Below are 49,556 nucleotides of genomic sequence, written 5' to 3'. Positions count from 1 at the left end.
CAAATGCAGGGACTTAATATAAGTATCTGAAAATAAAGGATTTTAAATTCCGGTTAACCATGGCCGCGTGCGAATCGTGGGAAAAGCGTCGCTTTGCATCGCGCAGCCCTGCATTGGTCCCGAATTGGTCGCGAATTGGTCGCGAAAAGATTGGGAAACAGAAGGCGCACAAAGAAAAAGCCCGCCCGGAACGATGCCGGGCGGGCTTTTCAAATCGGTGTGCGGCGGATCAGCCCAGCGCGACGACGCGCTTGGTGAGGCGGCTGAACTTGCGCGACGCGGTGTTCTTGTGAAGCACCCCGCGGGCGACGCCACGGGCCAGCTCCGGCTGCACCGAAGCGAGCGCGGCGGTGGCGGCGGCCTTGTCGCCAGCGTCGAGGGCCAGTTCGACCTTCTTCACCAGGGTACGGATGCGGCTGACGCGGCTGCCGTTGATTTCTGCCCGCCGGGCGTTGCGGCGGATGCGCTTCTTTGCTTGCGGCGTATTTGCCATGCCTGTCCTCAAAAAAACCGAAAATCATGGATAGAGCAGCGCGCAAACCATGCGCCCGGCTCATGAAGGTGCGGCCCTTAGCTTGGAACGGCGGGACCGTCAACCGCGCGCAGCCGTTTCGCGCGATTTTCCGCGCCTGCCGCCCGGTTAATGCGTCCTGCGCCCTATCGCTGGCATTTCGGGCAGAAGAAGGTTGAGCGGCCGCTGTCCACCTGCCGGCTGACCGTGCCGCCGCAGGGGCAGACAAGCCCTTCCCGCCCATAAACCCGCCATTGCTTGGAAAAATAGCCCAATTCCCCGTCGGGCCGGGCATAGTCGCGCAGGGTGGACCCGCCCGCCGCGATCGCGGCTTCCAGCACCTCGCGAATCGCATCCACCAGCCGCGAGAGGCGCGGGCGGGACAGGCCGCCGCTTTTGCTGCCCGGCGCGATGCCCGCCATGTTCAGCGCCTCGCACACATAGATATTGCCCAGGCCTGCGACGATTCGCTGGTCCAGCAGGGCGGCCTTTATCGGTGCGGCCTTCCCCGCCAATATGCGGAACAGATAGGCGGCGGTGAAATCCGGGCCGAGCGGCTCCGGCCCCATGCGGGTGAAGGGATCGTAGAGCGAGAGCGCCTCGCTCCGCACCAGGTCCAGCGACCCGAAGCGCCGGGGATCGTTAAGCGCGAGTCGCCGCCCCGCTTCCGTCTCCAGCACCAGATGGTCGTGCGCGCCAATCTCTCCGGGGTCCACGCGCCATCGCCCCGACATGCCGAGATGGAATATCATCGTATCGCCCCGGTCGGTGGCGATCAGGCCATATTTGGCGCGGCGGGACAGGCCGGTGATCTGCGCGCCGGTCATGCGCTGGCGCAGGTCGATGGGGATCGGCCAGCGCAGGTCGGCGCGGCGCGGCTCGACCAGCGACAGCCGCGCGCCGTCCAGCACGCTGCGCAATCCGGCGACGGTGGTTTCGACTTCGGGAAGTTCAGGCATGGCAAGCCCATGTAGGCGTCGTCCGTCCGTCAGGCCAGCGCTTTGCCCCAATGCCCAGCGCTTTACCCAATGCTTTGTCAGACCCTCCCCCTCGCGCGGACCACAATCGTGCTACAAAGCGACATCCCGCCGTTACGTCGCCGTCCGATCCCCTGTCCGGGGAAGGGCCGCTGCGAAAGTATCGATATGGCGAGACCAAGGACGAAACCGGCGCTGTGCGCCAGCGGGCGGCACCGGCCGGACATCCACCGGACATGCGACGATGACGGCGTCACCCGCACCCATTGCCTCGATTGCCGGTGCCAGCTCGTACGGACCCTCGCGTCGCGCGCCTGGTACCGGTCGGGCATGTTTTTCTGAAGCAAGGCCGTAGCCGCCGGACATAGGGACGGCGCATAAAAAGGTCCGCCACCCTTGCGGATGGCGGACCCATCCCCCGGAGGGGGCGGCAAGGGCCGGTAATCAGGTGGTGGCGGGGGTCAGTCGCCTCCATCCCGTGGACGCCTTGCCGAAATCATAGACCGGCTGGGTGCGGACTTCCTTCGTCACCGTCTGGCCCTGCTGCGCGGCGATGGGCTGCTCGGCGCTGACCGGCTGGCTCTGGCGAAGGGCCGCCTCGCCCTTGTGCATCAGGAAGTTTGCGCGGCGCAGGCGGTTCTTGCGCGTCAGGAACGGATTGGCCTGCGTCGGCTGCTCGGCGACCATGGCCTCCAGCGACGATGCCGGAGCCGCCGTCGATGCCGCCGCAGTCGGGCGCACAGGCTCATCCGCATAGGTGGGCGCAATATAGGGCGACTCCACCGCCCCCGCGGTCGCCATGACCGGCTCGGCAACCGGCGTGCGGGCCGGGCGCACCGTAACCGCTGGCGCATCGCTCAGCACTGGCGCGGCAGGCGCAGGGGCGCTGACCGGCGCATAGGGATCGGCGGCCACCGGCTCGTCCAGCGGGTCCTTGCGGCGGCGCATAGCGAAGGCCGCGCCGATGGCGAGGATGGCGACGGCGCCAGCGCCCATCGCAAATTTCGCCTCATCGCTCATACCCGAATCGGTAAGGCTCGCATCGGCGGTCTGTGCCGGGGTCGCGATCGGCGCGTCCACGACCGGGGCGGGCGCTGCCGTCGTCGCAAGCGGTGCAACGGTGGATGGCGTAGCGGCAGGCGTGGCGTCAGCGGGCGCACGCTCGGCCGGAGCCTGCGCAACCGTGGCTTCAGGCGCGGCGGTGCGTTCCGTCGCACGCTCGCGGCGGGCGGTCTGCGCCGGGGCCTCAGTCTCCGCCGGAGCGGGCGCTGCCTCGGCCTCCGGCGCAGGGGCGGCCATTACCGGGCGCGGCGGGGTCGGCTGCACGACCGGCGACTGCGGCTTGAACACGGGAGCCTGCGCGGCCGGGGCCTGTGCTGGAGCCTGACTCTGCGGGGCGACCGGAGCCACGGCTTCGGGAGTCGCCGGCAGGGCGGCTGCTGGCGGCGTCGGGGCGCTCGGCTCCATTACCGGCGCTGGCGGCGCGGCAGTGGGCGGCGCAACGGTGGGCGGCGCGGCCATTTGCGGCTGCGCTTCCTGCGCCAGAACCGGGGTTGAACCAAGAGCCAGGACAGCGGCAATCGCGGCCAAGGCAGGGCGAGCTGTGGTTGGATGTTTCGTCATAGCAACGGAAACAACGCCCGCTTTTCTGAAAGGGATGCTTGCTGCGTTCAGGAATCGCGATGAAATGTGCGGATGGATCGACTGATGGATGAATCGGGGTCAATATTATATTGACCGTGCTATTCCGGCAGCGGTCTTTGCTATGATGATGACTATCCCTGTTCATTAACTATTCATGAAAATGAACAGTAATTATTTTCGGGAACTTTATCACGGCAAAGGATTTTGCGAATTTATCTGTTCATTTGGCGTTCATGCGCCGGGCGGGGTTCCCTCAATCGAGCACGCCCATCGCGAGCAGCATCAGCCCGAACAGGGTCAGCACAATGATGGCGAAGCTCAGCAGGAAGATCAGCCGCACCGCCGCCCCGGCACGGGAAAGGCCATAGGCGCCGCGCAATTGCTTATACATATGGATGGGCGGAATGATCAGCAGCGCCATGCCCCATAACCAGCCGCTGACCCCCGCTATCGCCACGAGCGAGAGCATGATGACCAGCAGCATCATGAAGCTGATCGAATAGGTGGCGAAAATGGCGTGGTCGTACAGGTGGATGTCGCGCCGCCAGAAGAAGAGCAGCCACAGGAACGGCACGCTCAGCGGGATCAGCGCCCAGCTATATTTATATCCGCTGGTCTTGAGCTTGTAGAGCAGCAACTGCGGATTATCGTTCGCCTTTTTCAGCCCGTCATTCACGGCCCGGTCCAGCCATGGCACGCCGCTGTTCAACCCGCCGGCACCCTCGCTTTCCCCGTCGCCTTTGCGCGCATCGGCCGCCCTTTTCGCTTCGCTGCGCTTGCCCAGTTCCGCGACCTTCTCCCAGTCTCCGGTGGCGAGGCCCGCCATGGCGTCGCGTTCGTCGATCCGCTGCTCTATCTTCCGGTCCAGCGCCTCGCGGTCCGCCACGCTGACGCCCGGCGCGGCGCGGGACGCCTTCAACGCGGCGATGTCCTTTTCCGCGCGCCCATATTCTTCCTTGATGCCCGAACGCCAGTCGCCGACCGGCGGCGTGCCCTTCATCACGGTCACGCCTTCGGGCGAACTGCCGAGCAGGGCGCCGCCGGTGAAGCCGAACACCGCGAACATCAGGAATACGGTGAACAGGAACAGCGCCATGGGCGACACGAATTTGGCGCGCTCGCCGTCAATGAACCGGCGGGTCAGGCGGCCGGGATGGAACGCCAGTTCCGGTAGGGTGCGCCAGATCCTGCCTTCAAAATGGAACACGCCATGCAATATGTCATGGCCCAGGGAATGCAGGCTGCGGTGGATATGCGCGGCCTGGCCGCATTGCGCGCAATAGGGTCCGGCAAGCGCCGCGCCGCAATTTGGGCAGGGACCGTCATGCGCATGATCGCCATGCGCGCCTCCCTTATGGGTCTCGCGATCGACCGCATGGGCGGCAAGGCCCCCTGTCAGCGCGTCCCCAGCGGCTTCCATTTCCCCGGACATGTACGGAAACTAACAGCCGCCCTTTGGATGGCAATGCGTTTCGTGTTAGGGACTCGCGCGATTGTTCCGAGCAGAGCCTGATCCATGAATGACCTGACCCAGACCCCTGAAATGCTGATCGCCACCATGGGCGCGCGCGCGCGCAAGGCGTCGGCCCTGCTGGCGGGGATCAGCGATGCGGACAAGGCCAACGCCCTGCGTCTCGCGGCGCAGGCGCTGCGCGATCAGACGGCGCAGATTGCGGCAGCCAATGCGCGCGACATGGAAAATGCGGCGGCCAACGGCCTGTCGCCCGCCATGCTCGACCGCCTGCGGCTGGACGCGGGCCGGATCGCGGCGACGGCCGATGGCGTGGAGGCGGTCGCGGGTCTCGACAATCCGCTGGGCAGCGTGATCGGCGAGAGCGTCCGTCCCAACGGCATGGTGCTGCAACGGGTGCGGGTGCCGCTGGGCGTGATCGGCATCATCTATGAAAGCCGCCCCAATGTGACGGCGGATGCGGCGGCGCTGTGCCTGCGCGCGGGCAATGCCGTCATCCTGCGCGGCGGCAGCGAGGCGCGGGAGAGCAACCGCGCCATCCACGCCGCGATGATCGAGGGGATCGCCGCCGCGGGGCTTCCCGCCGACGCCGTGCAACTGGTGCCGACCACGGACCGCGCGGCCGTGGGCGCGCTGCTCAAGGCGGCTGGACTGGTCGACCTGATCGTGCCGCGCGGCGGCAAGTCGCTGGTGGCGCGGGTGCAGGAGGAGGCGCGCGTGCCCGTCCTCGCGCATCTTGACGGCATCAACCACAGCTATGTCGATGGGGCGGCTGACCCGAAAATGGCGCAGGCCATTATCTTCAACGCCAAGATGCGGCGCACCGGCGTATGCGGCGCGACCGAAACGCTGCTGATCGACCGCGCCTATCCGGAGCCCGCGGCGCTGATCGGGGCCTTGATCGGCGCGAAATGCGAAGTGCGGGGCGATGAGGATGTCCGCGCCCTCGACGCGCAGGTGAAGCCCGCTTCGGACGAGGATTGGGACACGGAATATCTGGAGGCGGTCATCTCCGCCCGGATCGTCGATGGCGTGGAGGAGGCGATCGCCCATATCGCCGCCCATGGCAGCCATCACACCGACGCGATCATCACCGAGGATGGGGCGGTGGCCGAGCGGTTCCTGAACGCGGTCGACAGCGCCATCGTGATGTGGAACGCCTCGACCCAGTTCGCCGATGGCGGGGAGTTCGGCCTGGGCGCGGAGATCGGCATCTCCACCGGGCGGCTCCATGCGCGCGGCCCGGTGGCTCTGGAAGGGCTGACCACCTATAAATGGCTGGTCCGGGGCACGGGTCAGATCCGGCCCTGATTTTGGCTGCCTGCCGTCGATGTAATTTATAGCCCGAACGGTATGTATTGAAGGCGTTTTGCTTTATACGGGAACACATCGCCAGGCGCAGGTGATCATACCATAATTCAGCCTTCCGCCGCGCGCTCCAGTTCCGCCGGCTTCCGCTCGGCGAATTTGTCGGCCAGCTTTTCTTCCTCTTTCGCCGTCAACTCCTCGGCGGCGTCGGGGAACATCTCCTTTTCCTCCTCCTCAATATGGTGGAGGTAGCGCTTCTTGAGCTTTCCGAATGTCTCGTTCCATTTGGCGGACCCGAAGCTCAGCTCCTCCAGCTCCTCGATGAAATCGTCGATTTCCTTATGCTCGGAAACGCTGTGCTGCGCATCTTCGCGCAGGTCGGGCCGCGCGAGCATGGTGGCGTAGAGGGTTTCCTCCTCTGCCGCGGCATGGGCGGTAACCTCGACCTTGAACTGGTTGAACAGCTTCTCGCGCCGGTCCTTCTCGCCCTCGGCGTCGTCCAGCTTCGCCAGCAACTGGCGGTGCGCGTCATGATCCTGTTTAAGGCGGTCGAAAATGGTGGCGTCGGCCATGCAGTCCTCCTTGGCCCGGAAGGGGGCGTGAGAAGGGATAACGACGCGTAGCGCGAAAGGCTCCCGCCGCTGCGCTCAGGGATCAACCAAAGACGAACTTGCCGACGATGGCGACGGGAATCCAGAGCATCGGCGCAAGCAGGCTGGCGGCCCATAATTGCAGCAGGTCCACACGGAACCGCGTGGCGAGGCCGTCGTCGGACAGGCCGCTGCGCTCCAGCGCCGTCCAGCGATGCTCAAGACTGCGGGCGGCGAGGGCGAAGCCGCCAATGGCGACGATGATGCCCAGGTGAAGGACAAGGGAGCCGCCCATCTTGGCGACCACGAAAATCTGGAGCAGGGCAAACACGACAAGCGCGCCCGCCGTGTGGGTGCTCATCCGCTTCATATAGTTCCGCCCCGATCCGGCGGTCCGCTGGTTGAACATCGACGCCATGCTCACTCCCCGTGTCTGCCGCAAAGCTTTCACGAATATGAACGGCGATCAACAGGAAATTGCAGGTTGGTGTGGGAAAATGTCCAGTATCCGGGCGTTCCGGGGCTTCATGGGACGCCGGCGGACTCCTGCATGCGCTTCTCCGCGAACCATTGTTTCAGCATCGCGGCGGTGCAGCCGGAAAAGCCGTAGCTGCCATTGACGGAGCAGCTTCCGGGGATCGTCTGGCGGGACACATCCTCCATATTGGCGACCTGGCTGCCCCATCCGGGGCCACCGGCGACCTCCGGTTTCTCCCGCAATTTCTTGGGGATGCGGTAGCGTTCCGATTCCGGCTTGCGCGCGCATACGACGATTTCGTCGCCCTCGCCCTTGGGGCAGGCGTCGTTGCCGTAAACGATCAGGGACGTGATTTTCTGCGGCGGTTCCGCCTGCGCCGGGGCGCTGGTCAGGCCAATCGCCAGAAGGAGGGATGCGATAGCGAAGCGGCTCATGAAATTCCTGCCTTTTGCCGCTTCATTTCAAGCGGGCCTTTGCCCCTGTATATACTGCATGCGCCCCCGCACAGGACGCCGCCGGCGTCCCTTTCCCGTCATTGCGGCGCTGGCGTCGCCCCGGCCTCCGCATCCGCCTTCGCCTTGGCGGCTTCCTCCGCCTTCACCCGCTGCTCGATGGCTTCGGATTCGGCGTCGATCTTGGCGAGGCGCTTCTCGCGCTCTGCGGCGACCAGGTCGTTCCAGCTTGCATTGTCCGCCTGCTTGCGCTCCGCCCGCGCCATCTGCGCCAGCCTGTTGAAGCAGCCGGTGGTGCCGCCGCTGCCCGCCGGGGAACAGCTTTCCGTGCCGCTCTTGCCGACATATTCGATGGATTTGGCCCGCTCGCCCCATGCCTGTTTGGCGGGGGCATTGGGGTCGCCGCGCAGCGGTTCGGGAATGCGGTAGCGCTCCTGTTCCTCCTTGCGGGCGCAGACCACGATGTCGCCGCTGCTGCTTTCCGGGCAGGCGTCGTCGCCATAGACGATGACCAGATTGACCTTCTCGCCGCCGGGCGGCGGCCCCGCCGCCGCATCGGCCTCCTGCGCCAGCGCCGGAGCGCCGGTCAGCGCCATGCAAAGGGCAAGTGCTGCGGGCAGAGCGATCTTCATAGGTCCAGTCCTCAAATGCGCTTCGATAGGGCGATGGCGGCGCGGCATCCCAGCCGGATCGCCCCGGAAAGCAAGGGGTAGGCGGGCGCATCCTCGGCTCCGGCGGCGAGCGCGGCGTCGCGATGCTCGACTTCCTCAGCCATGAAATCCGCAATGGCCTCGGAGAGTTCCGGGTCGCTATCGCCAAGTTCCGAAAGTTGTTCGGAATAGTGGCGCTCGATTTCCGTTTCGATTGCGGCGGTGCAGGCCATCGCCGCCTCCGGTCCCAGGGCGGCGGTGACTGCGCCCAAGGCGAAGCCGGCGGCGTGCCATACCGGTTGCAGCAGGGTCGGGCGGACGCGGCGTTCCGCGATCATCGCGTCGAACCGTTCGCGATGCCGTTCCTCCTGCGCCGCCATGCCCGCGATCGCGCGGGCGGACGGGTGGCGGTCGCCCAATACCGCGAGTTGCCCGGCATAGATGCGGGTCGCGCCAAACTCCCCGGCCTGATCCACGCGCAGCATGGCGGCGGTGTCGGGCTTGCGGCCCGGACGGGGAAAATCGCGCTGGCCGGTCATGCCTTCTTCGCTTTTGACAACAGGGCGAAGATGGCGAGCGCCGCCGCCAGCGACAAGAGGCCGTTATATCCGGCCAGCGAAATACCGAACAGCGACCAGGGGGCAACGTCGCACCGGGTGAGCGGCGTGTTCATGATGCTGGCCAGCACATCGTCGGTGCTGCCGCCGACCGGCACGGTGGAACAGGCGGTCAGGCCCTGCCACCAGCCATATTCGACGCCCGCATGGAAGAAGCCGGTGACGCCGCTGCCAAGGATCGCCAGCGCGGCAAGGGCGGCGAACAGCTTGCTGGCCGAGGGATTGCCGCGCAGCACGATGGCGATCAGCGCCAGGACGATCGCGCCCAGATGCGGCCAGCGCTGCCACATGCACATTTCGCACGGGTGCAGGCCAAAGACATATTGCGACACCAGCGCCCCGCCGAGCAGGAAGGTGGGCGCAAGGATAGCGATCAGGCGGGCGCGGGAGAGATTGGTCATTCGTTACGCTCTCTCCGTCACCCCTGCGCGGGCAGGTGTCCCGCTATCTTCTCGACGTCCGGCAAAAGCGGGACCCCCGCCTGCGCAGGGGTGACGGAAGGATGTACCGGGCAATTACTTCGTCGCCGGTTTCGCGCGCGGGGCGGGCGGCGGCGCGGCCTGCGCCACTATAGCCGCCGGCTTGCTCGCCAGACGCGCGATGGTCTTGAGCGCATAGTCGAGCTGGAAGTCGTCAATGCCCTTCTTCTTCAATTCCTCGGCGGTCGCGGTGAAGCGGGGATCGGGCTTGCCGTCCTCCTCCAGCGTCTTGTTGTCGACCTTCGCCTCATTGATCAGGTGGCGGCGCAGATCGCTTTCACGGAAGCGCGGACGCTCCTTGTAATCGGGGTCGGAAAGCTGCGGCACCAGGATATCCGGCTCGATCCCGCCTTCCTGCACGGACCGGTTCGACGGCGTATAGTAACGCGCCGTGGTCAGGCGCAGGGCGGTGGTGTTGCTCAGCGGCAGCAGCGTCTGGACGCTGCCCTTGCCGAAGCTGCGTTCGCCCATCACCAGCGCGCGATGCTGGTCCTGCAGAGCGCCCGCAACGATTTCCGACGCCGATGCGGAACCGCTGTCGACCAGGACGATCACCGGCAGGCCCTTCGCATCGTCGCCGGGCTTGGCGTAATAGCGTTCGACATCGCCCTTGGCGCGGCCGCGCTGCGACACGATCTCGCCGCGCTCCAGGAAGGTGTCGCTGACCGATACCGCCTCATCCAGCAGGCCGCCGGGGTTGGAGCGCAGGTCGAGGACATAGCCGGTCGGCTTGTGGCCCAGCGACTTGTCGATGCTGCGGATCGCCGACCGCACGTCCGCGCCGGTGTTGGCGGAGAAGCTGACGATATTGATGACGCCGATATTATTCTTCACTTCCCACTTCACCGGCTTCAGCTCGATGATCTCGCGGGTCAGGGTCAGGTCGATCGGCTTGTCGCGGCCGGGGCGGACGATGGTCAGCTTGATCGGCGTGCCCGCCGCGCCACGCATCTTGTCCACCGCATCGTCCAGCGTGCCGCCATAGATCAGCTCGCCGTCCAGATGGGTGATATAGTCGCCCGCCTTGATGCCCGCGCGCCATGCCGGCGTATCCTCGGTGGGCGCGATCACCTTGACCGCGCCGTCCTCCATCGTGACCGAGAGGCCAAGGCCGCCATAGCTGCCCTCCGTCTGGGTGCGCAGCGTGGCGAAGTCGCGGGCGTCAAGGAAGCTGCTATGCGGGTCCAGGCTGGACAGCATGCCCTCGATCGCGCCCTTGATCAGCTTCTCGTCGTCAACCTTGTCCACATAATCGGTGCGGACTTTCTGGAACACGTCCATAAATTCGTCGAGCGCCTTGTAGCTGCTCCCTTCCGCCTCGGCGAGCGCGGCGGTGGTGGCGGGAATAAGGGCAAGCGCGCCGAGCGCAGTGGCGCTCCGCAGGAAGGTGGATTTCATTGGCGACATGAGTCCTGACACATGATTTCCCACAATATAGACCCAAACCCCCCGTTACGCCAAGCATGCGCTCGACCAGGGGCTTGGCTGATCGATGAGCGCCAGTTGCCGCGGCGCTGACGGCGATGTTGGCGGATCAGGGCGCTGGCGGCGGAAACGGGCCGATGCTTTCGATATGCCAGCTCCGTTGCGCCGGGCTCGACCCGTCAACATCATTCACCCGGCGCAGGGTGACGGACCGTAGCGCGTACCAGGGTTTCCCGTCGGCGGCGATCCGGGCATAGACCTGCACGGGCACAGTGACGAAAAGCGATCCCGCCGCCCCTTCGCTGTCCGCCGGGGCGCCGATATTCGCATGGATCTCGCTGAACCCGGCGAAGCGGCGGGCGAACGCCGCCGGGTCCTGCCGGGCATAGTCGCTGCCCTCGCCCCACAATTTCTGCGCGTCGCCGAAGCGCTTTTCCTCCAGCAGACCATAATAGCCCTGAACCAGTTGCGCCGCGCCCTGCGGGCTTTCCGGGTCGATCGTGCCTTCGGTCAGGGGGACGGGTTCATCGGGCAGGCCGCCGGGCGTGCCCGGTTCCGGCGGCGCAAGCGGCGCCATGATCGCCTGCGCCTCCGCCTTCACGCTGCGGTCGATGTCCCTCTGACCGGCGGCGTTATCGGCCAGGCCGTTGGCGGTTTCGTCCAGCACGGTGCGCTCGGTGGAGTTGCACGCCGTCACCATCAGCGCTGCCGCCAATGCAACGCCATATTTCCACCTGCCCCGCATCATCCCGGTAGACGCGCGGATCAAGGCGTCGCTCCCCTCCTGCCGCCGCGCATGCGGGGTGAAGGGCCGGGTGTCGCCGTCATGGGCCGTGCCTGACTCCCTCGCTGGCGCATACCGCCGGAGGACGCATCATTGCCCCGCGGCCCATTGCGGAAACCGCGCGATTCGACGCCACGGCCCGGTTGCGAATTTGCCTGGGGGGATTCCGCGCGGCGCTGCCACTGCCGCCCGTCGTTCGGCCTTCCGTCGCCGCGCCAGCCATCGGGCCGTCCCTGCGGCCGGTTGCCGTCATGCCAGCCCGGCCCGCGATCGCGGTTGCCCGGTTGCCAGCCATTGCCGCCACGATTGTCGTCCCGGCGCGCCTGCCTGCGCTGTTCCCAATAGCGGCGCTGCTGGTCCGTCCAGCGATGCCGCGCGCCGCGGCGGTCATAGACATAATATCCGCCGCCCGGATAATAGAAGTTATTGTACCAGCCGCCATATCCGCCGCCATAATAGCCGGGGCCATAATAGGGGTCGTAAAAGCCGTCATTATAGGCATAGCGGCCATATCCGGCGTCAATGCCGCCATAGCCGTAACCGTCGGTGGCGCATCCGCCCAGTGTCAGCAAACCGGCAAGACCGGCCGCCAGCAAGGCGATCCTTTTCCTCGTTTTCGCGACAGGAGCCATGATCCGTCTCCTCAAAAGTCATGATCTGCGTGAGAGCCTAACGCGCCGGAATTGAATTGGTTGTGAACGGCGATGCGCCAAGGCATTAGGGAGATATAGCAAACGCAAATTCCGGATCGCCCACTCGCATGCCCCGCGCCACCATTGCAGACGTCGCTCGCGTTGCCGGGGTGTCGATCAAGACCGCGTCCCGCGTCCTCAACCGGGAACCGCATGTCAGCGCGGCAAAGCAGGCGATGGTGGAACAGGCGATCCTGTCCCTCAACTACCGGCCCAGCCAGATCGCGCGCAGCCTGAAGGGCAGCCGGTCGTTTCAGATCGCCCTGCTCTACGACAATCCCAGCGCCGCCTATTTCCAGGCGATGCATGATGGCGCGCGGCAATTGTGCGATGCGTCGGGATTTCGCCTGATGACGCAGGCGTTCAGCGTTCATGCGCCGACCATGGTGGGGGAGATCATCGCCCTGATCGACGACATGCATGTCGAGGGCCTGATCCTGTCGCCGCCGCTGACGGATTGCTGCCCCCTGCTCGAAGCGCTGGACGCCCGGCGGGTGCCGTTTGTCCGCATCGCGCCGACGGTGGCGCTGGAGCGGGCGGGCTTCACGCTGATGGACGACATGTCGGCGGCGGAGGAGGCGACGGCGCACCTCATATCCCTTGGTCATCGCGCGATCGGCTTTGTGCGCGGGCATCCGGATCATGGCGCCGCCAGCCAGCGGTTTGAAGGATATCGCCGCGCCTTGGAGCGGGCGGGGCTTGCCTTTGACGAGGCGCTGACGGCGCAGGGCGCTTTCACCTTCGCCTCCGGGCGGGAGGCGGCGGCGGAACTGCTGGAGCGGGAGGACCGCCCGTCTGCGATCTTCGCCAGCAATGACGACATGGCGGCAGGGGTATTGGCCTATGCGCATGAGGCGGGAATCGATGTCCCGGCCGACCTGTCGATCATGGGTTTCGACGACAATCAGATCGCGCAGATGATCTGGCCGCCGCTGACGACCATTCGTCAGCCGGTGCAGGCGCTCGCCTATGGCGCCGCGCGGCTTCTGCTCGACCGGCTGGAGACTGGCAGGGACGCGACGATGACGTTCGATTTCGAGCTGATCCAGCGCGGATCGACATGCGCAAGGACGCTGCAGGACAATTAGAATCGCGTAGAATCGCGACGGCCGCCCGCCATATCGCGCTGCAACAAAACAGTTCTGGACAAGTCGCCGCAATCTCCGCCTTAATCCGCGGCCGGGGGGAACGGTGCATGTCGCTTACAGTCCGCATTCTCATCGCTCTTGTCGCCGGTCTTGTCGCGGGACTGGCCCTGTCCGCCTGGGCGGGGGATGGCGGGGCGCAGGTGGTGGCGATCGCCCGGCCGGTCGGCAAGGCGTGGCTCAACGGGCTGCAGATGCCGTTGATCCCGCTGATCTTCGGCCTGCTGGTGACGGGCATCGCGTCCGCCACCGTGTCTGCCGCGACCGGAGGCGTCGCCGCGCGCGCGATTGTCAGTTTCGCTATCGCTTTGCTCGGCGCGGCGGCGGTGGCGGCCATCTTGGGGGAGGCGCTGCTGGCCTGGTGGCCCGTGCCCGACGGCGCAGTGACGGCCATTGCCGGGCATGGCGATGTGGCGGAGGTGGAGGGGGTTCGCCCCTCTGCGGATTGGCTTGTGGGGTTCATCCCGGTCAATCCCCTGCGCTCTGCGGCGGATGGGCAGGTGGTTGCGGTCGTGCTGTTCGCGCTGTTCTTCGGTTTCGCCGTCACCCGGATCGCGCCGGATGCGCGCGCGCGGCTGCTCGGCTTTCTCGACGCGATGGTGGAGGCGCTGCTGGTGCTGGTCGGCTGGGTCCTGCGCGTCGCGCCCATCGGCGTGTTCGCATTGGGGCTGGTCGCCAGCAACCAGTCCGGCCTGGCGACCGCCGGAGCGCTGCTCCACTATATCCTGTTCATCGTGGTCATCTGCCTGGCGATCACGGCGCTGGTCTATCCGCTTGCCATCCTGTTGGGCCGCGTCGCGCCGATGAGGTTTATTCGCGCCGTGTTGCCGCCGCAGGCCATCGCCTTCAGCACGCAGTCGTCCATCGCCTCGCTGCCCGCGATGATCGCGGCGAGCGACCGCGACCTGGAGGTCCGCCCCGAAGTGCGCAGCATCGTCCTGCCGCTCGCCATATCGCTGTTCCGAATCACCAGCCCTCCCGCCAATCTGGGCGTGGCCCTCTATGTCGCGGCCTTGCACGGGGTCGCGCTTGGACCGGCGCAGCTCATCATCGGGGTGTGCGTGGCGGCGATCGTCAGCCTCGCGGCCGTCGGCCTGCCCAGCCAGATCACCTTCTTCACCACCACCGGCCCCATCTGCCTCGCAATGGGCGTGCCGGTGGAGGCGCTGCCGCTGCTGCTCGCCGTGGAAACCGTGCCCGATATCTTCCGCACGGTCGGCAATGTCACGGCGGACCTTGCGGTCACGCGCATCATCGATGAGCGAACGCCCGGCGGGGCCTAGGTTTCACGAAATCCGCCGCTATGCCGCCAGCGTGTCGCGGAACCTGGCGAGGCGCTCTATCCCGGCGTCCAGCGTGGCGTCCGACTTGCAGAAGCAGAAGCGGACGACATGCGTGACCGGCCTTTCGGCGTAGAAGCTGGACACCGGGATCGCGACGACACCGGCCTCCGGCACGATCCGCTCACAAAAGGTCACGTCGTCCAGCGCGATGCCCGACGCCGCCAGGTCGGCGGAAATGAACCAGGTGGCGGCGCTCGGCAGCATGGCATAGCCCGCAGCCGATAATCCGGCCGACAGGCGGTCGCGCGAACGCTGATAGTCTGCGCGCATCGCATCGAACCATTCGCGATCCCTGCCCAGCCCCTCCGCGACCGCCCATTGCAGATTGGGCGGCGTGGTGAAGGTCAGGAACTGATGCGCGCGGGCGAGCGCGGTCGCCAGCGGCGGCGCGGCGCACATCCAGCCGACTTTCCATCCCGTCACCGAAAAGATCTTGCCTGCCGATCCGATCTTCACCGTGCGTTCCCGCATGCCGGGCAGGCTGATCAGCGGAACATGGCGGTTGCCGTCAAAGGTCACATGCTCCCACACCTCATCGCATAGGGCGACAAGATCATGGGCGACGCAGGCATTGGCGACGATCCGCAATTCCGCCTCGCTCGCCATCGTGCCGGTGGGATTGAGCGGGGAGTTGAGGACAAGCAGGCGCGTGCGGGGCGTGATCGCCGCCTCCAGCGCTTCGGCCGTGATGCGCCAGTGCGGCGGCTCCAGAGTCACCAGCCGCGCAACCCCGCCCGCACGCTCCACCATCGGCAGATAGGCGTCGTAAAGCGGCTGGATCAGCACCACTTCGTCGCCCGGAGAAACCAGGGCGAGCAGCGCTGCCGCAATCGCCTCCGTCGCGCCGGACGTGACGATCACTTCCTCCGGCGAGAGGTCGATCGACTGATGCCGCGCATAATGGTCGGCCACCGCGCGGCGCAGTTCGGGCAATCCGGCCATCGGCGGATATTGGCTGGACCGTTCGACAAGGGCGCTGGCAGCCGCCTGCAGCATGTCCGGCGGTCCCGCATGTTCGGGAAACCCCTGGCCCAGATTGATCGCCCCGGTTTCGCGCGCGAGGGCCGACATCTTCTCAAAGATCGTCGTGCCCATTTTGGCATAGGTGGGGTTCATGACCCCACCGCCCCGGTTACGCGCCGGTTTACAGGCCCAGCCGCGCCCAGAAATCGTCCGGCCGGATCGTTTCGCCCGCCTGCATCTGCGGCGATCGCGACCAGGAAGGGTGCGGGAGGGGAATGCGTAGGGTATCGGGCCGCTGACGCCGGATTTTTCTGCGAATGGTCATCGTTTTCTCCTGTGCGCAGGAAACACGAAACCGGGCGTGGTCGCTTTGGCAACGTGCGCTTTAGCCGTTGGTGACGCGGAGCAAGCTGTCCTTCAAAAGCCGCGGAGCATAGGCTCGGCATTTTGTCTATCCATCGCGTAGAGATATGTCCATCAAGCAATGATGTTGCGCGCATTAGATTTCCTTGGGCATGTCTTCGACGAAATTGACATTGTGCATGGGGAACGGCTCCGGCGCATAGCGCACCTCTACCGTGTCGAGCCATGCGCGAAACGCCCGCCTGCCGCCCTCCTGGATATGGGTAAGCAGGGCGTCGCGGTAGCGCACGGGCCAGTGGCCGATCAGATATTGCCGCTCGAACACCGCAGCGCTTTCCCCCGAAAGCAGATCGCCGAGGTTGGCCGGGACCGGCAGGACATCGACCGGCGTTGTCAGGACGGCATCGAAATTCCCCCGCGCCGCATGGTCGAGCGCCGCGCAAAGGCCGCCCAGCGGACCGAAGCCCTGCACTGGATAGTCGGCAATGGAGGAAAGGCCGGGCCACGCCCGGCCGCAGATGACCAGTTCGTCGACCTGCGGACGGAGCGCGGCGATCACATGGTCGATCATCGGCCGCCCGTCGATCATAGCCATGGCCTTGTCGCTGCCGAACCGTTGCGACTGGCCGCCCGCGATGATCGCGCCAAGGCGGCGCGCGCCCGCCGTCATCCGGCGGAGGCGCCGGACCTGCGGCCGATCCAGACCATATAGAGGACAAGCCCGATCGCATTCCACAACAGGAAGAAATGATGCGTCTGGGACGGCAGGCTCATGAACAGATAGGCGCAGCCGATGATCGCGCCCGGCCCGACCAGCCAGGGCAGCGGCGACCGGAACAGGCGCGGCTCGTCCGGCGCGCGGCGGCGGAGCACCAGCATGCAGGTGGCGACCGCCATGAAGGCGACCAGCGTCCCCGCATTGGCCAGCGCGGCGATCTGATCCAGCGGCACCAGTCCGGCGAGGATCGCGACGATGACGGCGGTCAGCGCGGTGATGCGTATCGGCGTCCCGGTGCGCGCATTGACCTTGGCCAGACTGGCGGGCAGCAGGCCGTCGCGGGCCATGACGAAGAAGATGCGGCTTTGTCCGTAGAGGAAAGCGAGGATCACTGTGGGCAGCGCGATGATGGCCGCCGCGCCGATGATCGCCGCCGTGCCGCCCTGCCCCAATTGGCGCAGGATCAGCGCCAGCGGCTCCGGGCTGTTGGCATAGACGGTGTAGGACATCGACCCCACCGCCACCGCCGCCACGCCGACATAGACGGCCGTGCAGACCGCCAGCGACCCGATGATGCCGATCGGCAGGTCGCGGCCCGGCCGCTTCGCTTCCTCCGCCGCGGTCGAAATGGCGTCGAAGCCGTAAAAGGCGAAGAAGATGATCGCCGCCGCCGCCATCACGCCGCGCTGCACGCCGTCGACATCATGCTTCGCAAAGCCATAGGGCATGAAGGGTTTGAAATGCGACGCATCGAAATGCGGGAGCGCGACGACCACGAAGATCAGCAGCGCAATGATTTTCACCAGCACCAGTATCGCATTCACCGTCGCGCTTTCCTTGGTGCCGAGCGCCAGCAGGCCGGCGACGACCGCGACGATCAGCATCGCCGGAATGTTGATCAGGCCGCCGGCATGCGGCCCGGCGGACATGGCGAGCGGCAGGTCAAGGCCGATCGAGTGCAGGAAGCCCACGGCATAGCCCGACCAGCCCACGGCCACCGCGCTCACCACCAGCGAATATTCCAGGATCAGGCTCCAGCCCACGACCCAGGCGATGATCTCGCCCAGCACGACATAGCTGTAGGTATAGGCGCTGCCCGACGCCGGGATCATCGTCGCCACCTCGGCATAGGCCAGCGCGGCGCAGGCGCAGATCGCCCCGGCGATCAGGAAGGAGAGGGTGACGGCCGGTCCGGCGAGATTGGCGCCGACGCCGACCAGCGTATAGATGCCGGTGCCGACGATCGCCCCCACGCCCAGGGCGACAAGATGCCACCAGCTAAGCGTCGGATTGAGGCGATGATGGCTGGCAAGGCTATCGAGTCCGACCGCCTTGCGCTGCATCCAGTTCTTCATGCCCATGTCCCTCCCCGGTGGCCGGAGAGGGAGTGTAGGGACGAAATCAGGCGGTGACCAGAGTCCCGCCCGCGCGTGAACTGTTCAGCCCTGACGTGCGAAAGTCGCGCTTCAGTTGGTCCGCGACACGGATCGACATGGCCACGATCGACAGTGTGGGATTGGCGTAGCCGCCGGTCGGAAACACGCTGGATCCGGAGATCATCAGATTGTCCACGCCATGCACGCGGCACTGCGAATCCACCACGCCCTTTGTGGGGTCGTCATGCATCCGGGTCGCGCCCATGAAATGGGTGGTGGAGCTGGTCTTGACCTCGACCGGATCCTGCACCTTGAACTCGCCGATGCCGCTCTTGCGGATTTCGCGGGCCATGATCTGTTGCGACTTGCGCACCATGTCCATGTCCGCATCATTCCAGGTGCAATGGATTTCGATCCGGCGATTGCCGAGCGCATCCCGTTCCTTGCCCAGGACGATCCGGTTATCCCGGCGGGGCGGCTGCTCCACTTGATGCAGGACTTCGAAATGGTCGAACTCCTCCGACGGCCTTTCCCTGTTGGACCAGCCGCCAATGCCCAGATGGGAAATCGGCGCGAACAGGCGGTCGTAGAATTGGCGGCCGATGCCATCGACGCCCTTTGCCGCGGTGAAGATGTCGCCGATATTGAACTTGCCGCGCTTCTGCATAGCGGCGCGCAGGCGCTGCGACGCCTGGAACCCGGCCTCCCGCCGCGCGCCCATGCTGCGCCGGGGGAACAGGATGCCGCTCAGGTTCACGCACTGCTCCTGGCGCAGCACTTCGTCGGTGAGCTGCAGATGACCCATCGCCGACATGCCGTCGATGCGGCGCAGATCGTAAAGCGCCATGCGGTCGATCAGATCGCGCGAGGCGGGCGTGAAAGTGCCGCCGAACAGCAAGGGGTGATCCATGAAATAGCGGCCGACCAGGTCATTCTGGTTGCCGATGCCGTTCTGGTGCCGGTCGGTCGAGGCCAGCAGCAGTTGCGGCGTCGACAGGCCGCCCTGGGCCAGCACGAACATGTCGGCCTCAAAAACGACCTCATGGCCCGGCGCGGTGACCGCGCGCACGGCGGTAATCCGCTTGCCGCCCTTGTCCATGTCCAGCTTCGTGGCGGTGGCGTTGTAATAGACGCTGACATCGCGGGACGCATTGATCGCCGCGCGATAGGTTTTCAGGATCACCTCTTTATAGGCGAAATGGAACATGCCGGTCCGTACGCCGGTGCCTTGCAGCGCCAGCGCGCTGGTGTCTGCGCTTTCCCAATCGGCGGGCGTATAGCTGCGCGCATCCAGGTCGAACCAGGCCTGCGCCCGGTCATAATAAGGCGCGAAGTCGGAATAGGGGACGGCCCAGCCGCTATCGTCGATCCATGGCCGCGCCTCGAAATCGGCGGCGGTCATCGGCAAAAGGCGGAGGTGGTTGGGTCCCAGGCCCGCATTGACGTGCCACAGATTGCCGTTGCCGCCGAACTGCCGGTTGGTCCAGATGCCGCGATGATCGGGAAAGACGGACGTCTTGGCCGGTTGCCCCAGATCGCTGGCGTCCTTGTCCAGCCCGCCGCTTTCTATGATCGAAACGGATATGCCCGCATTCAGCAATTCGGTCGCGAGGGCGACGCCGGCCGGACCCGAACCGACGATGCAGATTCCCGAACGGACGACGCTATCCTGATCAAGGGTCTTGGTATCGACAAACATGAAGTGGCAACTCCCCCGGCGTAACCCGGACTATGCGATTTTCAAATCGGCATCCCCCCACCAGGCCTGCCATTCCAGTTCAGTATCAAGGCCGTCAGGCGAGTGGTCCTCTCGCGCATGCCGGCCGGCTTGCATGTATGCGGCAATCAAGTTCCGCCGCTTCATTACGACGAATTGCGATCGCCCCCAGAATAATAATGACGAACAGTTCCAACGATAAGGCTGAAACCGTCAATGAAAGGGAAATCGCGTTGGGAAAGTCCAGCGAACCACCCAACAAGGATTGCCAAACACTAAATGAACTCCACGCCCCTATCGGCGATAACATTAACAATTCCGTAAATAACGAAATCAACAGAGCGCCGCCGCACAGCGCAAACACCATAAGAACGCCTATCATTGACTGAATCTGATATTTGGGCGGCTTCATGCGATTCCTTTACATAGGTTATAGGGCATGAGGATTTGACAAAAAGCAAATGACAAAAGCGCGAAAAGGAATGGAGTTTCCTTTTGTCTCTTTACGGGATGAAGGCTGAGGCGGGTCCGCCTCTTTGCGAGGGCCCAATCGGCGCAAGGCCGCGCGCCCTATCGCCGCTGCGCATCCCCCGCCAACGCATGCTGCGGAGCAGCAAAAAGCTGATATAAATCAATGTTTCTGCTTTATGTCTGGCGACGCCCCGCCATCCCGCCGCCCAGCGCCGGGCATGACGTCCTTGCCAGCCCGCATGATGGGACGGGTTGGGATGCGGTATCGGGCGGAACGCAAAAAATTTTTACGGCCCGGATGATTCAGGTCCGGCGACTTCGCCCCGCCAGCCAGCGCGACTCGCGCGCCGGACGGCCGTTTACTGGATGGAGGTGAGGCGTTAGGGCTTCGAAGCCATGGGACCGGTCGAGGCATGGCTGTAAAAATGGCGAGTATCGACCGTCGGCGGGGGCATGTGTCGCGGTGAGGCCGACGCCAAGCTTGATCCGCTCCATCTGCGCGGAATGCAGCGTCGGCTGCGGGGTTGTCGCGCGCACGCTCGACGACCGGCGCGTCGAGCTGGAGGGGGACATGCGCCATCCCGCGAATCGGGGCGATCTTTGCCACCGCGCCGTTCAGCCGGGTGAATCCGCATCTCTGGACCAGCGTCTGCTGCATCCGAAAATCCAGGGCAGGAAAGCGGGATGGCCCAGGGCCGCAGCCCATATCGCAAAGCGCCTGGCCGATATCGTCGCGCGCTACGGTCCGCAGAGCGTCGCCATGCGCTTGTCCGACCGGTTGCTGACCGAAGATTATTATATCGCGAACAAGATGATGAAGGGCTTCATCGGATCGGCGGACATCGCCATCCTCCCGGCGACCCCGCTTCCCGGCCTTCATTCTCCGGCCCCTCATTCTCCGGCAGACGCGCTGATCATGGCGTTGGGCGAGGATGTCGTGCCCGCGACGGCCGACGACATTGACCGGGCGAAGCTTGTCATCATCGCCGGAACCGATATCCGGCGGGACCTCCCGATCCTGTGGCGCAGGATTGTCGCGGCGCAGGAAAGTCAGGACGCGACGATCGTGATGATCGGCGGCGAGAAGCCGGAAGACGGCGCGGCGTCGGACATCCATCTGGCGATCCGGCATCTGGCGATCCGGCCAGGCACGGAAACCATCCTGTTCACCGGCCTCCTCGCCTTTTCCCGCCGCGCCGGAATTATCGACCGGCCATTCCTTGAATCGCATGTGACCGCGCCGCGGGGCTTCTGGGATGCGCTTGAGGAGGGGCATGACCTGTGGTCCACCGCCCGCGCCTGCGATCTGGCGCCCGCCGATCTGCAGTCCTTTTACGACCTGTTCGCCGCAAACCCGAAAACAATGACCCTGTTCGGCGATGCTTCCCTGACGGGGGCGGTGCTCAACGCGCATCTTGCGACCGGGCGGATCGGCAGGCCGGGGGCCGCGCCATTTCCCCTGGCGGCGGCATCCAATGCGATGGGCGCGCGGGAGGTCGGCATATCGCCCGCCACCCTGGCGGCGCATATGGACTTCACCGCTGATCATGTCGCGCTCGCCGGCCGCTTCTGGGGCGGCGCGAACATGGCCGCGCAGCCGGTGGAAAGCGCCGGTCACCTGATCGGCCCGGAAACAAGGGCGCTCTGGCTTGTGGGGGACGATGTGCTGCAACCGCAGGATGCGGACATCATCCGGGATGCGCAGGCGGCGGGCCTGTTCGTCATCCATTCGCACAGCGTCGCGGACGACAGCCCTGCGGACGTGCACCTGCCCGCCGCCGGATGGGGGGAGCAGAACGGAACATCGAGCGGCTTCGACCGGATGATCAGCCGCCAGCGGCCTTTCTTCCCCACTGCCGGAGAGGCGCGGCCGCACTGGTGGATCATGACTCAGGTGGCGCGCGACATGGGCTGGCGCGACGCCTTTTATTTCGCTTATCCGGCGGAGGTGTATCGCGAACATGCCCGCTTGTCCGCTTATGGCAATGCGGGGGCGCGGCTGTTCGACATTCGCCGCCATGCCGCGATATCCAACCCGGCCTATGATGAAATGACATCGTGGCGTTGGGGCGGCGCGCCGTTCATGGACGGCCGCTTTCACACAGCCGATGGGCGGGCGCGGCTGATGCCGGTGGAGCAGGCGATATCCTTAAGCGCCGGAAAGACTCTCCTCCCCGGCGCCTAACCGTCCGGTGATCAGCTCAGCAGCTTGATGATCGAGGAGAAGTCCCTGCCGCCCTCGCCCTTGTTGGCGAGAAGCTGGTAGAGCGCTTCGGCGGCGTTGCCCATCGGCACGCTGGCGTTGACCGACGCCGCCGCCTCTGTGGCGAGCTTCAGGTCCTTCAGCATCAGCGCGACGGCGAAGCCGCCCTGATAATCATTGTCAGCGGGCGTCTGCGGGCCGACGCCGGGCAGCGGGCAATAGCTGGTCATCGACCAGCTCTGGCCGGACGAGACGCTGGAAATGTCATAGAAGGTCTGCGGGTCCAGGCCCAGCTTCTGCGCCATGGCGAAGGCTTCGCAGGTGGCGACCATCGTCGCGCCCAGCAGCATGTTGTTGCAGATTTTCGCGCCCTGGCCGGTGCCCGCGCCGCCCGCATGGATCACCGCCTTGCCCATGGCCGACAGGATCGGCTTGGCCTTGGCGAAGGCCGCATCCTCGCCGCCGACCATGAAGGTCAGCGTGCCGCCATTGGCCGCGGCGATGCCGCCGGAAACGGGCGCGTCGACCATCTCGAAACCCTTGGCCGTCGCTGCCTCGATCACGCGGCGGGCGGTCGCGACGTCAATGGTTGAGCAATCGAGGAACAGCGCGCCGGGCTTCGCCGCGCCGAACACTTCGTTGGTGTAGACCGCCTCGACATGCTTGCCCGCGGGCAGCATCGTGACCACCGCATCGGCTCCGGCAACGGCGTCGGCCGCGCCGGTGCTGCGGGTCGCGCCCGCCGCCTCGGCCTTGGCCAGCGCATCTTCGGACAGGTCGAACGCCCGCACGGCATAACCGTTCTTCACAAGGTTCGCGGCCATGCCGCCGCCCATATTGCCAAGGCCGATAAATGCGATGGTGGTGGTCATTGGGATACTCTCCGACTTGTATCGTCATCCCAGCGCAGGCTGGGATCTCATGCCTCTATGCTGCGCCCGTCGCCTGAGACCCCAGCTTTCGCTGGGGTGACGACCGGACGGCGTTACCGTCCCTTCCAGACGCCGGGGCGCTTCTCGACGAAGGCGGCCATGCCTTCCATCTTGTCCTCGGTGGCGGTCAGGATCTGGAACAGGCGGCGTTCGCTCAGCACGCCTTGATTGAGGCCGCTCTCGAACGCCAGATTGACCATCTCCTTGTTGATCATGGTGGCCATGGGCGGCATCGCGGCGATCGTGGCGGCGGTCTTGAGCGCCTCGTCCAGCAGGTCGGCGGCCGGAACCACGCGCGACACCAGGCTGGCGCGCTCGGCCTCCGCCGCGTCCATCATCCGGCCGGTCAGGCACATTTCCATCGCCTTCGCCTTGCCGACCGCGCGGGTCAGGCGCTGCGAACCGCCCATGCCGGGCGCGACGCCCAGCTTGATTTCCGGCTGCCCGAATTTCGCGGTGTCGGCGGCGATGATGAAATCGGCCATCATCGCCACTTCGCATCCGCCGCCCAGCGCGAAACCGGCGACGGCCGCGATCCAGGGCTTGCGGGTCGCGACCACATCCCGCTGCCAACCGGAGAAGAAATCCTCCAGGAAGAAGTCGGAGGCGGGCTTGTCGGCCATCTGCTTGATGTCCGCGCCGGCGGCGAACGCCTTCTCGCCGCTGCCGGTCAGGACCGCGCAGCGCTGCGACGGGTCGGCGTCATATTTCGCGAAGGCGTCCGACAGCTCGGCCAGCACCTGCGTATTGAGCGCGTTCAGCGCCTGCGGGCGATTGATGGTGATGAGCGTGACGGCGTCGCGCTGTTCAACGAGGATGGTTTCATAGGACATGGTTCAGGCTCCCTGGTCAGGCGCTTAATTCAGGCAATGGGGTCCATTCCTTTTCCGGCGGCAGGGGCGCGAAAAGGGAATCGACAAGGGCGTCGGTAACAGCTTCGGGTGTGGCAGGCTCCCACTTCGGCGCATTATCCTTCTCGAAGATCACGGCGCGCACGCCCTCGACGAAATCGGGACGGCGGATGACGTGGCAGGCGATCCGGTATTCGTTGCGCATATTGTCGGCGAAATCGGTGAAGGCCGCGCCCTCGACCAGTTGCCGCAGCGCCACCTTGATCGTCTGGGGCGATTTGGTCGCCAGCACCGACAATTGCTTCTGCGCCCATTCCGAACCGTCGGCGTTCAGCGCGGCGAGTATGTCCTCATAACGGTCGGAAGCGAACAGCCGGTCGATGTCGGCGCGCTGGCTTTCCAGCTTGGACGGCGGCGGGGTTTCCGTTCCGGCGTCCAGGATCGCGGCGAGCGAAGCGGGATCGGCCATGATCTTCGCCTTCACATCCTCCAGCTTTTCGGAAGGCATATAATGGGTGGCGAGGCCGATCGCTTTTGCGTCCGCGCCGTCGATCCGGCCCCCGGTGGCGGCGAGATACGCGCCGGTCCGTCCCGGCAGGCGCGGCAGGAACCACCCGCCGCCGACATCGGGGAACAGGCCGATGCCGGTTTCGGGCATGGCGAACATCGTCCGCTCCGTCGCGACCCGGTAGCGGGCCGGGAGGGAGATGCCGACCCCGCCGCCCATGGTGATGCCGTCGATGAAGGCGACGATGGGCTTTTCATAGACGAACAGCAGATGGTTCATCCGATATTCGACATGGAAGAAGCGTTCCGCCTCCACGCAATCACCCTTGGCGCTGTTGGCGATCAGCGCGATGTCGCCGCCTGCGCAGAAGCCGCGCGACAATTTGGGATCGCCATCCGGTGAGGGCCTGTGGTCGATCATGACCGCGGCAACGGCATCATCCTTGCGCCAGGCGAGCAGCGCTGCGTTCACAGCCTCGCACATGCCCGGCGTCAGCGCGTGGATCGCCTTGGGCCGGTTCAGCCGGATGCGGCCGACGCCATTTTCGATGAACGTCAGGACTTCTTCGGTCATGGATTATCTCTCAAACGCCGTTCACCCTGAGCGAAGTCGAAGGGGCAGACTGAACGAAGTGAAGGCACTTCGCTGCGCTCAGTGGAAGGCTTCGACAAGCTCAGCCCGAACGGAAAAAGGTCGGTTAAGCACTTCACTGCCGCAACATGTCCCGTCCGACGATCATCCGCATGACCTGATTGGTGCCTTCAAGGATCGAATGGACGCGCAGGTCGCGCCAGAAGCGTTCAATCGGATAGTCCTGCAGATAGCCATAGCCGCCATGCAGTTGCAGCGCCCGGTCGACCACGGACGATCCAGTGTCGGTCGCAAAGCGCTTGGCCATGGCAGCAAAGCGGGTCTTGTCCGGCGCATTGGCCGTCACCTTGGCGGCGGCGAGATAGAGCAGCGCGCGGGCGGCCTCCAGCTCGGTCGCCATGTCGGCAAGGGTGAACTGGGTCGCCTGAAAATCGGCGATGGCCTGGCCGAACTGCTTGCGGTCCTTGGTGTAGGTCACGGCCTCGTCCAGACAGCGCTGCGCGCCGCCCAGCGAGCATGCGCCGATGTTGAGGCGGCCGCCGTCGAGACCCATCATCGCGATGCGGAAACCCTCGCCCTCGCTGCCGACGAGATTTTCGACCGGAACGCGCACGCCGTCGAAATTGACCTGCGCGGTCGGCTGGCTGTGCCAGCCCAGCTTCTTCTCCTGCGCGCCGAAGCTGACGCCGGGCATATCCTTCTCGATGAGGAGGCAGCTTATCCCTTTCGGGCTGTCGTCGCCGGTGCGGACCATGACGAGGTAGATTTCATTCTCGCCGCCGCCGGAAATGAACTGCTTGGAGCCGGTGACGACATAATGGTCGCCGTCCTTGACCGCCTTGGTCTTGAGGCTTGCTGCGTCCGATCCTGCGCCCGCTTCCGTCAGGCAATAGCTCGCCATGCGGTTCATCGGGACGAGGTCGGGCAGATATTTGTCCTTCACCGCCTGGCTACCAAAGCGGTCGACCATCCATGCAGCCATGTTATGGATGGAGATGAAGGCGCTGGTGGATGGACAGCCATAGGCCATCGCCTCCATGATGATCGCCGACTCGAGCCGCCCCAGGCCGATGCCGCCCGACTCCTCCGACACATAGATGCCGCCAAAGCCCAGATCGGCCGCCGCCTTGATCGTGTCGCGCGGGAAGATGTGCTTCTCGTCCCACTCCGCCGCATGGGGCGTGATCGCGTCCGCGGTGAACTTGCGCGCCATATCCTGAATGGCGAGCTGGTCCTCGGTAAGCTCGAACTGGGTTGTCATGACATCTTGTCCATAAGAAGAAATCCGTCATGCTGACGAAAGTCAGCATCCATTAGCTTGGCATATCGATGGATCGTCAACCTTGCGTCTATATTCTTAGCAGTGGCCGTCACGGAACGATTTACATCGGCGTGACGTCCAATCTGCTGCAACGAATGGATCAGCACCGCGCCGGCGCCATACCCGGATTTACTGCGCGTTATGGCGTAAAACGGCTGGTTCATTTCGAAATGGCCGACACTATGGATGTGGCGATTTCGCGCGAGAAACAGCTAAAAGACTGGCGTCGCGAATGGAAGGTCGCGCTGATCGAGAAAGATAATCCGTTCTGGGAAGATCGGGCTGTCATGCTCGGCTTTCCACCACTCGTTCAAAGATAGAGCCAATGGATGCTGACTTTCGTCAGCATGACGATGGGGAGCGAAAGCCTGCTTCCGCTCCCCAATGCATCATCCCATCGTCGGAATGACGAAGGCGCTGTCGCCGGTGCCGCCGCCGTCCGGCCAGCGCTGGGTGATCGTCTTGACCTTGGTCCAGAACTTCACGCCTTCCATGCCGTGCTGGTTGGTGTCGCCGAAGGCAGACCGCTTCCAGCCGCCGAACGTGTGGTAGGCGACCGGGACCGGGATCGGCACGTTGATGCCGACCATGCCGACATCGACGCGCGCCGCGAACTCGCGCGCCGCATGGCCGTTGCGGGTGAACAGCGCGACGCCATTGCCGTACTGATGCTTGCTGGGCAGCGACACCGCTTCCTCAAAGCTTTCGGCGCGGACCATCTGCAGCACGGGGCCGAAGATTTCCTCCTTATAGGCTTCCATGTCGGTGGTGACATGGTCGAACAGCGTCGGGCCGACGAAGAAGCCTTCCTCATGCCCCTGCAGCTTGAAGCCGCGGCCGTCGATCACCAGCTCCGCGCCTTCATCGACGCCGGTCTGAATCCAGTTCTCGATCTTCTGCTTATGCGCGGCGGTGACGACCGGGCCATAATGCGCCTCCGCATCGGTGGAGACGCCGACGCGCAGCGCCTCGATCGCCGGGATCAGCTTCTCGCGCAGGGCAATGGCGGTCTTTTCACCGACCGGCACCACGACCGGCAGCGCCATGCAGCGCTCGCCCGCCGAGCCGAAGGCCGCGCCGGACAGGTCGTTGACGACCTGGTCCAGGTCCGCGTCCGGCATGACGATGCCATGATTCTTCGCGCCGCCCATCGCCTGCACGCGCTTGCCGGCGTCGACGCCGCGCTTGTAGACATAATGGGCGATGTCGGACGAACCGACGAAGCTGACCGCCTTGATATCCGGGTGATCGAGGATGGCGTCGACCATTTCCTTGTCGCCCTGCACGACCTGCAGGATGCCCTCGGGCAGACCAGCCTCAAGGAACAGCTCCGCAAGGCGCACCGGCACCGACGGATCGCGCTCGGAGGGCTTGAGGATGAAGGCGTTGCCGGTGGCGATCGCGACGCCGGACATCCACAGCGGGATCATGCCGGGGAAGTTGAACGGGGTGATGCCCGCGCCGATGCCGAGCGGCTGGCGGAAGGAATAGACGTCGATGCCCGGACCAGCGCCCTGCGTATATTCGCCCTTCAGCACGTGCGGAATGCCGCAGCAGAACTCGATGACTTCCAGCCCGCGCTGGATGTCGCCCTTGGCGTCGGCGATGACCTTGCCATGTTCGGACGAGAGCAGGTGGGCCAGCTCGTCCATATTCTTCTCGACCAGCGCCTTGAAGTTGAACATCACGCGGGCGCGGCGCTGCGGATTGACGGCGGCCCATGCGGGCTGCGCCTTCTTCGCGGCTTCGACGGCCTGATCCAGCAGGGCCTTGTCGCCCAGCGCGACACGCGCCTGGACGCCGCCATTATTGGGATCGAACACATCGCTGTAACGGGCGGCCTTGCCGTCATGGGCAAAGGCAAGCTTGTGGGAAATCTCACGCATAACCGGCGGTTCCTCTCGGCATAGATCCTGATGGAGTCGTTGGCGCGCCTTCTGAACCATTGCGGAATTGCACACAATGGGGCACATGCGCAACATGGCGCTGCGATTTTGCAGGGGTGCGGTGAGATGTTCGACTGGGACGACCTGCGGATTTTTCTGGCGGTGGCCCGCGCGCGCAAGATCGCGCCGGCCGCGCGCACGCTGGGGATCGACGCGACGACGATCGGGCGGCGGCTGACGCGGCTTGGCCGGTCGCTGGAGGCCGAACTGTTCGAGATTGCCGGGGGAGAGCGCAGCCTTACCGAACGCGGGCAGGCGCTGTTCCGCCATGCGGAGGCCGTCGAAAGCGCCACGCTGGCGGCGATGGAGGAGGTGACGGGCGAATCGCGCAGCCTGTCGGGTCAGGTCCGCCTGTCGGTGGCCGAGGGGTTCGGCACATGGATTTTGGCCCCCGGCCTCGCAGACTTTCACGCGCAGAATCCGGGCATCCGGCTGGACCTGATCACTGCCTCCGGTTTCCTCAACCCGTCGAAGCGGGAGGCGGACATGGCGGTCATGCTGGCGCGGCCGCAACGCGGGCGGCTGGCGGTCCGGCGTCTGGGTGATTACCGCCTGCACCTCTATGCCGCCCCCGCCTATCTGCAGCGGGCCGGAAATCCGGGGCAGCGCGCGGCCCTGCGCGACCATACGCTGATCGGCTATGTCCCTGAATTTATTTTCTCGCCTGAACTCGACTATCTGGGCGAGGTGGAGGCGGGGCTGGAGGCGCATCTGCGCAGCACCAGCATCAATGTGCAGCACCGGATGGTCGCTGAAGGGGCCGGAATAGGGGTGTTGCCCGACTTTATCGGGCGCAGCGATCCACGGCTCGTGCCGGTGCTGGATGCCGATGTGGAGATACAGCGCAGCTTCTGGCTGGTCACCCATGGCGACATGCGGGCGCTGGCGCGGATCGCGGCAGTCGCCCAATGGCTGCAACGCCGTGTCGATTCCCTGTCGGTTGATCGCATCCGGCCTATCGACGTAACGTCCGCGTCACGTTAAGCGGAGACTCCAACCTTGAAGGGAGCATCCGGGTCGCGCCAATGCAGAACAGGTTCAAACGCATCCGCGCATCCGCTCTTGATTGCATGCCCGACCACCGGACGCAGGCGTCGGAATATCTGAACTTTCTGGCGGCCTGGGTGAAAAAGCCCCGGCAGACCGCCTCGGTGGTGCCGAGCAGCCGTTACCTCGCCCGCCTGATGGTGCGCGACATCGCGGCGGATGGCGGCCGGGTGATGGAGTTGGGCGGCGGCACCGGCGTATTCACCCGCGAGATATTGTCGACGGGCCTGCCCGCCGACATGCTGGAAGTGGTGGAGATCAACCCCGCCTTCGCGCGCGGCCTGCGCCGCCATTTTCCCGGCGTGTCGATTCTGGAGGTTCCCGCCCAGTCCGTCTCATCCAGCGCGGCGGGCAAGCCGGGCGACTATCAGATCGTCGTCAGCGGCCTGCCCTTGCTGGCGATGGACAAGGCGATGCACATCGCCATCCTGTCGGAAGCCTTCGCAATGCTGAAACCGGGCGGCAGCTTCGTCCAGTTCACCTATTCGCTGCGCCCGCCGATCAGCCGGGACACGATGGCCCTTCTCGGGCTGGAGGTTGAGCGCGTGGGGCAGACGGTGCGCAATTTCCCGCCCGCCACGGTGTTCCGCTTCACCCGTCCGGTCTGACGCAACGGATCTTCGTCCTGATGGGATTGGCGCGCGCTGGTGCCCGTGCGGCAAACGCGACACTTCCAACATCGCGGTCAAATCCAACGCATCAGGCGCGCAGGCGTGATCCTACAAAGTCGACACTTCCAACAAGGCCGGTCCAACAGGTCCGAAATTAACAATCATATTTCAATATCTTAAATGAAGGTGCGAAAAGGCCGGGACTGCATATACCGTCGCATTCGCCATCGCATTATGCCCGGTTTGTCAGACCAGAGTCAGCCGGTCGTCCAGTGACATGGCCTGAAGGAACGACACCGGACCGCCCGCGCTGATCCGCTGGTCCAGGTCCTCCGCCGCCAGACCGCACAGGCTCAGCCCGCTCTGGCAGGCGATGACCTCCACCCCCAAAGACAATGCGCCGTCCAGCAACGTCGCAAGCGGGGGCAGGCCGTGGGCGGCGTGCATGGCGTCGCCGGGCACGGCGATCGGCTGGCGAAGCAGCGCCGCCGCCTCATGCTGCAACAGGATCGCCGTGGGTTCGCCCAGCGCGGCATGCGCGGCCGCGATCGTCAATGCGCCGCGAAACCGTTCGGCATCGGCGGTCAGGACAATGATCTTCAGGCCGGGCATGACAGGGCCGCGCAGGCGGGGCAGGCCGGGTCCTTGGGCAGGGACAGGGTGCGAAACCGCAGGGACAATGTGTCGGCAAGCAGCACCTTGCCCGCGCTGTCGTCGCCGAAGGGACAGATGGCGCGGATCACCTCCAGCGCGGCCATGCTACCGATAATGCCGGTCAGCGCGCCAACGACGCCCTGATCGGAACAATTCACGTCCGGCCGCGCGGGATCGTTTCCGACAAAACAGCGATAGCAGGGCTTGTCCGCTTCCCATCCGCGATAGACGGCCAACTGCCCGTCAAACTGCCCCACGGCCGCCGAAATCAGCGGGATGCGCAGGTGCGTCGCTATGTCGGAAACGGCCAGGCGGGTATCGAAATTGTCGCATCCATCCAGGATGACGTCGGTATCGCGCAGCAGGTCCGCGGCATTGTCCCGCGTGATCCGCAGGTTGATCGGCACCAGCTTCACATCGGGGTTCAATCTTGCGACGGCGCTCATCGCCGCCTCCGCCTTTGGCCGGTCGATATCAGCGGTGCCAAACAGGGTTTGGCGCTGCAGGTTCGATAAGGATACCAGGTCATCATCAATGACCCGTATGGCGCCGACGCCCGCGGCCGCCAGATATTGGATGGCCGGGCTGCCAATGCCGCCCGCGCCGATCACCGCCACCTGGGCGGACAGCAGCCGGGCCTGCCCCGCGCCGCCGATTTCCTTCAGGATGATATGGCGCGCATAGCGTTCAAGCTGCGCGTCGCTCAACGTCATCCCTGAAATTCCACGGAGAAATCCAGCGTTGTCCAGTACCAGTGCGGCTGCCCATCGGCGGGGACGGGCGTATTGCCCTTCATCATGCGCAACTGTTCGGTCGCCGCGACGGTATCAAGGCCGGGACAGTCGGTGTTGAGCGGTACGATCTTGGACACGTTTCCCGTCCCGGACACCAGCACGAACATCGGCACGGACACGGTGCTCAGCTTGTTCTGGACGCTGACCGGCGTCTTGCACTTGCCGCGCTCGATCGCCGCAAAGCCTTTCAGGCTGCTCATCGCGGTTGTCCGGGCCGCTTTCGGCAGGGTCAGGCGCTCCGTAGACTCCAGCGATGTGGGCATGGGCGGCAATGTCTGCGCACAAGCGAAAGAAGGAATGGCAAAGGTCGCCAACAGGGCCAGTTGATACCTCATCCTCACACTCCTGTGGATCCGAACCCTCCCGCGCCACGGGCCGTTCCATCCAGTTCTTCTACCTCGGCGAAGCGGGCATGCTGCACCGGGGCGGGGACGAGCTGGGCGATACGGTCGCCCCGGCGAATGGGAAAGGCATCAGCCCCGTGGTTGATCATAATGATCTTCAGCTCGCCGCGATAGTCGCTGTCTATCGTGCCGGGCGTGTTGGGCACGGTGACGCCATGCTTCAGGGCAAGCCCGGACCGGGGGCGCACCTGCACCTCATAGCCCGGCGGGATCGCCATCGCGAAGCCGGTGGCGACCGCGTGCCGCTGACCGGGGGCAAGGTCCAGCTCCTCCGCCGCGACCACATCCATGCCGGCCGCGCCTTCGGTGGTGTAGGATGGGGCGGGCAGCCCCTCGCCATGTGGCAGGCGTTTCAGCAGGATATTAATCGTCGGCAGGGGATGTGAGGGCATTGGCCACTTTCTCGATCAGGCGGTTGGCGACGGCATCTTTGGGCAGGTCCTCCCAGCTTTCGGTGCCGCTGGCGGTGACGATATGGACCCGGTTGGCGTCGCCGCCCATCACGTCTCCCGACACATCGTTTGCGACGATCCAGTCAGCGCCCTTCTTTGCCAGCTTGGCGCGGGCATGCTCCTCCAGCTTCTGCGTTTCGGCGGCGAAGCCGATCAGCAGCGCGGGGCGCTTCGCATGATGGCCGAGCGTCGCGAGGATATCGGGATTTTCGGTTAGGGCGAGTGGCTCCGGCGCGTTTCCGGCTTTCTTGATCTTCTGCCCCGATGGCGCCTGCGCGCGCCAGTCGGCAACGGCGGCGACCATGATCGCGGCGTCGGCAGGGAGCGCGCCTTCGACCGCCGCCAGCATCTCCTGCGCGGTCTGGACATCGATCCGGTCGACACCGGCGGGCGTCGGCAGGGCGACCGGCCCCGCGACCAGCGTCACTCTGGCCCCGGCGGCGGCGGCCGCGCGGGCGATGGCGAAGCCCTGCTTGCCCGACGACCGGTTGGCGATGTAGCGCACCGGATCGATCGGCTCATGCGTGGGGCCTGCCGTCACCAGCACATGCCGCCCGGCAAGCGGCTGCTCCGGCCCGGCGAAATCGGGCTGGCCGCTCAGCGGATCGGGCAGGCGCGGCGCGGCGAGCAGCCGTTTGATCTCCGCATGGATCGCCTCAGGCTCCGGCAGGCGGCCTTTGCCATATTCGCCACACGCCATCGCCCCGCTGTCCGGCTCAAGGATGTGGATGCCGTCGGCGTGCAGCCTTTCCAGGTTCCGCTGCGTCGCCTTGTGGTGCCACATCCGCACGTTCATTGCGGGCACGGCCAGCACCGGCTTGTCGGTGGCGAGCAATATGGTGGTCGCCAGGTCGTCGGCGATCCCCGCCGCCATCTTCGCCAATATGTCGGCCGTGGCGGGGGCGACGACGATCAGGTCCGCCTGACGGCTAAGCTGGATATGGCCGATCTCCCGTTCTTCCTTCAGGTCGAACATGTCGCCATAGACATGATCCTCGGTCAGCACGCCCAGCGACAGCGGCGTCACGAACTTCTCCGCGCTCTTCGTCATCACCGCCCGCACGGCGATCCCGTCACGGCGAAGCATACGCACCAGCTCCAGCGCCTTGTAGGCCGCGATGCCGCCGGAGACGATGAGGAGGATGCGGGGTGGGGTCATGAAGTTAGTGCATATCGCCGGATTGCGGCGCGGAAAAGCCTTTCGGCCGCTGTTCGCGCTTCTGCGCTCGCTACTTGGCTGGTAGATGCGAAACAAGCGCGGGCGGCTTTGAACTCGTCATCCACAAAGGCGCGGATTGGCTGCGGCAGCGGCGCACTGCCCATTTCCTTGGAAGCGGCCTTGCGTGCGATGAGTTCAGCCACAATGGAACGAACTTCGGCGGACGGCTCGCATTGTTCCATCAATGTAGGGAAATGCATGGGGGCTATCCGTTCGCCAGGATGGTGGCGCATCCAGCGCAGGGAAGCGGCTGGCCGCAATGCGTAGAACAGCTTTTTGAGCGCAACATCCTTCTCATCAGAAAAATATTTTCGCCGCTGCGCCTCGCCCAGATGGAGGTAGTGACGAGCCACCGCATCGCGATCGGTATATCGTCTGGCAAGATCCAGCAATGCGTCCCGCAGCCAAATATCTCCGCGATACGCTATGGGCGAAGTTAGCCATTCGATTACGACCGCATTGCCCTTGAGCAGCAGTTTGACCGCTTTGCCAAGGTCCCAACCGTTCACATCCAGGACGCCATCGAGCGGCGTTTCTATTACGTCGCGCCGCATCCAGGGGGACAGATAGTCATCCTGTCGCCGCACATAGATAAAGCGGCAATCATAGTCGCTGTCGGGCGATGGAAAGCCCCAAGCGCGACTTCCGCTTTCGATCGCCCAGCCAATGACCACATGGTCACTGGCTTCAATCTCGTCCAGCCTTGCGTCGATCTGCGCGACCGTAACCGGGTCGAAGATTTCTGGAATGGATCGGAGGGGAGCAAGCATGTCCGGCTAAAGATGGGATGCGAAGATCATCGCCCCAGCCCCAGCCACGGCCGCAATCGCTGCCACCAACGCATATTTCCACCCGCCCCCAACGCGGATCAGCTTCACCTCGGTCAGTGGCGGCGGGGGTGGCGCGCCGCCCTTTTCCGGGAAGGCGTCCTCGATCCGGCGGATGAGGTCGGGCAGGCGCTGGAGCGTGCGGACGTTGCGGATCAGGCCATCGGCCAGCGCCGCCTCCGGTCCCAGCTCTGTGCGCAGCCATTCCTTCACATAGGGGCCGCTCGTTTCCCACATGTTGATCTGCGGATCGAGCGCCGTCGCGACGCCCTCGACCATCACCATCGTCTTTTGCAGGAGGAGCAGGTGCGGCTGCGTTTGCATGTCGAAATCGCGGGTGATGGCGAACAGGCCGTCGAGCATCTGGCCGACCGACAATTCGCTCACCGGCTTGCCGCGCATCGGTTCGCCCACGGCGCGGAGGGCCGTGGCGAACTCCGCGACGTCATGATGGGCGGGCACATATTGCGCCTCGAAATGAATCTCCGCGACGCGGCGGTAATTGCCCGTGATGAGGCCATAGAGAATCTCCGCCAGCCACATGCGCGCGCGCCGGTCGATCCGGCCCATGATGCCGAAATCGATCGCGGCGATGTCGCCCGACGGCGTCACGAACAGGTTTCCCTGATGCATGTCTGCGTGGAAGAAGCCCTCCGCGATCGCTTGTCGCAGGAAGGCGTTCACCAGCCGCGCGGCGATGGCCTTCAGGTCATGGCCCGCCGCGATCAGGGCGGCGCGGTCGGATATCTTGATGCCGTCGACCCACGCCATCGTCATGACCCGGCCGCTGGTGCGGTCCCAGTCGATGGCGGGGATGATGTAGCCGGGCATGGCCTGCATGGCTTCGGCCAGTTCGGAGGCCGACGCCGCCTCCCGCCGCAGGTCGAGTTCGCGCGCGGTCCAGCGTTTCAGGTTCGCGATGACCAGGCGCGGGCGCAGGCGCGCGGCTTCTCCGCCAAGCTGTTCCAGATGGGCGGCGGCCCATTCATAGGTCTGAATGTCGCGGCTGAACTGGTCGATGACGCCGGGGCGCAGGATCTTGACGGCGACGTCGCGGCCCTCGGTCGTGCGGGCGCGATGCACCTGCGCGATGGAGGCCGCGCCGACCGGGGTTTCGTCAAAGCTGGCGTAGACGGACTCCAGCGGACGCCCGAAACTCGCCTCTATCTGGGCGCGGATCGCGGCGAAGGGCACGGGCGGCAGCGCATCCTGCAGGCGCAACAGGTCCTGCGTCGCTTCTTCCCCGACCAGATCGGGCCGGGTGGCGAGCGTCTGGCCCAGCTTGATCGCCGCCGGGCCGATCGCCTGAAATGCGTCGGCATAGCGCGGCTGCTTCGGCACGCGCGCGCCGAACCGGGCAAGGCGGGCGAGGCGGCGGACCGGGGCGGGGGTCATCGGGTCGCGCTCGATCCCGCGCAACGCGCCATGCCGCGCGAGCGTCCGCCCCCATTTCAGGAGCCGCCAGAGATGGGTGATGTGAGAAGCCATCTACCTAAGCCCCTCCCTTTCAAGGGAGGGGGAAGGGGTGGGTGCGAGCGCAGCGAGCTTATGGGATACAGGTGGCGTGTACGCGCCGCTGACGCGGCGCACCCACCCCAACCCCTCCCTGGAAGGGAGGGGCTTATCCCGGTCGCGCATCATGCCTTCCAGCCGCTGTGGATCGCGACGAGACCGCCGAGGATCGGTTCTACCTTCGTGCTGACAAAGCCCGCCTTGCGGATCATGCCTTCGAATTTCGGCATGTCGGGGAAACGGCGGATCGATTCGATCAGATAGCGATAACTGTCCTCATCCTTCGCCAGCAGCTTGCCGAGTTTCGGCACCACCTTGTGCGAATAGGCGTCGTAAATGTCGGAGAAACCCGGCCACAGCGTCGCCGAAAATTCCAGGCAGAAGAAACGCCCGCCAAACTTCAACACGCGATGCGCTTCCTCCAGCGCTTGCTGGATATGGGTGACGTTGCGGATGCCGAAAGCGATCGTATAGGCGTCGAAGCTGCGGTCGGCGAAGGTCAGCGCCTCGGCATTCTGTTCCGACCAGGCGAGGCCGGTCAGCCCTTTCTTCTGCGCGCGCTCCATGCCGACGGCCAGCATTTCCGGGTTGATGTCCGACACGGTGACGTTCGCGCCGCGGGCGTGCATTCGGAAAGCGATGTCGCCGGTGCCGCCCGCCATGTCCAGGATCGCCTCGCCGGGCTGTGGCTTCACGCGGCGGACGAACTGGTCTTTCCAGAGGCGATGCGCGCCGCCCGACATGGCGTCGTTCATCAGGTCGTAGCTGGAGGCGACGTTGGAAAAGACGCCCCGGACCATGCCGGCCTTTTCGGAGGCGTCGACGTCGCGATAGCCGAAGGAAACTATGTCGTTCATGCGACCCGCTCTAGACAAGGGGCGGCGGGGATTCCAGCGGAGTCTTGCGGGGTAAATTTCTTGTTCAATTCCCCGTTCGTCCTGAGTAGCCATTGAGCGAAGTCGAAATGGCGTATCGAAGGACTTGAGCTTGGCGGAGCGATACTTCGATACGAGCCTTCGACAAGCTCAGTCTCTACTCAGCACGAACGGAGGGAGGGGACGTACCCCCTCCGACAATCTCACCCCGCCACCGGCGCACCAAACAGGTCGTGATCGTCCGCATCCTCGATCAGCACGTCGATGATGTCGCCCGGTTTCGCATCATCGCCAACATCGCGCAGAAAGACATTGCCGTCGATTTCCGGGGCGTCGGCCTGGCTGCGCGCGGTTGCGCCGATGCCGCCATCCTCCTCGTCCGGTTCGCCGACCTCGTCGATGATCACGGGCAGGGTGCGGCCGACCTTCGCCTGCAGCTTGGCGGCGGAGATCGCAGCGGTCTTTTCCATGATCCGCTGATAGCGTTCTTCCTTCACCTCCTCGGGCACCGGATTGTCGAGCGCGTTGGCCGCCGCGCCCTCGACCGCCTCGAACCGGAACGCGCCGACGCGATCAAGCTGCGCTTCGTCCAGCCAGTTCAGCAGATATTGGAAATCCTCCTCCGTCTCGCCGGGGAAGCCGACGACGAAGCTGGAGCGGATGGCGATGTCCGGCGCGATGCTGCGCCAGGTGCGGATGCGGTCCAGCACCTTCGCCTCGTTCGCGGGGCGCTTCATGCGCTTGAGCACTGACGGCGCGGCATGCTGGAACGGAATGTCGAGATAGGGGGTCAACAGCCCCTCGGCCATTAGCGGGATGACCTGATCGACATGCGGATAGGGGTAGACATAGTGCAGCCGCACCCAGGGCGCCCGCCCTTCCGCCGTGCGGAGCTGGCCCAGTTCGCGCGCCATGTCAGTCATATGCGCGCGCACTTCGCGGCCATGCCACATGCGCGGTTCGTGCCGGGTATCGACGCCATAAGCCGACGTGTCCTGGCTGATGACCAGCAGTTCCTTCGTTCCCGCCGACACCAGCTTTTCCGCCTCGCGCAGCACCGCGTCGATGCGCCGGCTGACCAGATCGCCGCGAAGCGAGGGGATGATGCAGAAGGAACAGCGATGATTGCAGCCCTCCGAAATCTTGAGATAGCTGTAATGGCGCGGCGTCAGCTTCAGGCCGCCTTCGGGCACCAGATCGACAAAGGCGTTGGGCACGGGCGGCGACGCCTCATGCACCGCGTTGACGACCTGCTCATATTGATGCGCGCCGGTGACCGCCAGGACCGAGGGGAAGCGCGCCCGGATCAGTTCCGCCTCATTGCCCATGCAGCCTGTAACGATGACGCGGCCATTTTCGGCGATCGCCTCGCCGATCGCCTCAAGCGATTCCTCCTTGGCGGAATCGAGAAAACCGCAGGTGTTGACCAGCACGACATCGGCCCCGGCATAGTCGGGCGACATCTGATAGCCGTCGGAACGCAGCTTGGTGAGGATGCGCTCGCTGTCGACCAGCGCCTTGGGACAGCCAAGCGACACCATGCCGACCTTGGGCGCGGGGGGGAATGCAGTTGCCATGATTGCCGCGCCACATAATGTTTCGCGCGGCAAATGTCACGGGGCGCGATTACGGGCGGTGAGCTAGTGTGTGATCCTTGGCTATGGGAATTGGCATCCCCGATGATCGCGCAATGATCCGAAGGTCTGTCATGCCCTGATATGGGTGATGCATCCATATCGAGGCAGGCTTTTCTCGACCTCATCCGGCTTTGAGTCCAGATACATGGAAGCGGCGCAGTTTGCAGACGTTGAAGGTAGAATGGTGCTCAATGATTCTGGCCGCACTCCTTTTGGTACAAGCGCTTTCGCAGTCGCCACCTTTGAACATTTTTGATGAACGCTACTCGACCGAAACTAAGAAGCAGTATGAAGCCTACACGCTATGCTTGGCCAAAGAAGCATATGACCGGCGTCAAGATGCCGGATCACCTGAGCAGCACGTTAAAGCGGCAAAGGCGGCATGCCAGAAGGAATATGCACTTTTTGTCGAACGCGTGGTGGAGGACTCCAAAGACTCGCCTGATGCGACTTCGGCAGCAACTGACGCTCGCTTTCTTCTCGATCGGCTGGATGCGCGCGTGATTATAAGCCCCCCTGCTCCAACCAAGTTGGCGCAACTGCCTGTTGAAAAGCTCATCGGTGATTGGCGTCTGGGGAATGGATCTCTGGCCGTCGATATGAAGATCCGTTTTACGGAAGATGGCTCAATGGTTGGTACATTGAAGTCGGAGTTCGAAGAATGGGCAGGCGGATTAAGTAGCTGGAAAGTTGAAGGCGACGGGACAAAGCGTGCGATATTTCATGCGTCTTTCGTGGACAAGAGGAGGGTCAGTTATAATGGGATTCCGTCGCCACCCTCTGAAATGAACTTTGTAAATATGACCGATCCCATGGTTCAACGCTTTGATCTCGTTAGAGAAGATGATGACCTGTTAATTAGATGGGTGTCCCCTGAGGGGGGAGGGACACTCAGATTTCGTCGCCAGATGGGAACTGCCCCAGAGGCCGCGAACGACTAGCCTTAAACGGGGCCGTCTAAAGGGCAGTCAGACCAAATCGCCATGAGTCCGCATGGATCGGGTCTCAAGCAACTTTGTCGCTTACTTGCGGGGCTTCATGTCCTTGCGCAGCGTTTTCATCAGCCAGGGTTTGATCGGGCTGGAGGGCCTGGCCTTGCCGTCTATCCGTTCCGCGCGGATCAGGCGCACGGGTTTCAGCAGCTTCTGCCCGCGCATCGCGCCTTCGCCGCCACCCGTCGGCATGGCCAGGATGCGCCGCACCGTGTCCATGCCCGCAACGACATGGCCGAACGCGGCATAGCCGGGATAGGCTCCTGCGGCGTCCATATTGGGCGTCGATCCCACGGTCAGGAAGAAATTGCCCATCGCCGTGCCCGGCGCGTTGCGCGCCATCGAAATGGTGGCGTCCAGATGCTGGATGCCGGTCTGCGTTGTCGGCTCATGCGGGATGGCGGGCAGGGTGCGGCGGGCGTCGGTGCCGACGCCGCCCTGGATGAAGCCAAGCTTCGGGTCGGTCTTGCGCCGCGCCGCGCGATAGAATTGGGTGTCGTCGAACCGGCCGTCATCGACATAGGTCATGAAATTGCCGGTCGTCTTGGGCGCGCGGCGGGCGTCGAGCGCGAGGATGATCGGCCCCTCCGACGTGACCAGGCGCACGCGCACGATGCCGGGCGCAGGGCCGGGCGCAGGCTTGTTCGTCCCTTGCGCATCGGCGCTGGCGGAAAAGGCGAAAGCCAGGAGAAACAGGCAGAGGAGGGAAGCAAATATGTGCCGCATCGTCTCCTTCGGGCTAAATGCAGGCCGGGCGGCATGCAACCCTACAGATCGAGCACTGGCACATTGAACATATTTTCCGGGCAGTTCACGGCCTGCCGCGCCACGACGAAGGCGTCATCCACGCGAATGCCCCTTTCCGCCAGAAACCCGGCGGCCGCGCGCAGGTGCGCCCCGGTCGTCATCACATCGTCCAGCAGGATCACGCGCCGCTTTGACGGAATCATGGCGGAGGCGCGCAGGTTGACGCGCAGCGCCGTTTCCGTGCGGCGGCGGCCCGCGGCGGTGCGGGGCACCGATCGCGCGAAGTGCAGCAGGGGCGCGCTTGCGAAATTGGGGTCGCGTATCTCGATCACCCGCGCGATGCGGCCGCCGACAAAATCGCTGCCGGGACGGGTATGGGTGCCGGAGGGGACAGGCACGATCGTCGCGCCTTCCTCATACCCCGCCGCCCTGATGGCGCGCAGCATCAACCGCGCCGCCAGCATCAGCGGCGTTTCCGGCCTGGCCGTGACGTTGGAGCCGAGGCCGATCCCGAACCCCGTCATGGTGTAGCCATAGTCCTGATTGATGCCGAGCTGCTTCAGCGCGCTGATCAGATTGCGCGCCTCCAGATCGACATCACGCCAGACGTCCGGCCAACCGGCCCCGCTTCCCCGGTAATAGCAAATCGCATGTACGCGCAGCGCCCCACTCCGCCCCCGAGAATCGACGCCAAGACGCTATGGGCGTTTTGCAACATGCCGATTGCAAAGATCGCATTGGTTAACGCCGTATCATTACGGGACAGTATCGACGCTGGCCAGTCTATGTTGCGGTGCGGAAATTAGGGCGTGGAATCATCCACTTCGGATTAATCGTCCGTGTCGGGCACCGATCCCTTGCCCGGAATCACCTCAACAATCATATCTCCGGGCATCAGGCTCCTTGCGCCCTTTTCCCAGAATCCCACGGGCTGGCCGCCGCGATAGATGCGCAGGGCGATGCCGGGTCCGGCGGCGGAGAGGGGCTTGCCCACCTCGTCCGGGCGCACCATCCGCTCGCCCAGTTGCACCCGCCCGCCAGCCGAGGCGAGGTCCGCCATATAGGCGGCGATATGCGGCCCGGAACAACTGCCCGCCAGCAGCAGCCCGGCAAAGCTGACCGGGTTGATCACGGTCGTTGCGCCCGCCTGTCGCGCGGGCAGCTCATTATCCTCGTTCCGCACGACGATGCTGATCGGCAGGTCGGGGGCCAGGTGCCGGGCGGTCAACGTGATCAGGATCGACGTGTCGTCCCGTCCTGCCGATACGATCATCGTCCGCGCCCGGTCGATGCGCACATCGGTCAGCGTCCGGTCGCGGGTCGCATCGCCGCACAGGATATTGCACCCCAGCCCCTCGGCGACCTGCAGCGCCTTTTCGCCTGTGTCGATGACGACGATCTCATGCGCGTTGGTGCCGCGGCTCAGCAGTTCGTTGACCGCCTCATTGCCGCTGGTGCCGAAACCGGCGACGACGATATGGTTGTGCAGAGCGTCCTGAATGCGTGCCATGCGCCACCTGTAGAGAATGTTGCGGAAAAAGAGACTATAGGCCGTGCCAAGAAAGATCAGCCAGATGAACAGGCGGATCGGCGTGACAATCACCGTTTCGAACAGGCGGGCGTCCGGCGTCACCGGCACGATATCGCCATAGCCCACCGTCGTCACGGTGACGGTGGTGAAATAGAGCACATCGATGAAGCTGATGTGATTGTCGTAATTGTCTTTCAGGCCCGCGCGGCCAAACCAGTGCAACAGCAGCACCAGCACGCCGAGCAGCAGGATCAGCGCCACCCGCCAGGCAAGGTCGGCCCAGACCGGCATGGCGGAACGGCGGCGCAGGAAGCTGACGCCCTCCCGCGAGGGCCTGACGGGCAGGCGCATTATCGTTTCCCGCTTGAATGGTCCGCGCGCATCGCGGGCAAGCTAACGGCTTTTGCCCGCCCTGCCTATCCTTCTGCCTATGGTCTCCTGCTCAGGCTCCGAAGGCGGCGGCGGTGGCGGCCATCGATCCGTCATGCGTCAGGTCGTAATGCAGCGGCGTGACGGTCACATAGCCCTGCGCAATCGCCTCCAGGTCGGTCCCCTCAGGCATGACGTCGCTATTGCCCAGGCCGAACCAGTAATATTGGTATCCGCGCGGGTCCGTGCCCTCGACGATATGGGTGCGGTCGACATCATGGAATCCCTGCCGCACGACGCGGATGCCCTTGACGGCGGCCGGGTCGATGGCCGGGAAGTTGACGTTCATCAACATGCGCTGGCCCGAAGGCATGGCGATCAGCGGGCGCAGCACCTTCTCGCCCCATGCCTCGGCGCAGGCGAAGGGCACGGTGTCGCCCATGCCTTCCCTGGCATAGACCTGGCTCATCGCGATGGAGCGAATGCCCGATATGGCGCCCTCCATCGCCGCGGCGACGGTGCCGGAATAGGTGATGTCCTCGGCCAGGTTCGCGCCGCGATTGACGCCGGACAGGACCAGATCGGGCGGACTGTCCTTCATCAACTGCCGCACCGCCATCATCACCGCGTCGGTCGGCGTGCCGCTGACGCTGTAATGCTTCTCGCCATGCTGCCGCACGCGCAGGGGACGGGTCAGGGTCAGGCTATGCCCCGCGCCCGACTGCTCCTCCATCGGCGCGACGATCCATATGTCGTCGGACAAAGTGCGCGCGATCGCCTCCAGCACTTTCAGGCCGGGGGCGTGTACGCCGTCGTCATTGGTCAGGAGGATGCGCATTTGTCTTTCATACCTCTATTTCCGTTCGGGCTGAGCGAAGTCGAAGCCCTCCATTGAGCGAAGCGAAGTGCCCTCCCTCCGTTCGGGCGAACCCTTCGACTTCGCTCAGGGCGAACGGGGGGTAAGTGTAATTTATCTCGGCTCCAGCTTGCTGATCCCGCCCATATAGGGGGCGAGCGCCTCCGGCACGGTCACGCTGCCATCCGCATTCTGGTAATTTTCCAGCACAGCGACCAGCGTACGGCCGACCGCGAGGCCGGAGCCATTGAGCGTGTGGAGGAAGCGCGTCTGCTTCTCCCCCTCCGGCTTGTAACGCGCGTTCATGCGCCGAGCCTGGAAATCGCCGCAGTTGGACACGCTGCTGATCTCGCGGAAGGTGTTCTGGCTCGGCAGCCACACTTCCAGGTCGAAGGTCTTGCGCGCGGAAAAGCCCATGTCGCCGGTGCAGAGCAGCATCTTGCGATAGGGCAGGCCAAGCGCCTGCAGCACCCCCTCCGCCGCGGCGCACATGCGCTCATGCTCGGCCTCGGACTCCTCCGGGCGGCAGATGGCGACAAGCTCCACCTTCTCGAACTGATGCTGGCGGATATAGCCGCGCGTATCGCGCCCGGCCGCGCCCGCTTCGGACCGGAAGCAGGGGGTAAGCGCGGTGAAGCGCAGCGGCAGGGTCGGCTCCGGCACGATCTGGTTCGCGACGAGGTTGGTCAGGCTGACTTCGGCGGTTGGGATCAGCCAAAGACGTGCCGCTGCATTTTCATCCGCAGCTAAGGCATCCTGCGCTGCCAGTGCCCACTCTGTAGAATTGACCTCTACGTTGCGCATCGTTTGCAAGGCCGTGCCCAGAACATTGGTTCTTGCGGTCTGGAACAGGTCATCCTTGAACTTCGGCAATTGGCCGGTGCCGTAGAGCGCGGCGTCGCGGACCAGCAGCGGCGGGTTGACCTCCTCATAGCCATTCTCGCCCGACTGGCGGTCCAGCATATACTGGGCGAGCGCGCGGTGCAGGCGGGCCATCTGCCCCCGCAGCGCCGTGAAGCGCGCGCCGGACAGGGCCGCGCCGCCCTCGAAATCCAGCCCCAGCGCCGGACCGAAATCGGCATGATCCTGGGGCGTGAAGTCGAACGCGCGGGCGGTCCCCCAGCGGCTGACCTCGACATTGCCGGCCTCGTCCTCGCCTTCGGGCACATCAGCGGCGGGCAGATTGGGGATGGCGGCGAGAATGCCGTCCAGCGCCTCGCCCGTTTCCTTCTCCTGCGCTTCAAGGTCGGGCAGCCGTTCCTTCAGCGCGGCGACCTCCATCTTGATCTGCTGCGCGAGTTCGCCGTCCTTGTTCGCCATGGCCTGACCGATGGCCTTGCTGGCCTCGTTGCGGCGCGCCTGACCCTGCTGCAACTCGGTGGCGATCGCGCGGCGCTTCTCGTCCAGCGCGACGATCTCGCCGCTCGCAGGATCAAGCCCCCGGCGCGCGAGCGCGGCGTCGAAAGCGGCGGGATTTTCGCGGATGGAGCGGATGTCGTGCATGGCCAGCCCTATGCCGCCGCGCGACGAGCCGCGCAACCCTTGGGCGCGGCCATACGTTTATGCCGGAGAACCAAGCATAAGGAGATACGGATATGCAGATCGACAATGACGCGCTGGTCATGGTGGTGGACGGCGCGAAGATGCTGCTGTTCCGCAACAAGGGCGATGCCGAATATCCCAATCTGGAGGTCGAGGAAGCGTTGACCCACGAAGATGAAGCGACGCGCGAGCAGGGATCGTCCGCCCCCGGCCGCAATGCAGCGCCCGGCGGGTCGCGCAGGGGCGCGTTCGAGCAGACCGATTTCCACCAACAGAGCGAGGATCGCTTCGCCGCCGAAGCCGCTGCGATGCTGAACCGGCGGGCGCTGGCCAATGATTTTGAGAAGCTGATCATCGTCGCGCCGCCCAACACGCTGGGCGAATTGCGCAAACATTATCACAAGGCGGTGCAGAGCCGCCTGACCGGGGAATTGAGCAAGGACCTTGCCAGCCACCCGGTGTCGGAGATTGAGCGGCTGATCGTGCAGGCGTGATGCGCAATCAGGTTGGTCTGATTTAAATCCGTTCGGGCTGAGCCTGTCGAAGACCTGCACTTTCTTGAAGAAAAGGACAGCCCTTCGACAGGCTCAGGGCGAACGGCGGCAAGCAACATCATGATGGTCTAAGCCTCCCGGCCCCGCCGCTTTCGCTTGACCGCATCGCCGCGCCCGGAAATAGCGGCGCTATGACGCTCACCGCGACCTTCTCGCCCCTGCCGCCGCTCGACAAGCTGGAGCCGCGATGGCGGGCGCTGGAGGTGCGGGCGGAGGGCAGCTTTTTCCTGGGCTGGACCTGGATGGAAAGCTGGCTGTCGGCGACCGGCGCAACGCCGGAATTGCTGGCGGTGAAGGACGATGCGGGCGGGGACGCCGCGCTGGCGCTGATCGGCCGGTCGCTGGACAAGCGGCTGCTGGGGCGGACGCCCACATTATGGCTCAATCAGGCCGGGCAGTATCAGGCGGACCGGCCCTTCATCGAATATAATGGCCTGCTTGCGGACAGGGACGCGCCCGCCGACCTGCATGACGTGGCGATGCGCGCGATCCTGCGCCACAATGACTGGCGCGCGCTCCGGCTGTCGGGCGTGGAACCGGACTCGCTTTTGCTTGCGGCTGGCTTCCGCCGCCGGGTGCGGATCGACCAATCCCCCGCCTATCATGTCGACCTCGCCGCCGTGCGGGCGACAAAGGGCGATTATCTCTCCCTGCTCAGCGCCAATACGCGCAGCCAGATCAAGCGCGCCGCGAAGGATTATGGCGCCGCTGAACCAGCCATCGCTCTGGCGACGGAGGCGGATATCGACGGCTGGCTGGCGGAGATGCAGGCGCTCAACACTGGCCGTCACGCCGAAAATGCGTGGGATGACGCCATGTTCAGGCAGTTTGCCGCCACTCTGCTGCGCCGGGGCCTCGTAACCGGCGAGGTGGAACTGCTGCGCATCACGGCTGGCGATCATTTGCTCGGCCTGTTGCTCAACTTCGTCCATCGCGGGCGGGCGATGAATTACCAGTCCGCCTTCGCCGCGCCGCTGGGGCCGAAGGGGAAGCCGGGCCTGCTCTGCCATGCGGCGGCGGTTGGCCGTTATGCGGGCATGGGCCTGGACCATTATTCGCTGCTGGCGGGCAAGGACCGGTACAAGCAAAGCCTGTCGACGGGATCGGAAACGCTGGAATGGTGGTCGCTGGAGCGTTTCTCCCCCCGGCTGGAGGCGGAGGCGGTTTTGCGGAAACTGCTCAGGCGGCCGGTTTCTTAGCATTGGTCTGGGCACCAACACCGTTCGTTTCGAGCGAAGTCGAGAAACTGAGCGCGAGGTTTCTCGACTTCGCTCGAAACGAACGGATGTTGGGGGTAATGGGCTTGGGCGTTAAAACCCCAATTTCCGCATCACGCGATACATGAACCGCCGCATCTTCTGCGTTTCCGGCCGGTTGCTCACCTTGCCGACCGGCAGACGCCGCCGCCGCAACAGCGCGTTGAAGGCGTGGAGTTCGCCTTCCGCCACGCTGCGGTCCGACCGCCAGGTGATGGAGAAGCTGACCGATACCGTCGCGCCATTCTGCACGAAATGCGGGGCCTTGACCGGCACCAATATCGCCTCGCCTGGCACCAGCATGAATGGCGCGCCCTTTTCCAGATAGTCCTCGTTCCAGGCGAGGTTGCGGTGGCCGCCCGCATGGAATTTCTCGCTCTGCTCGCCGGGCACCAGCGCCTCATCGCCCGCCGGGAATACGGTCATCGTCTTTTCACCGTCGATCTGCAGCAGGATATTGTGCTCCGGGTCCATGTGGAACGGCGTCACGCTGCCGGGTGAGGACAGGAAGATGAACGCTTCCCGGTGCAGCATCGGCCCGGTCGCGGGGATCACCAGATGTTCGATCTCCGCCAGCGCCGAATCCAGCAGCGCGCCATATTCGGTATCGCGCTCGACATTCTTCAGAACGACCCAGCTTCCATTGGTGTCGATCGTCCGCACCGTCTCGCCCAGCGTCAGGCCATTGTCCGGCGTTTCGTCCGGCTTCACGCCCAGCGGCAGTTTGCCCAGATTATATTCGACCGACGCCGGGGGCATGCGCTCCGCCAATATGGCCAGCGCCTCGCGCGAAAAGAGCGGGTGCCCGGCCAGTTCGTGGGTCAGCATCACGGGCTGGTCCGGATAAGCCCTGCCGAACGCCTCGCGCGCGGTTTGCGAGAAAGCGAGCCAGGGGCTTTTGCCGACAACGGGGCGTTGGGCGGTCATGCGGTTCTATATCCTCTGATGAAGGCGCTGCCGCGCTCGGCAATGTCGGCGGCGGCGAAAGCGGTGGTTCTGCGCGCGCGGGTCAGGCCATTGCCTTTCAGGGCGACGCGATACTGGACGATGCTGCGGCGTTCGGCCCACAGGCTGTCGATCATCGGGTGGTCCACGGCGGCGCAGCTATCCATCCAGCCGATGGCGGCATCGCCCTGCACCGCGTGCAGATTGTCGATCTCGATCAGCACGCCGGGCGAAAAGCGTCCCAGCGTCTCATCGAACGCGATCTTGAAGGAGAAAGCGCCGCCAGCGTGACGGAAATTCACGAGCATCGCGATGGCGCGGCCGTCCAGGTCGAGGCGCAGGAAATGCAGCGCGCCCGCCGCAAAAGCCGCGGCGCAGGCGGCATGGAAAAAGGCGGTGTCGCCCGCCCGGCATTGCAGCGCCGTGCCCTCCTCGCCCTTCCATCCCGCCGCCTCAAGGGCCAGGAAATCGTCGCACCATGATGTCAGGTCCGCGGCGCTGGTCAGCGTGCGGCTCTGCACCGTCCCCAGTTCCGCCAGCCGCTTCTGCAGCCGCCGGATTTCCTTGCGCTTCTTCGACCGGACATGGGTTTCCCAATATTCGTCGGCGGACAGGGCACTGCGGAGGAGTGCGCGGTCGTAGCGCTTGATTTCCACAATCGCACGGCGTTGCGCGAAGCACACCGCCTCCAGCGCGGCGGCGTTCGCCCCGGCGGCATCCAGGCCGGACAGGTGCAGGAAATTCCCCATGTCCGGCGTCTCGTCCAGCAGCGCCAGGAACCCTGCCCACGCCGCCTGCTCGTGCCCTCGCCGGATTAGTGGCGCGCCGAAGAAGCAATGGCGATGCATCCAGTTGGCGGCATTGCGGACCGGCAGGCGGCCATAATGGCGCTCCACGCTCACCGGCATCACGCCGATGGCGGTGTCGCCGTCCTTCGCCTCGATCAGGCGCACATCCTGTCCATCGAGATGGGCGAGCGCCGGCAGCAGCAGTTCGGGCGTGTAGAAGCAGTTCGCCTCCGCCGCATGGGCCGAAAGCTCTGCCCAGCGTTCCGCCTGCCCGACCGGCATCGTCCCCGGAATACCGGTTTTCAGCGCGGGATCGGGCGCCATGTCCATGAGGTCCGCCATAGGCGGCAAGGGTTAGGATATGGCTAAGGATGGTTTGGGGCGTGGGATTGTATGCCACATCCCCTAACCCCGTTCGTCCTGAGTAGCCCCTTCGACTGCCTGCAAGGCAGGCGCTCAGGACAGGCATTGAGCGAAGCCGAAATGGCGTATCGAAGGATGTGAGCTTGGTGCAACCATGCTTTGATACGAGCCTTCGACTTCGCTCAGTCTCTACTCAGCACGAACGGGGTTAGGGAAAGGCGGGAGCGTAATACGCTCACCGCATCGCGCACGCCACAATGCTCGCGGGATCGGGCCGCGCCGCGATCTTCCTGAACCGCGCCATATATCCGCCCGCCGTCGGCTTCGGGATCATCTGCTCCAGCCGGTATCCCACGGCGGCGAACTCGCAGGCCAGCAGGCGGGGTGGGGTGCCATGCTGTTCGGTGGGGCGGTCGGCATCGACGACGATGATCTCGCCATCCTTCTTCAGCGCCGGGAACAGGTGCCAGAGGAAGGCGTAAGGCTCCGAAATCTCATGATACATATGCACCATCATCACCCGGTCGAAACTGTCAGCGGGCAGCTTCGGGTCGTCCGCCGTGCCCAGCTTCACGCTGACATTCTTCCAGTCCTCGCGGTTGATGCGGCGGCCGAGCGCGTCGATCGTCTCCGGCATGATGTCCTCCGCCAGAACGCGGCCGGTCGGGCCGACGCGCTTGGCGAGGCGCACGGTGTAGTAGCCCTCGCCCGCGCCTATGTCGGCCACGGTCATGCCCGGCCTTATGCCCGCCCGGTCCATGATATCCTCCGCCTCATTCACCCGGTCGCGCGCTTCCTCGGTCGACCAGCGAGTCGACACGATCGGCGCCACCGGCCTGTCGGCGCGGGGGAAGGGGCGGGAACTGGCGGGACGATCAGCATCGTCCGCCGCGCCCAGCATGTGACAGGCGCCCAACGCCGGGATGAGCGTGATGGCTCCGGCGATCGCGATCACCGCCCGGAGCGCGGACATCAGTCGACGTCCTCGACATCGACCTTCTCGCCCGTCACCTTCTGCGACAGCGCGGCGGCCATATAGGGGTCGAGCGCGCCGT

The 49,556-nt window shown here is 64.9% G+C and carries 53 protein-coding genes (1 of these 53 cut by a window edge); 11 read left to right on the top strand and 42 right to left on the bottom strand.

Translation table 11 applies throughout. The features are described 5' to 3' along the window. Positions 1-229: 229 nt before the first annotated feature. The gene (gene rpsT, locus KFK14_RS23920) at positions 230-493 is read right to left on the bottom strand and encodes a 30S ribosomal protein S20 (protein WP_070156865.1); all 264 of its coding nucleotides are present in this window, start codon (positions 491-493) and stop codon (positions 230-232) included. A 164-nt stretch (positions 494-657) separates the two neighbouring features. Further along, the gene (gene mutM, locus KFK14_RS23915) at positions 658-1,470 is read right to left on the bottom strand and encodes a bifunctional DNA-formamidopyrimidine glycosylase/DNA-(apurinic or apyrimidinic site) lyase (protein WP_212609422.1); all 813 of its coding nucleotides are present in this window, start codon (positions 1,468-1,470) and stop codon (positions 658-660) included. Positions 1,471-1,656: 186 nt separating this feature from the next. Between mutM and KFK14_RS23910 the strand changes: the two genes are divergently transcribed. Then, positions 1,657-1,830, top strand: coding sequence for a hypothetical protein (locus KFK14_RS23910; protein ID WP_171905875.1), 174 nt, complete (start codon positions 1,657-1,659; stop codon positions 1,828-1,830). Positions 1,831-1,932: 102 nt separating this feature from the next. Here the strand turns inward: KFK14_RS23910 and KFK14_RS23905 are convergent, their stop codons facing one another. Both KFK14_RS23905 and KFK14_RS23900 read right to left on the bottom strand, forming a co-directional pair. Next, positions 1,933-3,009, bottom strand: coding sequence for a hypothetical protein (locus KFK14_RS23905; protein ID WP_212609421.1), 1,077 nt, complete (start codon positions 3,007-3,009; stop codon positions 1,933-1,935). Between the two features lie 376 nt (positions 3,010-3,385). Further along, positions 3,386-4,564 (bottom strand): DUF3667 domain-containing protein, encoded by a 1,179-nt coding sequence (locus KFK14_RS23900; RefSeq protein ID WP_212609420.1) that lies wholly within the window; start codon positions 4,562-4,564, stop codon positions 3,386-3,388. 84 nt (positions 4,565-4,648) lie between these two features. Between KFK14_RS23900 and KFK14_RS23895 the strand changes: the two genes are divergently transcribed. Then, entirely contained in the window at positions 4,649-5,914 is a 1,266-nt protein-coding gene (locus KFK14_RS23895) for a glutamate-5-semialdehyde dehydrogenase (RefSeq protein WP_212609419.1), read from the top strand. A gap of 107 nt (positions 5,915-6,021) precedes the next feature. On the opposite strand, the gene KFK14_RS23890 is transcribed toward KFK14_RS23895, so the two are convergent. The 9 genes from KFK14_RS23890 to KFK14_RS23850 form a co-directional block, all read right to left on the bottom strand. Beyond that, positions 6,022-6,483, bottom strand: a complete 462-nt coding sequence (locus KFK14_RS23890; protein ID WP_070158159.1) for a hemerythrin domain-containing protein — start codon at positions 6,481-6,483, stop codon at positions 6,022-6,024. 82 nt (positions 6,484-6,565) lie between these two features. Beyond that, entirely contained in the window at positions 6,566-6,919 is a 354-nt protein-coding gene (locus KFK14_RS23885; protein WP_070158158.1) for a hypothetical protein, read from the bottom strand. Between the two features lie 107 nt (positions 6,920-7,026). Continuing rightward, positions 7,027-7,413, bottom strand: a complete 387-nt coding sequence (locus KFK14_RS23880; protein WP_212609418.1) for a hypothetical protein — start codon at positions 7,411-7,413, stop codon at positions 7,027-7,029. A 98-nt stretch (positions 7,414-7,511) separates the two neighbouring features. Beyond that, positions 7,512-8,063: a hypothetical protein gene (locus tag KFK14_RS23875; protein ID WP_212609417.1), complete on the bottom strand. Its 552-nt coding sequence runs from the start codon at positions 8,061-8,063 to the stop codon at positions 7,512-7,514. Positions 8,064-8,074: 11 nt separating this feature from the next. Beyond that, complete coding sequence (locus tag KFK14_RS23870) at positions 8,075-8,620, bottom strand: demethoxyubiquinone hydroxylase family protein (RefSeq protein ID WP_212609416.1); 546 nt, start codon at positions 8,618-8,620, stop codon at positions 8,075-8,077. Next, positions 8,617-9,099 (bottom strand): disulfide bond formation protein B, encoded by a 483-nt coding sequence (locus KFK14_RS23865; RefSeq protein WP_212609415.1) that lies wholly within the window; start codon positions 9,097-9,099, stop codon positions 8,617-8,619. The genes KFK14_RS23870 and KFK14_RS23865 overlap by 4 nt, the downstream gene beginning before the upstream one ends. A gap of 114 nt (positions 9,100-9,213) precedes the next feature. Beyond that, a complete protein-coding gene (locus tag KFK14_RS23860) occupies positions 9,214-10,575 on the bottom strand; it encodes a S41 family peptidase (RefSeq protein ID WP_212609414.1) in 1,362 nt (453 codons plus the stop codon). Between the two features lie 136 nt (positions 10,576-10,711). Continuing rightward, positions 10,712-11,347, bottom strand: coding sequence for a hypothetical protein (locus KFK14_RS23855; RefSeq protein WP_212611283.1), 636 nt, complete (start codon positions 11,345-11,347; stop codon positions 10,712-10,714). Between the two features lie 20 nt (positions 11,348-11,367). Continuing rightward, positions 11,368-12,018 carry a peptidase gene (locus KFK14_RS23850; protein ID WP_212609413.1) on the bottom strand — a complete coding sequence of 217 codons (651 nt, stop codon included), beginning with the start codon at positions 12,016-12,018 and terminating at the stop codon, positions 11,368-11,370. Between the two features lie 128 nt (positions 12,019-12,146). On the opposite strand from KFK14_RS23850, the gene KFK14_RS23845 reads away from it, so the two are divergent. Together KFK14_RS23845 and KFK14_RS23840 are read left to right on the top strand one after the other, a co-directional pair. After that, positions 12,147-13,166, top strand: a complete 1,020-nt coding sequence (locus tag KFK14_RS23845; protein WP_212609412.1) for a LacI family DNA-binding transcriptional regulator — start codon at positions 12,147-12,149, stop codon at positions 13,164-13,166. Between the two features lie 107 nt (positions 13,167-13,273). Then, positions 13,274-14,506 carry a dicarboxylate/amino acid:cation symporter gene (locus KFK14_RS23840; protein WP_212609411.1) on the top strand — a complete coding sequence of 411 codons (1,233 nt, stop codon included), beginning with the start codon at positions 13,274-13,276 and terminating at the stop codon, positions 14,504-14,506. Between the two features lie 18 nt (positions 14,507-14,524). Here KFK14_RS23840 and KFK14_RS23835 read toward each other — a convergent pair whose 3' ends face one another. From KFK14_RS23835 to KFK14_RS23810, 6 genes are all read right to left on the bottom strand, one after another. After that, the gene (locus KFK14_RS23835; protein ID WP_212609410.1) at positions 14,525-15,682 is read right to left on the bottom strand and encodes an aminotransferase; all 1,158 of its coding nucleotides are present in this window, start codon (positions 15,680-15,682) and stop codon (positions 14,525-14,527) included. A 28-nt stretch (positions 15,683-15,710) separates the two neighbouring features. After that, positions 15,711-15,854, bottom strand: coding sequence for a hypothetical protein (locus KFK14_RS23830; protein ID WP_171905952.1), 144 nt, complete (start codon positions 15,852-15,854; stop codon positions 15,711-15,713). Between the two features lie 174 nt (positions 15,855-16,028). Beyond that, the gene (gene mobA, locus KFK14_RS23825; protein ID WP_212609409.1) at positions 16,029-16,562 is read right to left on the bottom strand and encodes a molybdenum cofactor guanylyltransferase; all 534 of its coding nucleotides are present in this window, start codon (positions 16,560-16,562) and stop codon (positions 16,029-16,031) included. After that, positions 16,559-17,965 carry an amino acid permease gene (locus KFK14_RS23820; protein ID WP_425516645.1) on the bottom strand — a complete coding sequence of 469 codons (1,407 nt, stop codon included), beginning with the start codon at positions 17,963-17,965 and terminating at the stop codon, positions 16,559-16,561. Before KFK14_RS23820 ends, mobA begins: the two co-directional genes overlap by 4 nt. Positions 17,966-18,011: 46 nt before the next feature. Continuing rightward, positions 18,012-19,685 carry a GMC oxidoreductase gene (locus KFK14_RS23815; protein ID WP_212609407.1) on the bottom strand — a complete coding sequence of 558 codons (1,674 nt, stop codon included), beginning with the start codon at positions 19,683-19,685 and terminating at the stop codon, positions 18,012-18,014. Between the two features lie 94 nt (positions 19,686-19,779). Continuing rightward, a complete protein-coding gene (locus tag KFK14_RS23810) occupies positions 19,780-20,115 on the bottom strand; it encodes a hypothetical protein (protein ID WP_212609406.1) in 336 nt (111 codons plus the stop codon). Between the two features lie 540 nt (positions 20,116-20,655). On the opposite strand from KFK14_RS23810, the gene KFK14_RS23805 reads away from it, so the two are divergent. After that, the gene (locus KFK14_RS23805; protein ID WP_212609405.1) at positions 20,656-22,359 is read left to right on the top strand and encodes a molybdopterin-dependent oxidoreductase; all 1,704 of its coding nucleotides are present in this window, start codon (positions 20,656-20,658) and stop codon (positions 22,357-22,359) included. Between the two features lie 11 nt (positions 22,360-22,370). Here the strand turns inward: KFK14_RS23805 and mmsB are convergent, their stop codons facing one another. From mmsB to KFK14_RS23785, 4 genes are all read right to left on the bottom strand, one after another. Further along, positions 22,371-23,249, bottom strand: coding sequence for a 3-hydroxyisobutyrate dehydrogenase (mmsB, locus tag KFK14_RS23800; protein ID WP_212609404.1), 879 nt, complete (start codon positions 23,247-23,249; stop codon positions 22,371-22,373). A 113-nt stretch (positions 23,250-23,362) separates the two neighbouring features. After that, positions 23,363-24,142, bottom strand: coding sequence for an enoyl-CoA hydratase-related protein (locus KFK14_RS23795; RefSeq protein WP_070157800.1), 780 nt, complete (start codon positions 24,140-24,142; stop codon positions 23,363-23,365). A gap of 16 nt (positions 24,143-24,158) precedes the next feature. Continuing rightward, complete coding sequence (locus tag KFK14_RS23790) at positions 24,159-25,241, bottom strand: enoyl-CoA hydratase/isomerase family protein (protein WP_212609403.1); 1,083 nt, start codon at positions 25,239-25,241, stop codon at positions 24,159-24,161. 133 nt (positions 25,242-25,374) lie between these two features. After that, positions 25,375-26,520 carry an acyl-CoA dehydrogenase family protein gene (locus KFK14_RS23785; RefSeq protein WP_212609402.1) on the bottom strand — a complete coding sequence of 382 codons (1,146 nt, stop codon included), beginning with the start codon at positions 26,518-26,520 and terminating at the stop codon, positions 25,375-25,377. Positions 26,521-26,588: 68 nt separating this feature from the next. Between KFK14_RS23785 and KFK14_RS23780 the strand changes: the two genes are divergently transcribed. Then, on the top strand, positions 26,589-26,900 hold the full coding sequence (locus KFK14_RS23780; RefSeq protein ID WP_212609401.1) for a GIY-YIG nuclease family protein: 312 nt from the start codon (positions 26,589-26,591) through the stop codon (positions 26,898-26,900). Between the two features lie 69 nt (positions 26,901-26,969). Here the strand turns inward: KFK14_RS23780 and KFK14_RS23775 are convergent, their stop codons facing one another. Then, positions 26,970-28,466 carry a CoA-acylating methylmalonate-semialdehyde dehydrogenase gene (locus KFK14_RS23775; RefSeq protein WP_212609400.1) on the bottom strand — a complete coding sequence of 499 codons (1,497 nt, stop codon included), beginning with the start codon at positions 28,464-28,466 and terminating at the stop codon, positions 26,970-26,972. Between the two features lie 126 nt (positions 28,467-28,592). Between KFK14_RS23775 and KFK14_RS23770 the strand changes: the two genes are divergently transcribed. Both KFK14_RS23770 and KFK14_RS23765 read left to right on the top strand, forming a co-directional pair. Beyond that, positions 28,593-29,510, top strand: a complete 918-nt coding sequence (locus KFK14_RS23770) for a LysR family transcriptional regulator (protein ID WP_070157805.1) — start codon at positions 28,593-28,595, stop codon at positions 29,508-29,510. 41 nt (positions 29,511-29,551) lie between these two features. After that, positions 29,552-30,181, top strand: coding sequence for a class I SAM-dependent methyltransferase (locus KFK14_RS23765; RefSeq protein WP_070157796.1), 630 nt, complete (start codon positions 29,552-29,554; stop codon positions 30,179-30,181). Between the two features lie 249 nt (positions 30,182-30,430). On the opposite strand, the gene KFK14_RS23760 is transcribed toward KFK14_RS23765, so the two are convergent. The 9 genes from KFK14_RS23760 to rimO all read right to left on the bottom strand — a co-directional run bounded on the left by KFK14_RS23760 (position 30,431) and on the right by rimO (position 38,498). Then, a complete protein-coding gene (locus tag KFK14_RS23760) occupies positions 30,431-30,796 on the bottom strand; it encodes a peroxiredoxin (protein ID WP_212609399.1) in 366 nt (121 codons plus the stop codon). Continuing rightward, positions 30,784-31,551: a HesA/MoeB/ThiF family protein gene (locus KFK14_RS23755; RefSeq protein ID WP_212609398.1), complete on the bottom strand. Its 768-nt coding sequence runs from the start codon at positions 31,549-31,551 to the stop codon at positions 30,784-30,786. The genes KFK14_RS23760 and KFK14_RS23755 overlap by 13 nt, the downstream gene beginning before the upstream one ends. Further along, the gene (locus KFK14_RS23750; RefSeq protein WP_212609397.1) at positions 31,548-31,967 is read right to left on the bottom strand and encodes a hypothetical protein; all 420 of its coding nucleotides are present in this window, start codon (positions 31,965-31,967) and stop codon (positions 31,548-31,550) included. The genes KFK14_RS23755 and KFK14_RS23750 overlap by 4 nt, the downstream gene beginning before the upstream one ends. Positions 31,968-31,969: 2 nt before the next feature. After that, on the bottom strand, positions 31,970-32,428 hold the full coding sequence (gene dut / locus KFK14_RS23745) for a dUTP diphosphatase (protein ID WP_212609396.1): 459 nt from the start codon (positions 32,426-32,428) through the stop codon (positions 31,970-31,972). Continuing rightward, positions 32,400-33,647 (bottom strand): bifunctional phosphopantothenoylcysteine decarboxylase/phosphopantothenate--cysteine ligase CoaBC, encoded by a 1,248-nt coding sequence (coaBC, locus tag KFK14_RS23740; RefSeq protein WP_212609395.1) that lies wholly within the window; start codon positions 33,645-33,647, stop codon positions 32,400-32,402. Before coaBC ends, dut begins: the two co-directional genes overlap by 29 nt. After that, positions 33,644-34,477 carry a nucleotidyltransferase domain-containing protein gene (locus KFK14_RS23735; RefSeq protein ID WP_212609394.1) on the bottom strand — a complete coding sequence of 278 codons (834 nt, stop codon included), beginning with the start codon at positions 34,475-34,477 and terminating at the stop codon, positions 33,644-33,646. Before KFK14_RS23735 ends, coaBC begins: the two co-directional genes overlap by 4 nt. A 6-nt stretch (positions 34,478-34,483) precedes the next feature. Then, positions 34,484-36,022, bottom strand: a complete 1,539-nt coding sequence (gene ubiB, locus KFK14_RS23730; protein WP_212609393.1) for a 2-polyprenylphenol 6-hydroxylase — start codon at positions 36,020-36,022, stop codon at positions 34,484-34,486. Positions 36,023-36,171: 149 nt separating this feature from the next. Beyond that, positions 36,172-36,903, bottom strand: coding sequence for a class I SAM-dependent methyltransferase (locus KFK14_RS23725; protein ID WP_212609392.1), 732 nt, complete (start codon positions 36,901-36,903; stop codon positions 36,172-36,174). Between the two features lie 221 nt (positions 36,904-37,124). After that, complete coding sequence (rimO, locus tag KFK14_RS23720; RefSeq protein ID WP_212609391.1) at positions 37,125-38,498, bottom strand: 30S ribosomal protein S12 methylthiotransferase RimO; 1,374 nt, start codon at positions 38,496-38,498, stop codon at positions 37,125-37,127. Between the two features lie 251 nt (positions 38,499-38,749). On the opposite strand from rimO, the gene KFK14_RS23715 reads away from it, so the two are divergent. After that, positions 38,750-39,499, top strand: a complete 750-nt coding sequence (locus tag KFK14_RS23715) for a hypothetical protein (RefSeq protein WP_212609390.1) — start codon at positions 38,750-38,752, stop codon at positions 39,497-39,499. An 81-nt stretch (positions 39,500-39,580) separates the two neighbouring features. Here KFK14_RS23715 and KFK14_RS23710 read toward each other — a convergent pair whose 3' ends face one another. The 5 genes from KFK14_RS23710 to serS form a co-directional block, all read right to left on the bottom strand. After that, complete coding sequence (locus KFK14_RS23710) at positions 39,581-40,276, bottom strand: peptidylprolyl isomerase (protein ID WP_212609389.1); 696 nt, start codon at positions 40,274-40,276, stop codon at positions 39,581-39,583. Between the two features lie 41 nt (positions 40,277-40,317). After that, positions 40,318-40,821, bottom strand: coding sequence for a ComF family protein (locus KFK14_RS23705; RefSeq protein ID WP_212609388.1), 504 nt, complete (start codon positions 40,819-40,821; stop codon positions 40,318-40,320). Between the two features lie 305 nt (positions 40,822-41,126). Beyond that, complete coding sequence (locus KFK14_RS23700) at positions 41,127-42,179, bottom strand: potassium channel family protein (RefSeq protein WP_212609387.1); 1,053 nt, start codon at positions 42,177-42,179, stop codon at positions 41,127-41,129. Between the two features lie 91 nt (positions 42,180-42,270). Then, positions 42,271-43,035 (bottom strand): 5'/3'-nucleotidase SurE, encoded by a 765-nt coding sequence (gene surE, locus KFK14_RS23695; protein ID WP_212609386.1) that lies wholly within the window; start codon positions 43,033-43,035, stop codon positions 42,271-42,273. Between the two features lie 132 nt (positions 43,036-43,167). Further along, complete coding sequence (gene serS / locus KFK14_RS23690; protein WP_212609385.1) at positions 43,168-44,556, bottom strand: serine--tRNA ligase; 1,389 nt, start codon at positions 44,554-44,556, stop codon at positions 43,168-43,170. Positions 44,557-44,648: 92 nt separating this feature from the next. Here serS and KFK14_RS23685 point away from each other — a divergent pair, with 92 nt between their 5' ends. Together KFK14_RS23685 and KFK14_RS23680 are read left to right on the top strand one after the other, a co-directional pair. Beyond that, positions 44,649-45,089 (top strand): host attachment family protein, encoded by a 441-nt coding sequence (locus tag KFK14_RS23685; protein ID WP_070157498.1) that lies wholly within the window; start codon positions 44,649-44,651, stop codon positions 45,087-45,089. Positions 45,090-45,280: 191 nt separating this feature from the next. Beyond that, positions 45,281-46,348 (top strand): GNAT family N-acetyltransferase, encoded by a 1,068-nt coding sequence (locus tag KFK14_RS23680; protein ID WP_212609384.1) that lies wholly within the window; start codon positions 45,281-45,283, stop codon positions 46,346-46,348. Positions 46,349-46,459: 111 nt separating this feature from the next. Here the strand turns inward: KFK14_RS23680 and KFK14_RS23675 are convergent, their stop codons facing one another. From KFK14_RS23675 to prfB, 4 genes are all read right to left on the bottom strand, one after another. Further along, positions 46,460-47,332, bottom strand: a complete 873-nt coding sequence (locus KFK14_RS23675; protein WP_212609383.1) for a cupin-like domain-containing protein — start codon at positions 47,330-47,332, stop codon at positions 46,460-46,462. Further along, positions 47,329-48,468 (bottom strand): GNAT family N-acetyltransferase, encoded by a 1,140-nt coding sequence (locus KFK14_RS23670; RefSeq protein ID WP_425516644.1) that lies wholly within the window; start codon positions 48,466-48,468, stop codon positions 47,329-47,331. Before KFK14_RS23670 ends, KFK14_RS23675 begins: the two co-directional genes overlap by 4 nt. A 268-nt stretch (positions 48,469-48,736) precedes the next feature. Continuing rightward, positions 48,737-49,474: a class I SAM-dependent methyltransferase gene (locus KFK14_RS23665; protein WP_212609382.1), complete on the bottom strand. Its 738-nt coding sequence runs from the start codon at positions 49,472-49,474 to the stop codon at positions 48,737-48,739. After that, positions 49,474-49,556: the 3' end of a peptide chain release factor 2 gene (gene prfB, locus KFK14_RS23660; protein ID WP_212609381.1), read on the bottom strand. 1,045 nt of this gene lie beyond the right edge of the window; only the last 83 of its 1,128 coding nucleotides appear in the window; its start codon lies off the right edge, out of view; its stop codon occupies positions 49,474-49,476. Before prfB ends, KFK14_RS23665 begins: the two co-directional genes overlap by 1 nt.

This window comes from Sphingobium phenoxybenzoativorans (assembly GCF_018286635.1).
Taxonomy (GTDB): Bacteria; Pseudomonadota; Alphaproteobacteria; order Sphingomonadales; family Sphingomonadaceae; genus Sphingobium; species Sphingobium phenoxybenzoativorans.
The sequence above is the reverse complement of the archived record's forward strand: the minus strand, read 5'-3'. Positions and strand labels throughout refer to the sequence as shown.

What these genes read in the sequence shown, in the direction of transcription:
- KFK14_RS23890 (WP_070158159.1), bottom strand. Translation starts at nt 6,483, where the DNA reads ATGGCCGACGCCACCATTTTCGACCGCCTTAAACAGGATCATGACGCG.
- KFK14_RS23780 (WP_212609401.1), top strand. Translation starts at nt 26,589, where the DNA reads ATGGATCGTCAACCTTGCGTCTATATTCTTAGCAGTGGCCGTCACGGA.
- KFK14_RS23855 (WP_212611283.1), bottom strand. Translation starts at nt 11,347, where the DNA reads ATGCGGGGCAGGTGGAAATATGGCGTTGCATTGGCGGCAGCGCTGATG.
- KFK14_RS23765 (WP_070157796.1), top strand. Translation starts at nt 29,552, where the DNA reads ATGCAGAACAGGTTCAAACGCATCCGCGCATCCGCTCTTGATTGCATG.
- KFK14_RS23675 (WP_212609383.1), bottom strand. Translation starts at nt 47,332, where the DNA reads ATGACCGCCCAACGCCCCGTTGTCGGCAAAAGCCCCTGGCTCGCTTTC.
- KFK14_RS23725 (WP_212609392.1), bottom strand. Translation starts at nt 36,903, where the DNA reads ATGAACGACATAGTTTCCTTCGGCTATCGCGACGTCGACGCCTCCGAA.
- KFK14_RS23850 (WP_212609413.1), bottom strand. Translation starts at nt 12,018, where the DNA reads ATGGCTCCTGTCGCGAAAACGAGGAAAAGGATCGCCTTGCTGGCGGCC.
- KFK14_RS23735 (WP_212609394.1), bottom strand. Translation starts at nt 34,477, where the DNA reads ATGCTTGCTCCCCTCCGATCCATTCCAGAAATCTTCGACCCGGTTACG.
- KFK14_RS23835 (WP_212609410.1), bottom strand. Translation starts at nt 15,682, where the DNA reads ATGAACCCCACCTATGCCAAAATGGGCACGACGATCTTTGAGAAGATG.
- KFK14_RS23900 (WP_212609420.1), bottom strand. Translation starts at nt 4,564, where the DNA reads ATGTCCGGGGAAATGGAAGCCGCTGGGGACGCGCTGACAGGGGGCCTT.
- KFK14_RS23710 (WP_212609389.1), bottom strand. Translation starts at nt 40,276, where the DNA reads ATGCGGCACATATTTGCTTCCCTCCTCTGCCTGTTTCTCCTGGCTTTC.
- mutM (WP_212609422.1), bottom strand. Translation starts at nt 1,470, where the DNA reads ATGCCTGAACTTCCCGAAGTCGAAACCACCGTCGCCGGATTGCGCAGC.
- KFK14_RS23700 (WP_212609387.1), bottom strand. Translation starts at nt 42,179, where the DNA reads ATGCGCCTGCCCGTCAGGCCCTCGCGGGAGGGCGTCAGCTTCCTGCGC.
- KFK14_RS23905 (WP_212609421.1), bottom strand. Translation starts at nt 3,009, where the DNA reads ATGGCCGCGCCGCCCACCGTTGCGCCGCCCACTGCCGCGCCGCCAGCG.
- KFK14_RS23685 (WP_070157498.1), top strand. Translation starts at nt 44,649, where the DNA reads ATGCAGATCGACAATGACGCGCTGGTCATGGTGGTGGACGGCGCGAAG.
- KFK14_RS23760 (WP_212609399.1), bottom strand. Translation starts at nt 30,796, where the DNA reads ATGCCCGGCCTGAAGATCATTGTCCTGACCGCCGATGCCGAACGGTTT.
- KFK14_RS23820 (WP_425516645.1), bottom strand. Translation starts at nt 17,965, where the DNA reads ATGAAGAACTGGATGCAGCGCAAGGCGGTCGGACTCGATAGCCTTGCC.
- KFK14_RS23875 (WP_212609417.1), bottom strand. Translation starts at nt 8,063, where the DNA reads ATGAAGATCGCTCTGCCCGCAGCACTTGCCCTTTGCATGGCGCTGACC.
- KFK14_RS23810 (WP_212609406.1), bottom strand. Translation starts at nt 20,115, where the DNA reads ATGAAGCCGCCCAAATATCAGATTCAGTCAATGATAGGCGTTCTTATG.
- surE (WP_212609386.1), bottom strand. Translation starts at nt 43,035, where the DNA reads ATGCGCATCCTCCTGACCAATGACGACGGCGTACACGCCCCCGGCCTG.
- KFK14_RS23815 (WP_212609407.1), bottom strand. Translation starts at nt 19,685, where the DNA reads ATGTTTGTCGATACCAAGACCCTTGATCAGGATAGCGTCGTCCGTTCG.
- KFK14_RS23790 (WP_212609403.1), bottom strand. Translation starts at nt 25,241, where the DNA reads ATGACCGAAGAAGTCCTGACGTTCATCGAAAATGGCGTCGGCCGCATC.
- KFK14_RS23670 (WP_425516644.1), bottom strand. Translation starts at nt 48,468, where the DNA reads ATGGACATGGCGCCCGATCCCGCGCTGAAAACCGGTATTCCGGGGACG.
- KFK14_RS23705 (WP_212609388.1), bottom strand. Translation starts at nt 40,821, where the DNA reads ATGACGGGGTTCGGGATCGGCCTCGGCTCCAACGTCACGGCCAGGCCG.
- serS (WP_212609385.1), bottom strand. Translation starts at nt 44,556, where the DNA reads ATGCACGACATCCGCTCCATCCGCGAAAATCCCGCCGCTTTCGACGCC.
- KFK14_RS23785 (WP_212609402.1), bottom strand. Translation starts at nt 26,520, where the DNA reads ATGACAACCCAGTTCGAGCTTACCGAGGACCAGCTCGCCATTCAGGAT.
- KFK14_RS23770 (WP_070157805.1), top strand. Translation starts at nt 28,593, where the DNA reads ATGTTCGACTGGGACGACCTGCGGATTTTTCTGGCGGTGGCCCGCGCG.
- coaBC (WP_212609395.1), bottom strand. Translation starts at nt 33,647, where the DNA reads ATGACCCCACCCCGCATCCTCCTCATCGTCTCCGGCGGCATCGCGGCC.
- KFK14_RS23830 (WP_171905952.1), bottom strand. Translation starts at nt 15,854, where the DNA reads ATGACCATTCGCAGAAAAATCCGGCGTCAGCGGCCCGATACCCTACGC.
- KFK14_RS23860 (WP_212609414.1), bottom strand. Translation starts at nt 10,575, where the DNA reads ATGAAATCCACCTTCCTGCGGAGCGCCACTGCGCTCGGCGCGCTTGCC.
- rimO (WP_212609391.1), bottom strand. Translation starts at nt 38,498, where the DNA reads ATGGCAACTGCATTCCCCCCCGCGCCCAAGGTCGGCATGGTGTCGCTT.
- KFK14_RS23680 (WP_212609384.1), top strand. Translation starts at nt 45,281, where the DNA reads ATGACGCTCACCGCGACCTTCTCGCCCCTGCCGCCGCTCGACAAGCTG.
- KFK14_RS23885 (WP_070158158.1), bottom strand. Translation starts at nt 6,919, where the DNA reads ATGGCGTCGATGTTCAACCAGCGGACCGCCGGATCGGGGCGGAACTAT.
- dut (WP_212609396.1), bottom strand. Translation starts at nt 32,428, where the DNA reads ATGCCCTCACATCCCCTGCCGACGATTAATATCCTGCTGAAACGCCTG.
- KFK14_RS23870 (WP_212609416.1), bottom strand. Translation starts at nt 8,620, where the DNA reads ATGACCGGCCAGCGCGATTTTCCCCGTCCGGGCCGCAAGCCCGACACC.
- KFK14_RS23910 (WP_171905875.1), top strand. Translation starts at nt 1,657, where the DNA reads ATGGCGAGACCAAGGACGAAACCGGCGCTGTGCGCCAGCGGGCGGCAC.
- KFK14_RS23840 (WP_212609411.1), top strand. Translation starts at nt 13,274, where the DNA reads ATGTCGCTTACAGTCCGCATTCTCATCGCTCTTGTCGCCGGTCTTGTC.
- KFK14_RS23880 (WP_212609418.1), bottom strand. Translation starts at nt 7,413, where the DNA reads ATGAGCCGCTTCGCTATCGCATCCCTCCTTCTGGCGATTGGCCTGACC.
- KFK14_RS23845 (WP_212609412.1), top strand. Translation starts at nt 12,147, where the DNA reads ATGCCCCGCGCCACCATTGCAGACGTCGCTCGCGTTGCCGGGGTGTCG.
- mobA (WP_212609409.1), bottom strand. Translation starts at nt 16,562, where the DNA reads ATGACGGCGGGCGCGCGCCGCCTTGGCGCGATCATCGCGGGCGGCCAG.
- KFK14_RS23775 (WP_212609400.1), bottom strand. Translation starts at nt 28,466, where the DNA reads ATGCGTGAGATTTCCCACAAGCTTGCCTTTGCCCATGACGGCAAGGCC.
- rpsT (WP_070156865.1), bottom strand. Translation starts at nt 493, where the DNA reads ATGGCAAATACGCCGCAAGCAAAGAAGCGCATCCGCCGCAACGCCCGG.
- KFK14_RS23715 (WP_212609390.1), top strand. Translation starts at nt 38,750, where the DNA reads ATGATTCTGGCCGCACTCCTTTTGGTACAAGCGCTTTCGCAGTCGCCA.
- KFK14_RS23865 (WP_212609415.1), bottom strand. Translation starts at nt 9,099, where the DNA reads ATGACCAATCTCTCCCGCGCCCGCCTGATCGCTATCCTTGCGCCCACC.
- ubiB (WP_212609393.1), bottom strand. Translation starts at nt 36,022, where the DNA reads ATGGCTTCTCACATCACCCATCTCTGGCGGCTCCTGAAATGGGGGCGG.
- KFK14_RS23795 (WP_070157800.1), bottom strand. Translation starts at nt 24,142, where the DNA reads ATGTCCTATGAAACCATCCTCGTTGAACAGCGCGACGCCGTCACGCTC.
- KFK14_RS23895 (WP_212609419.1), top strand. Translation starts at nt 4,649, where the DNA reads ATGAATGACCTGACCCAGACCCCTGAAATGCTGATCGCCACCATGGGC.
- KFK14_RS23665 (WP_212609382.1), bottom strand. Translation starts at nt 49,474, where the DNA reads ATGTCCGCGCTCCGGGCGGTGATCGCGATCGCCGGAGCCATCACGCTC.
- KFK14_RS23750 (WP_212609397.1), bottom strand. Translation starts at nt 31,967, where the DNA reads ATGAGGTATCAACTGGCCCTGTTGGCGACCTTTGCCATTCCTTCTTTC.
- mmsB (WP_212609404.1), bottom strand. Translation starts at nt 23,249, where the DNA reads ATGACCACCACCATCGCATTTATCGGCCTTGGCAATATGGGCGGCGGC.
- KFK14_RS23755 (WP_212609398.1), bottom strand. Translation starts at nt 31,551, where the DNA reads ATGACGTTGAGCGACGCGCAGCTTGAACGCTATGCGCGCCATATCATC.